This is a genomic window from Kitasatospora sp. DSM 101779, from assembly GCF_025655475.1.
Classification (GTDB): domain Bacteria; phylum Actinomycetota; class Actinomycetes; order Streptomycetales; family Streptomycetaceae; genus Kitasatospora.
Genome location: NZ_JAHTIK010000001.1, coordinates 1161068 through 1218738, shown reverse-complemented (window position 1 = coordinate 1218738; position 57671 = coordinate 1161068). Strand labels below are relative to the sequence as shown.

Below are 57671 nucleotides of genomic sequence, written 5' to 3'. Positions count from 1 at the left end.
ACGGGGGGTGAGCCAGTTCCATCCGGCCGAGTTCGTCGATGAGCACGAGCGTGCCGGGCTCCGGCGGCGTCGCGAGCGAGGGCACCGCGAGCCGCTCCATCACTCCGATGTCGACGCCGTACCGCCCGACCCGCTCAGGCCCCGGCGACCCGACCCGGGCGAGCACACCTCTGTGGCCGGTCAGCGTCTCCAGCGCGAAACCGACCCGGGCGCCGCCCTCGCGGATCTCCTCCGTGGTGAAGCCGACGGTCTCCCGGGTGCGCAGCAGGGCCGCCATCCGGCGGATCGCGGTCGTCTTCCCGCTGCCGGGGCGCCCCTCCAGCAGAATCCTCGTGGGCATCACGTGCTCGGATCGGTCGTCGGCGCTCGGGCCCTGCTCCCAGACTCCCACCGCGGAGGTCAGCCGATCCACCCGCTCCGGGTACGTGCGGGGTGGCGGCCGGGCCGGGAGATCGACGGCCGATGCAGCGCCACCGACCTCACGCCTGCTTCCCTCGTGCGGCACGGAGCTCCAGCATGCCGTTCGGCCCGGCACCCACGCGTACGCCGAAGTCGCGGCTGATCCGGTCGAGCGTGTCGCGCAGGTGCTGCGAGTCCTCGCGGGAGGCGTGCTCCAGCCGCATCCGGCGAGCCCGTGCGGGTGCCATCTGCACACCGGCCAGTTCCCCGCCGGCGGGCTCCACCGAGACGAAGTACAGCAGCCGCAGGTCGTCCCGGTACTGCTCGTGGCCGGCGATGCCCTCGTAGTCGTCGATGAAGTCGCCGCACCCGTAGAGGATCAGCCGTCCGCGGTAGAGCTCGATGGGACGGGGATGGTGCGAGGAGTGCCCGTGCACCACGTCGACACCACCGTCGATCAGTGTGTGCGCGAACCGCACCTGTTCCCGGGAGACCTGGTAGCCCCAGTTGGAACCCCAATGGACCGAGGCGACCACGATGTCGCCCGGCCGCCTGACCCGCTGCACCCGGTCGACGATCTCGGCCGCGTCGGCGCTCGACGCCTCGGAGACGACGTGGACGCCGGCCCGCTGCTCGGACGCGGCCCAGCTCGACGGGATCCCGCTGGACGCCGTTCCGAACGCGAAGACCAGCACCCGGCGGCCGCCGTCGGTGCCGACGATCGCGGGCCGTCGGGCCTCGCCTGCGTCCCGCCCCGCTCCCACCGCCCGCAACCGCGCGCCTGCCAGGGCGGCCAGCGTCTCCCGGAGCCCGGGGACACCGAAGTCCAGCACGTGGTTGTTGGCCAGGACGCAGACGTCGGGCCGGGCCGCGGCCAGACAGGGAACGTTCGCCGGATCCATCCGGTAGTGCACGTCCTTGCCCGGCGCGAAGTCGTCGCTCCGGGTGACACTCGTCTCCAGATTCAGTACCCGGACGTCGGGCGCGGCCCGGTCGAGCAGCGCCAGGGCCTCGCCCCAGGGCCACGGGAAATCGACGGGGCGGGGGATCGGGCCGTTCACGGCCTCCGCCGACCCGACGTAGTCCCGCGCATCCCGCACGTACGGCTCCCGCAGCCTCGGAGCACCCGGGTGCGGCAGGATCTGGTCCACACCGCGCCCGAGCATCACGTCCCCGCAGAGGAACAGGGTCACGACGTCGGCGTCCACGCTTCCACGCTAGGCCTTCGGCGTGTCTTCGAAGGCGATGGGGCAGCCGGAGGGGCGCGGGGAACTGCGCAACTCGGATGTGGACCGCCGTACGAATCCCTGCTCGGCCCATGTCACTGCGGCACCCGCCCCCGGACTGCGCAGTTCTCCCACAGCCTTCGGCCGGGAGGTGCCCCCACGCGCCCCTGAACCGACCACCCGACTCTGCACACATGCCCTACGCCAACCGCGCCACCAGGCCCGGCAGATCGGCGATGGAGTCGAGGACGTGGTCGGGGGTTCCGTCGGCGTCGCGGAGCGCACGGTCCTGGAACTTCCCGGTCCGCACGAGGACGCCGCCGATGCCGCAGCGCTGGGCGGCGAGCACGTCGGACTCGATGTCGTCGCCCACCATCAGTGCCCGGTCCGCCTCGACTCCCAGCCGGGTCAGCGCCCCGGTGAAGAACGCGGCAGCGGGTTTGCCGACCACCTCGGCCCGTTGACCCGAGGCCTGCTCCAGGCCGGACAGGAAGGCGCCGCCGTCGAGCTGCAGGCCACGGTCGGTGCGCCAGTACAGGTTGCGGTGCATGGCGACCAGGCGGGCGCCCCGCTGGAGGTGGCCGAACGCGCGGTTGAGGGCGCGGTAGTCGAATTCGGGTCCGGCACCGCCGACCAGGACGACGTCCACGCCCTGCCCCTCCGTGGCTTCGTCGTCCTCGGCCAGGGCCACCCCGGTCAGGTCCTCCCGGACGTCACCGCTGTTGAGCAGCATGCATCGGGCACCGGGATGGCGCTCCGCCAGGAAGGCCGCGGTGGCGCCGGGTGCGGTGAGGACGGACTCGGCCGAGACCGGGAATCCCGCACCGGCGAGGGCCGTCGCGATCGAGGCCCTGGTGCGCGAGGTCGTGTTGGTGAGGAGCAGGAAGGGCAGGCCCGTCTCTCGGAGCCGTTCCAGCGCCTCGACAGCGCCGGGAAGCGGCTTCCACGACAGCGTGAGCACCCCGTCGATGTCGATCAGGGCCGCGCTGACGGTCCTCGTGGTGCGGTGCCGCATGGGCCGACCGTAGCGCCGACCCGGCCGTGCGGCACGTTCCGGTTCCCCGGGCTACCGCCGGGCCCGGTTCGGGGGGAAGACTGGTGGTGTGAGTGGAGCACCGGGCGCAGCTCCCGGCGGCACCGGTCACCGGACCGTGCCGCACACCGGGGATCTGGCTGTCGAGGCATGGGCCCCGGAGCGGGAGGAGTGCGTCGCGGAGGCGGTCCGCGGGGCGGTCGGGGGCTTCGCGGAGATCCCGCCGGGGGCGGTGCGCACCGAGCGGGAGTACGAGCTGGCCGACGACACCGACGAGCGGCTGCTGGTCGCGGCGCTGGAGGAGATGATCTTCCAGGCGGAGACGGCCGGGGAGCTGCCGGCCCAGGTGTCGGTCAGGCGTACCGGGACGGCCGTGCGGATGCGGCTGGCCATGGTGGACAGTGCCCTGGTCGAGCAGGTCGGCGCGGTGCCGAAGGCGGTGTCCCTGCACGGACTGCGGATGGCGCGGGAAGCGTCGGGGGGCTGGCGGTGCCACGTGACGTTGGACGTCTGACCGGCGCGCCGCCCGGGCACGCGGCGGACGAGCGCCACCACGGCACATGAGCGTGCCACGGGGCCGAGGAGGCAGCGGCTGACATGGACGTCCGACTGGTGGAGGAGACCCCCTGGCGCTACCGGATCGAGCGCAGCGGCCCGATGAGGGTGCCGGGGGTGGTCTTCGCCCCGCACGGGCTGCTGCCGCTCGACGAGGGCGACCGCGCACTCGAACAGGTCGCGAACGTCGCCTCGCTGCCGGGTATCGTCCGGGCCTCGTACGCGATGCCCGACATCCACTGGGGCTACGGCTTCCCGATCGGCGGGGTGGCGGCCACGGAGGTCGCGGCCGGCGGTGTGGTGTCTCCGGGAGGGGTCGGGTTCGACATCTCCTGCGGGGTCCGGCTGCTCACCAGCGAGCTCGACCGGGACACGGTGCGCGAGGTGCTGCCTGCGCTGATGGACCGGCTGGACCCGTTGATCCCCCGCGGCCTCGGGCGGGGCTGCCTGTGGCGGCCCGCCGGGCGCCGGCAACTGGCCGACCTGCTGCGCGGCGGTGCCCGCTACCTGGTGGACATGGGGCACGGGGTGCCGCGCGACCTCGACCGCTGCGAGGACGGCGGGGCGGTGGACGTCACGGACGTGACGCAGGTCGGCGACCGCGCGCTGGAGCGCGGGGCGGGCCAGGTCGGGAGCCTGGGCTCGGCCAACCACTTCCTGGAGGTCCAGGCCGTCGATCGGATCTACGACGAGGCATGCGCCCGGACCTTCGGTCTGCGCACCGATCAGGTCTGCGTGATGATCCACTGCGGCTCGCGCGGCCTGGGTCACCAGATCTGCACCGACCACGTCCGCCGGATGGAGGCCGTGATGCACCGCCGGGGCATCTCCGTCCCCGACCGGCAGCTGGCGTGCGCCCCGGTGGACTCCCCGGAGGCCCGGGACTACCTGGGGGCGATGGCCGCCGCGGCCAACTACGCCCGCGCCAACCGCCACCTGCTGGCCGACGCCGCCCGAGCGGTGTTCCGGGAGCACACCGGCCACGGGCTGGACCTGCTCTACGACGTGTCGCACAACCTGGCCAAGCTGGAACGCCGGGAGGTGGACGGAGAGCGCCGACTGCTCTGCGTCCATCGCAAGGGCGCCACCCGGGCTCTGCCGCCGGGCCACCCGGACCTGCCGGCCGACCTCGCCGGGGCGGGGCAGCCGGTCTTCGTCCCCGGCACCATGGGCACGGCGTCCTACGTCCTGGCGGGGGTGCCGGGGAACGAGGCGTTCGACTCCTCCTGCCACGGTGCGGGCCGGGTCTGGAGCCGCCACCGCGCCCAGCGCGAGATCGACATCCGCCACCTGCGCGCCGAGCTGGTCGCGGCCGGCGTGTCGGCCCGCCCGACCTCGTGGCGCAGTGCGACGGAGGAGGCGCCGGAGGCCTACAAGGACGTCGACGCCGTCGTCACCGCCAGTGAGCGCAACGGGCTCAGCCGCATCGTCGCCCGGCTGGTCCCGCTCGGGGTGCTGAAGGGATGACAGGCCGAAGGGTGCTCCGCGCGCGGCCTCGAGGACTGTCGCCGCTCGCCCGGACGGTGCCGCAGGGGGACGGACACGACGACCCTCCGCGAAGAACACCCGGCGGGCGGGGGGCTCGGCCCGAGAAGGACCGTCAGACTCCCTGGTCGTGGACCACGGTGACCGGGGCGTGGTCGGACCAGCGTTCGGCGTGGGCCGCGGAGCGTTCGGCCATCGCCCCCGAACGGCCCGTCTTCCTCTACTACGCGCCGGGCTGCGCGCACGCCCCGCACCAGGCGCCGAAGGAGTGGATCGACCGCTACCGGGGCCGCTTCGACGCGGGCTACGAGGCGATGTGCGAGGAGATCCTGGGGCCCGGCAGAAGGAGCTCGGCCTCGTCCCGGCCACCACCGACCTGCCGCCGTTGAACCCGATCGGCACACCGGAGACCCGCACCGGGCCGGGCGGCGAGCCGTTCCCCGCGCTGGACTACACCCGGCCCTGGGCCGAACTGTCGGCCGAGGAACGGCGCCTGCTCGCACGGATGGCCGAGGCGTACGCCGGGTTCCTGTCGCACTGCGACGACCAGGTCGGCCGGCTGATCGCGTACGTGGAGGACATCGGGCAGCTCGACAACACGATCTTCGTCGTGGTGTCCGACAACGGCGCCTCCGGCGAGGGCGGCCCGAACGGCTCGGTCAACGAGAACAAGTCTGCGATGCCGCGGGACCGGGGGCCCTGTTCCAGGCCCGCCGGGCGGCCCACGGCCACCATGCCGACTTCTGTCTCATCCGCGTCCGTCCCCGCCTTCGGCGGATCCTCACCCTTGTGGGCGCCGGCCTACTCCCGCCCCAGTGGTCCCTGCCTGTGCCGACCGAGAGCCGGGCGGCCCCTGGTGATGCTGCCGGGCGGGGCACGGCCGGCGTTCTCGGTCTGTCGGCTCTGCGACGGGCAGTGGCGATGCCTACGGTGGAGGGCGGGACACGCCGAGGTGTCCGGGTCGCGGCGGGTTCACGGCGCGGTCGTTCAGCAGGGCAGACGAGGCGGGCTGATGGATCGGAAGGATGCCGTGCGGCCGGACGTTCCCGGCCGTGACCACCGGTCCGACGCGGAGATCGACCGGCTCGCCGATCGTCTGCGTGAGGCCGCGCGCGACCAGGACCGTTTCCGGGACCTGCTGGACGCGGTGATGGCGGTGGGCCGGCAACTGGAGCTGCCGATCGTGCTGCGAAGCGTGATCACCGCAGCGATGGGCCTGGTGAACGCCCGCTACGGCGCCCTGGGCGTCCTCAGCGAGGACGGCGAACAACTGGAGGAGTTCATCCCGGTCGGGCTGAGCGAGCACCAGCTGGCGGACCTGGCCGGAGTCGCACTCCCGCACGGCCGCGGGCTTCTGGGACACCTCATCCATCACCCCGAACCGCTGCGTGTCGCCGACATCGGCGCTCACCCGCACGCGGTCGGTTTCCCGCCCGGCCATCCGCCGATGCGCACGCTTCTCGGCATCGCGGTCACCTCCCGCGGACGCGTCTACGGCAACCTGTACCTCACCGAGCGGGCCGACGGGCAGCCGTTCGACGACGACGACCAGGACATCGTGGTGGCGCTCGCCGGAGCGGCCGGCCTCGCGATCGAGAACGCCCGTCTCTACCGGCAGGTCCGCGCCAGTGCCGAACACTTCCAGCGGCTCCTGCTCCCGCAGCTGCCGGACCTCGACCCGTTCGAGACCGCCGCCGTCTACCGCCCGGCCGCCACCCCGGACCACGTCGGCGGCGACTGGTACGACGCCCTGGCGCTCCCCGACGGTGCCTGCGGCCTGGTCATCGGCGACGTCGGCGGCCACGACCTGAAGGCCGCGGCCGCCATGGCCCAGACCCGCAACATGCTGCGCGCCCTGCTGTACGACCGCCGCACCCCGCCCAGCGCCGTCCTGGCCCAGCTCGACCGCACCCTGGAAGCGATCACCGACAACCCCATCACCACGGTCTGTCTGATGCGCATCGAACCCGCCGACACCGGCTGGACGCTGCACTGGAGCAGCGCCGGACACCCCCCGCCGCTCGTGATCCCACCCGACGGAGCCGCCCACTACCTGCAGGGCGACCGGGCCTGCCGCTCGGCGTGGACACCGAGATGCCCCGCCCCGACCACCAGCACCCCCTCCCGGCCGGCACCACACTCGTACTGTTCACCGACGGCCTGGTCGAACACTCCGCCCGCCCTCTGGACGCCGGCCTCGCTGCCCTCGCCCGCACCGCCGCCGCCCACGCCGGCACCCGCCTGGACGACCTGTGCCGGACTCTGGCCGACGCCCGCATCTCAGACGGCCGCGACGACCTCGCCCTCCTCGCCCTGCGCACCCCGCCCAGACCGCACGACCCCAGCGCCACCGGAATCCCCCAGCCCGGTTGACACGAGCGCGCGGAGCGGCGGAGGTGCCGGCGTGAAGCCGGCTTGCCGAGACACCCGGTCGCCACAGCGCCGACACGCCGTCACGCCGCGTCGCGCGGACCAGTGTTCCTCCCGTGCCTGCGAGCAGTGCGGGACGCGGCCGGGCTGTACGCGGGCCTCCCGGCCGGCGGCATCGCCCGTGCACGGCAGTGAATCTCCCCGGCCGAAGGACTGCCGTGCGCAGTACGGGCTCCTGACATTCCCGCACGGCCGCCCCGTCGTCCCCCGTGTCCGGCGCGACCGTGCCAGGCAGTTGCGCCGGCGCGCGGCCGTCGCCTCCCCGGCCGGGACGGCAGTGCCGCCTGCACCTGCCGTCCAGGCCGGCTGCGCCCGGGGGTCCCCGGCGTGGTTGCCGCGGGGGCTGCGGCAGGGAGCCAGGCGGGGGGCGTGAGCACCCGTTGTTCGACGACGTCGTTGAGGGACTCCAGGTGCTGGATGTTCACGGTGGAGATGACGTCGATGCCTGCGTCCAGCAGTTCCTGGACGTCCTGTCACCGCTTGGTGTTCCGGCAGCCCGGGACGTTGGTGTGGGCGAGCTCGTCGACCAGGGCCAGCTGGGGATGCCGGGCGAGGACGGCGCCCGGGTCCATCTCGGTGAAGGACGTGCCCGGGTAGGGCACGGTCTTGCGGGGTACGGTCTCAAGTCCCTCGGCCATCAGACGGGTCAGAGGTCGCCCGTAGTCCTCCATGAACGCGATGACCACGTCCGTACCCCGCCCTGCGCGGCGCTGTCCCTCGCTGAGCATGTCGTAGGACTTGCCCACCCCGGGGGCTGCTCCGAGGTAGATCCGTAGACGGCCGCGCGGCATGCTTCCTCCTCCCGAGCGGGCCGGTTCGCGGACCTGGCCGCCCGGAGCGCCGGCCCGGAGTGCCCGAGCCCGCCGGTCTGCCGCTTCCATCGTCGTCCAGATCGGGGGTAGCAGGGCCACGGGGCCGTGCGCCGCGGAAAATGCTGTGCCGCTGCCCGCGAGAGTCCCGATAAAATGAGCGCAGGTGTGCCGGGAAGCCTGGTCGGCTCGGGGGATGATCGCAGCGATCGGGCGGCGGTGACCCCGATCGTCGTGATGGGGTCTTTTCGCCGATGCGCATTGTGGGGATCATCCTCGTCCTGGTGGTGCTGGCCACCGTTGTGGCCACCTTCGCCCGGCGTCTGCGTGTGCCCGCGCCCTCCCTGCTGGTCCTGGCCGGCATCGCGGTCGCACTGATACCCGGCGTACCCGCCCTGCACATCCCCCCGCAGGCCATCGCCATGGTGGTGCTGCCGCCCCTGCTGTACGCCTCCGCCGAGGAACTGTCCCTGCGCGACCTGCGGACGGTGTGGCGGCCGGTGACGATCCTCTCCTTCGGCCTGGTCTTCGCCTCCGCGGCCGCCGTGGGATTCGCGGCTGTTGCCATTGCCGGGTTGCCGCCCGCGATGGCGTTCGTGCTCGGGGCCGTGCTGTCCAGCACCGACCCCGTGGCGGTGACCGCCCTCGGGCGCCGCCTCGCGCTACCGGGCCGGGTGCAGGTGCTCGTGCAGGCGGAGAGCCTGTTCAACGACGCCACCTCACTGGTGCTGTTCAAGGTGGCCATCGGCATCGCCGTGGCCGTCGGTGCCACGGTCAGCCTGCCCGCTGCGGGAGGGGAGTTCCTGCTGCTCGGCGGCGGTGGAAGCCTCGTCGGCGCGGCCGTCGCCGGGCTGGTGTGGCTGGTGCGCCGCCGCACCACCGACCCGGTGCTCGAGACCGTCATTGCCCTGGTCACCCCGTACGCGGCGTACGTGCTGGCCGAGTCCGTCCACACCTCTGGAGTCACCTCGGTGGTGGTCGCCGGCGTGCTGCTGGGGCGCTCCGGCCACCGGCTCACCGACGCGCACATCCGTCTTCAGCTGCACGCCGTGTACGCGGTGGTGGTGTTCCTGCTGGAGAGCGTGGTGTTCAGCATTGTCGGCCTTGAGCTGCCCACGCTGGTGCGGGACCTGCCGGCGGGCACCGGCTGGTGGCCGCTCCAGGCACTGGCACTGGCGGCCGTACTGATCGCGGTGCGGGTGCTCTCCACGCTGCCCCTGACGCGGGCGGTCAAGCCCACCCGGGGCCCGCTGTCCTGGCGGGTCGCCGGGGTGGTGACCTGGGCCGGCACCCGCGGCGTGATGCCGCTGGCCGCCGCCCTGTCCATCCCGCTCGTCACCGACGACGGAACGGCGCTCGCCGGACGGCCGCTGGTTCTGGTACTCACCACCGCCGTGGTGGTGTTCACCCTGGTCGTCCAGGGCCTCACCCTGGCCGCAGTGGTCAACCGGTCCGGTCTCGCGCTCGAACCCGAGCACACCGCCCGGGAGGAGGACGACGCCCGTGACGCGCTCAACCGCGCCGGCCTCGACCACGTCGAACACCTCGCGGCGCTGGAGACAACGCCGGAGACCGCCGTCGACAGGGTCCGGCGCGGCCTGACCGCCCGCCTCGACCGCAGCCCCGAGACCCCGGACGGCAGCACCGCCGACGCCGCCTACCGCCAGCTGCGCCACGAGGTCATCGCCGTGCAGAACAACGAACTGCACCGGCTGTACGACGAGCACCGCATCAGCGACACCACGCGTCGTCGCCTCCAGCACGACCTCGACCGCGAGGAGGCTGCTCTCGGCACACCCTGATCAGCTTGTGACAGCGCGGGCAGCCGAGGGCTGTGGCCGGGCGCGGCGAGAGGCACGCTCCGGCTCGGACCGTGGACGCCGTCAGGCGACCGGGGCGGCTGTCACCCGGGCGCCCGGGTGCCCGGGGACCGGTCCGGGTGTCGGCGGCAGCGGTCCGGTGCGGACCGCGAGTCCGAGGCAGTCCAGGAGCTCGGCCGGGGAGACGACGAGTATCGGGCAGGCTGCGTGCGCGCGGCAGTACCGCACCGTCGTGCTGATCCGGGTGCTCTGCCGGCGCCGGCGGTGCCCGCAGCCGAGGACCAGGAGATCGTCGGACCGTACCAGCGCCCGGCCCGGTGCGTCCCGCACCACGAGAGGGCGGACCACCACATCGTCCGGACAGCCGCCGAAGGCCTGCTCCAGGCCGCGTGCAGCCGCCGGTGGGCCGCGCGCCGGAGCTCCGAGAACGGCCGGAACTCCTCGTCGCTCGACCACGTGGTGACCGGCACCAGCAGGGCGTCTCGGCTCCGTGCCTCCTCGGCCGCGCGGCAGAGGGTGGCCAGGCTGCTCAGCGTGTCGGTCACGCCGACGAGGACTCCGGGTCGCGCCTTCACGGCTCCAGTGGACACCGGTACGGGCGGGGACCGGCGGTTCTTGACGCGGCGGATACGCAACGGGTCCCGGGCTTCATACAGTCCTGACACTCCCGCCTGGGTCAACACCCCGTCAATCGCTGCCGGCGGACCGTCAGGATTCCGTCATGGTCCGGTGATCGGTGCCCGGCGCGGGTTTGGCTGGGCTGTCGGCCTTCGGGCCGGCCTCCATTCACCGGTCCATGCCCGAGAAGGACTGCCCCATGCTTCGCCTGGCTCCCGAGAAGGACGTCGTCACGCCCGAGCCGGTGGCATCGCCGTCCATCCGGCGCCACCGCGCGGGTGGCGCCCTGTTCGATCCGAAGCAGTTGGCCGTGGCCTTCCCGGAGGCGCTGCGCAAACTGCACCCCCCGGTCATGGTGCGCAACCCCGTCATGTTCGTGGTGGAGGTGGGCTCTGCGCTGACCACCCTGTCGGCGATTCTCGCGCCGAGCGCGTTCGCGTGGCTGATCAGCGTCTGGCTGTGGCTGACGGCGCGGTGTCCCGGCCGGCGGCCACGCCGCTGGTGGGACTGTCCGGCTGGCTGTTCCTCAACGGCTTCGCCGTGCACCGCTACGCGTCGCTGTGCACCGCTACGCGGCCCTGGGCTGGGCCGGACGCATCGACGTGCTGCGGCTCCTCGCCCTCGTCGCGGCGGCCCTTGCGGCCTCGCTCCCCGGCGCGCTGCCCCGCAGGAAGATCCGCATCCACACCGTCACAGCGCCCGGAAGGGTGGCGGGAAGCCGGCGTTGACGGCTGTCAAGGATCCATCAGGACCTGGTGTCCTGCCTTGTTCTGCCCTCCGTTATGGATTTGAATGAGCGTCATGAACCGTCCGGCACGCCACCACGACCGCCCGCCGCATCCGCAGGCGCTGGCCGGTGCCGCGGTCATCACCCGCGCCGTCCGGTAGGGGCTGCCTCCCCGCAACCCACCCGATCGCGCTCCGCGGGCGGGCGGCAGTAGCGGGCCGCCTGCGGCCGTGCCCGGCCTGGGCTGCCGGCTGCGCCTGCGCGTTCCCCGATGAGACGTGGGCGAAATGATCGAATTGCTCTGATTGGTGGGGTTCGCGGGCTGATATTGACGATTCCTTAACGGCTCCTCCTAGCGCCCTCCCGCGACGCCGGCTCGGACAGCGGGATGCCTCATGACCTGCGGAAACGTAAAAGCTATGGATGGGCGGAGCCTGCTGTGGCGAGCTCCTCGGGGTCATTGTCCTAACGCCGCCGGCCCCTACTCTCGCTTACGTGTTCAACGTGCCCCAGGCGCTCAAGCGCCTCGTGATCGGCAAGGCCATGCGCAGCGAGGAGCTGGGCGAGACGCTGCTCCCCAAGCGGCTGGCCCTGCCGATCTTCGCTTCCGACCCGCTCTCCTCGGTCGCCTACGCGACCGGCGAGATCCTGCTCGTCCTCACCGTGGGCGGCACCGCCTTCCTGTACCTCACGCCCTGGGTCGCGGCGGCCGTCGTCGCCCTCATGGCGGTCGTGGTGATGTCCTACCGGCAGGTGGTGCACGCCTATCCGTCCGGCGGCGGCTCGTACGAGGTGGTGTCCAAGAACCTCGGCGCCAACTCAGGCCTGGTGGTTGCGGCCTCGCTGCTGGTCGACTACGTGATGACCGTGGCGGTGTCGGTCGCCTCGGGCGTGGACAACATCATCTCCGCGTTCGGAGGCCTCGCGGACTACCGGGTCGTGCTGGCGCTGGCCTTCGTCATCCTGCTGGCGGCGGTGAACCTGCGCGGTGTGCGGGAGTCCGGGAAGGCGTTCGCCGCTCCGACCTACCTGTTCATCGGCGGCATCCTGCTGATGGTGGTGACCGGCCTGATCCGTGTGGTCTTCGGCGACAACCCGCAGGCCCCGACGGCTGCCTTCGGCATCAACCCGGAGGACCACAAGGACACCCTGGCCGGCCTCGGCCTGCTGCTTCTCGGCCTGCGCGCCTTCGCCTCCGGCTGCACCGCGCTGACCGGCGTCGAGGCGATCTCCAACGGTGTGCCGGCCTTCCGCACCCCGAAGGCGAAGAACGCTGCGACCACCATGGCAGTCATGGGCATCACCGCCGTGGTGATGTTCGTCGGCGTCACCGTGCTGGCGATGACCTCGCACGTCCACTACGTCGAGAACGCCTGCCAGCTCGTCGGCATCACCGGCGACTGCAACAGCTACACCCAGCAGACCGTGATCGCGCAGCTGGCGTCGACCTTCCTGGGCGGCGACAACAGCATCCTGTTCTACTTCATCCAGGCCGTCACCGCGCTGGTCCTGATCCTGGCGGCCAACACCGCGTTCAACGGCTTCCCGCTGCTCGCCTCGATCCTGGCCGAGCACCGCTACCTGCCGCGGCAGATGCACACCCGCGGCGACCGGCTCGCCTTCTCCAACGGCATCATCGCGCTCGCGGTGGTGGCCGGCGGGCTGCTGTGGTTCTACCAGGCGGACGTCACCAGCCTGATCCACCTCTACATCCTGGGCGTGTTCACCTCCTTCACGCTCTCCCAGATCGGCATGGTCCGGCACTGGAACCGCACACTCGCCACCGAGACCGCCCCCGCGGTGCGCGGCGCCGCCCAGCGCTCCCGGATCATCAACGGACTCGGTGCGGTCACCACCGCGCTGGTGCTGGTGATCGTGCTGATCACCAAGTTCACCCAGGGCGCCTGGCTGGCGGTGGTCGCCGCCGTGCTGCTGTGGCTGATGATGCGCGGCATCCGCCGCCACTACGACGCCGTCTCGGCGGAGCTGGCCATCGAGGACCCGCGTGAGGAGTCGGCCAAGCCGTCCAAGGTGCACGGCGTGGTGCTCGTCTCCAAGCTGCACAAGGCCACCCTGCGCGCCCTCGGCTACGCCCAGGCGTTCCGGCCGGACACCCTGGAGGCCGTCACCGTCGCGGTGGAGAAGGACGCCACCGACGAGCTGAAGGCGCAGTGGGACACCTACGAGATCCCAGTTCCGCTGAAGGTCCTCGATTCGCCGTACCGCGAGATCACCAAGCCCGTCGTGCAGTACGTGCGCGAGTACCGGCGCTCCTCGCCGCGTGAGGCGGTGGCGGTGTTCATCCCCGAGTACGTGGTCGGCCACTGGTGGGAGCACCTGCTGCACAACCAGTCCGCGCTGTGGCTGAAGTCCCGGCTGCTGTTCACCCCGGGCGTGATGGTGATCAGCGTGCCGTGGCAGCTGGCCTCCGCGCCGCGCGCCGACCGTCCGGCCCGCCGCGCGCCGGGCGCCGTGCGTCGGGGCGAGCCTGCGCCGGTCAAGGACGCGCCCGAGCCGCAGAAGATCTGACCCCGTTCCCGATGCCCCGGACAGCGCCGCTGCCCGGGGCGTCGGCACGTTTCGGCCAAGCCGCGGTCTCGGCCGAATGAGGCGGGCGTCAAGGCCGCGTCAATGTTGCCTATTCCCCCGTATGGAGGGCGTCAGGAAAGCGGGAAGGGCGCTGACCGGCTGGTTTGCTGCTCTCGCCGGTCCTTCACCGGCCCCGTCCGGAGCTTCCGGGGATCTCCGACGGTGACAGCCCCCTTCGACCAGTTGGTGGAGCACCCATGCTCGATCTCGTCTTCGTCGGTGTCACGGTCGCCGTGTTCGCCGTCATCGCCCTCATCGCGAAGGGGGTCGAGAAGCTGTGAGCGCCGAGAACATCGCCGGTCTCATCGTCGCCGTCGCACTCGTCGGCTACCTCGTCGTCGCGCTGATCTACCCGGAGAAGTTCTGATCATGAGCTCCACTCTTGCCGGGTGGCTGCAGGCCCTCGCCCTGGCCGGCGCGCTGGCCCTGTGCTACCGCCCCCTGGGTGACTACATCGCCCACCTGCTCACCTCCGCCAGGCACCTCAGAGTTGAGAAGGGCCTCTACAAGGTGGTCGGCGTCGACGGTGACGCCGACCAGCGCTGGCCGGTCTACCTGCGCTCGGTGCTGGCGTTCTCCGCCCTGTCGATCCTCTTCCTGTACGGGCTGATCCGCCTCCAGACACACCTGCTGCTGAGCCTGGGGATACCGGAGATGGCCCCGCACCAGGCGTGGAACACCGCGGTCTCCTTCACCACCAACACCAACTGGCAGTCCTACAGCGGCGAGTCCGCGATGGGCCACCTGGTGCAGATGGCCGGCCTGGCGGTGCAGAACTTCGTCTCCGCGGCCGTCGGCATCGCGGTCGTCGCGGCACTGATCCGCGGGTTCACCCGCAACCGGACCGACCGGGTCGGCAACTTCTGGGTCGACCTCACCCGGATCGTGCTGCGCCTGCTGCTGCCGCTGTCGATCGTCTTCGCGCTGGTCCTGGTCGCCAACGGGGTGATCCAGAACTTCCACGGCTTCCACGACCTGGCGACCCTCGGCGGCGACACCCAGTCGATCCCCGGCGGGCCGGTGGCCTCGCAGGAGGTCATCAAGGAGCTGGGCACCAACGGTGGCGGCTTCTTCAACGCCAACTCGGCGCACCCCTTCGAGAACCCGAACGGCTTCACCAACTGGCTGGAGATCTTCCTGCTGCTGGTGATCTCCTTCTCGCTGCCGCGCACCTTCGGCAAGATGGTGGGCGACCACCGCCAGGGCTACGCGATCGTCGCCGTCATGGCGCTGTTCTGGGTGGCCTCGGCCGCGCTGATCACCTTCTCCGAGCACCAGCACGCCGGCACCGCGATGCAGGCGGCCGGCGGGGCGATGGAGGGCAAGGAGCAGCGCTTCGGCATCGCCGCCTCCAGCCTGTTCGCGGCGTCGACGACGCTGACCTCGACGGGCGCGGTGAACTCGTTCCACGACTCGTACTCCGCCTTCGGCGGCGGCATCACGATCTTCAACATGATGCTGGGTGAGATCGCGCCCGGCGGTACCGGCTCCGGCCTCTACGGCATGCTGATCCTGGCGATCGTGGCGGTGTTCGTGGCCGGCCTGATGGTCGGCCGCACCCCGGAGTACCTGGGCAAGAAGCTGGGCGGCCGGGAGATGAAGTTCGCCTCGCTCTACATCCTCACCACGCCTGCCCTGGTGCTGATCGGCACCGGTGTCGCGATGGCGCTGCCGGGCGAGCGGGCCGGGATGCTCAACTCGGGTGCGCACGGCTTCTCCGAGGTGCTGTACGCCTTCACCTCCGCGAGCAACAACAACGGATCGGCGTTCGCCGGCATCACGGTGAACACGCCCTGGTACGACACGGCGCTCGGCCTGTGCATGGTCTTCGGCCGGTTCCTGCCGATGGTGTTCGTCCTGGCACTGGCGGGTTCGCTCGCCCAGCAGCAGCCGGTCCCCGCGAGCGCGGGCACCCTGCCCACCCACAAGCCGCTGTTCGTCGGACTGCTGTCGGGCGTCGTCCTGATCGTCGTCGGCCTCACCTACTTCCCGGCCCTGGCCCTCGGCCCGATCGCAGAAGGTCTCCACTGATGTCCATCACCCTTACCCCCGTACCGGCCGAACACGGCCAGGCGCCGCACAGAGTCCAGGCCGGTCTGCTCGACCCGAAGCTGATCCTCGCCTCGCTGCCCGAGGCGGTGAAGAAGCTCGACCCCCGGGTCATGGCCAAGAATCCGGTCATGTTCGTGGTCGAGGTCGGTTCGGTGGTCACCACGATCTCCGCGATCGCCGACCCCTCGGTCTTCGCCTGGGCGATCACCGTCTGGCTCTGGCTGACCACGATCTTCGCCAACCTCGCCGAGGCCGTCGCCGAGGGCCGCGGCAAGGCCCAGGCCGACACCCTGCGCAAGACCAAGACCGAGTCCGTCGCCCGGCGGCTCACCAACTGGCCCGCCAGCGACGCCGAGGAAGAGGTGCCCGGCACGGCGCTGCGGCTCGGCGACCATGTCGTCGTGGAGACCGGGCAGGTCATCCCCGGTGACGGCGACGTCGTCGAGGGCGTGGCGTCGGTCGACGAGTCGGCCATCACGGGTGAGTCCGCGCCGGTCATCCGCGAATCGGGCGGTGACCGGTCTGCGGTCACCGGCGGCACCAAGGTTCTGTCGGACCGGATCGTGGTGAAGATCGCCTCCGAGCCGGGCAAGTCGTTCATCGACCGGATGATCGCCCTCGTGGAGGGTGCCGCCCGGCAGAAGACCCCGAACGAGATCGCCCTCAACATCCTGCTGGCGTCGCTGACGATCGTGTTCCTGATCGCGGTGGTCACCCTGCAGCCGATGGCCACCTATGCGGGCGCCCCGCAGTCGATGATCGTGCTGGTCGCGCTGATCGTGGCGCTGATCCCGACCACCATCGGTGCACTGCTCTCCGCGATCGGCATCGCCGGCATGGACCGCCTGGTCCAGCGCAATGTGCTCGCCATGTCCGGCCGCGCGGTCGAGGCCGCGGGCGACGTGAACACCCTGCTGCTCGACAAGACCGGCACCATCACCCTCGGCAACCGCCAGGCCGCCGAGTTCCAGCCCGCCGAGGGCGTCACCGTGGACGAGCTGGCGGATGCCGCCCAGCTCTCCTCTCTCGCGGACGAGACACCCGAGGGCCGCTCCGTCGTCGTGCTCGCCAAGACCGATTACGGCCTGCGTGCCCGCGCCCAGGGCGAGCTCGCGCACGCCACCTGGGTACCGTTCACCGCGCAGACCCGCATGTCGGGTGTCGACCTGGACGAGGCCGAGGGCATCCACCAGGTCCGCAAGGGCGCGGCCGGCTCGGTCGCCAACTGGGTCACCGAGAACGGCGGCACGGTCGGTGCCGACGTCGCCCAACTGGTGGACGGCATCTCGGCCGCCGGCGGTACCCCGCTGGTCGTCGCGGAGAAGAACGGCGCGAAGGCACCGCGCGTCCTCGGTGTCATCCACCTGAAGGACGTGGTGAAGGAGGGCATGCGCGAGCGCTTCGAGGAGCTGCGGCGCATGGGCATCAAGACCGTCATGATCACGGGTGACAACCCGCTGACCGCCAAGGCGATCGCGGAGGAGGCGGGCGTGGACGACTTCCTCGCCGAGGCCACTCCCGAGGACAAGATGGCCCTGATCAAGAAGGAGCAGGAGGGTGGGAAGCTGGTCGCGATGACCGGCGACGGCACCAACGACGCTCCCGCGCTCGCCCAGGCGGACGTCGGCGTGGCGATGAACACGGGCACCATGGCGGCCAAGGAGGCCGGCAACATGGTGGACCTGGACTCCAACCCCACCAAGCTGATCGAGATCGTCGAGATCGGCAAGCAACTCCTCATCACCCGAGGCGCGCTGACCACCTTCTCCATCGCCAACGACGTCGCCAAGTACTTCGCGATCATCCCCGCGATGTTCGCGGGCGTGTATCCGGGCCTGCGGCACCTGAACATCATGGGCCTGCACAGCCCGACCTCCGCGATCACCTCGGCGATCATCTTCAACGCCCTGGTCATCATCGGCCTGATCCCGCTCGCCCTGCGCGGCGTCAAGTACCGCCCGTCCGACGCCAGTTCACTGCTGGCCCGGAACATCGGGATCTACGGGATCGGCGGCCTGATCGTGCCGTTCGTCGGCATCAAGGCGATCGACCTGGTCGTCCAGTTCATCCCCGGCCTGAGCTGAGAGAGGCCAGACCCATGCCCACCATTCTGCGCACCCACCTTACCGCGCTGCGGATGCTGCTGGTGATGACCGTGATCCTCGGTGTCGCCTACCCACTGCTGGTCACCGGCATCAGCCAGGTCGCCTTCGCCGACAAGGCCAACGGCTCGATCGTGAAGGCCGACGGCAAGGAGGTCGGGTCCGGGCTCCTCGGCCAGAACTACAACCTCCCGAAGAAGGATCCGAACAACGCCGACGAACAGGCCCAGCCGGACCCGAAGTTCTTCCAGCCGCGCTTCTCCACCGGCTCCTACGACCCGAAGGCCTCCGGCGCCTCCAACCTCGGCCCGAACGACGAGAAGCTGACCCGGACGATCCAGGACCGCCGCGCCGCAATCGCCGCCTTCGACGGCGTCGATCCGGCGAGCGTCCCGGTGGACGCGGTCACCGCCTCCGGCTCCGGCCTCGACCCGCACATCTCCGTCGCCTACGCGAAGGAACAGGTGAACCGGGTCGCCAAGGCCCGCGGCCTGTCCACCGACACGCTGAACCGGCTGATCGACAAGTACACCGAGGGCCGCTCGCTCGGCTTCCTCGGCCAGGACGGCGTCAACGTCGTGCTGCTGAACAAGGCGATCAGCGAGCAGCAGTGACGATGTTCGGCGGAGCCGAGGCGATGCCTCGGACAACCGGCTGGTGACAGGCCGACCCGGGCGAGGGACGTGGATCCCGCGCCCGGGTCGGCCTGCCACGTTCGGAACCACAGCCGGCGCCCGCCCAGCGGAACAACTCCATCCGCGCAGTCGCTGTCGCTGACAGCCCCTCCCCGGCCGCTTTCGTACGGAAAGAGCAGCGCCCATGTCCCGTGACCTCACCCCCGGCACCACCGCGCGCCGCGGGCAGTTGAGGGTCTACCTCGGTTCGGCCCCCGGCGTCGGAAAGACCTACCGGATGCTCGACGAGGCCCACCGCAGACTGGACCGCGGCGCGGACGTGGTCGTCGGGTCCATCGAGTGCCACGGCCGACGGCACACCGAGACCATGCTGCAGGGTCTGGAGACGGTACCGCGACTCACCCGCAACTACCGGGGAACGGAATTCCAGGAGATGGATCTCGACGCGATCCTCGCGCGCCGCCCGCAGGTCGCCCTGGTGGACGAGCTCGCGCACACCAACATCCCCGGCGGACGCAACGCCAAGCGCTGGCAGGACGTCGAGGAACTCCTCGCAGCCGGGATCGACGTCGTCACCACGGTCAACGTCCAGCACCTCGAGTCGCTCAACGACGTGGTCCAGAAGATCACCGGCATCCCGCAGCGCGAGACCGTGCCCGACGAGGTCGTCCGGCGCGCGGACCAGATCGAACTGGTCGACATGGCCCCGCAGGCCCTGCGCCGCCGGATGGCCCACGGCAACGTCTACAAGGCCGAGAAGGTGGACGCCGCGCTCTCCAACTACTTCCGCGTCGGAAACCTCACCGCACTGCGGGAGTTGGCCCTGCTCTGGGTGGCCGGACGGGTCGACGAGGGGCTGCGCGACTACCGCGCCACCCACAACATCGACCGCGTCTGGGAGACCCGCGAACGCGTCGTCGTCGCCCTGACCGGCGGCCCCGAAGGCGAGACGCTGATCCGCCGCGCCGCCCGCATCGCCGACCGCACCGCCGGCGGCGAACTGCTCGCCGTACACATCAGCCGCAGCGACGGCCTCGCGGGCGCCTCCCCGGGCGCCCTCGCCGAACAGCGGCAACTGGTCGAGACCCTCGGCGGCAGCTACCACGTCGTCGTCGGCGACGACATCCCGACCGCGCTGCTGGCCTTCGCCCGGGCGCACCACGCCACCCAGCTGGTCCTCGGCACCAGCCGCCGCGGGCGGCTCAACCGCTTCCTCACCGGACCCGGCACCGGGCAGACCACCGTGGACGGCTCCGAGGACATCGACGTCCACATGGTCACCCACGAGTTCACCGGCCGGAGCCGGCTTCCCTCACTCGGCCGGCGCCACTCCCGACGGCGCACCGTCGCCGGAATCCTCGCCGGCCTCGCGGTGCCCGCGGTCCTGACGGCGGTGCTCTCACAGTTCCACAGCCAGGTCAACCTGACCACGGACGCGCTCATCTTCCAACTCGGCGTCGTCGGCGTGGCGTTGCTCGGCGGGGCGACCTCCGCACTGCTGGCGTCACTGGTCGCCTCGCTCCTGCTCAACTACTACTTCATCCCGCCCGTCCACACCTTCACCATCGGCGAACCCAACAATGTCATCGCGCTCCTGGTGTTCGCGGTGGTCGCGCTGACGGTCTCCACGGTGGTCGACCACGCCGCCCGGCTCACCCAACGGGCCGCCCGAGCGACGGCTGAGGCCGAGACCCTGTCCACGCTGGCGGGAAGCGTCCTGCGGGGCGCGGACGCGGTGCCCGCGCTGCTGGACAAGACCCGGACCGCCTTCGCGCTGGACTCGGTCGCCCTGCTCGACCGTGTGAGCGGTGAGGCACTGGGCCGCAGCGACGCCGGGGGCGAGCCGGCCCCCGATCGTACGCTCACCGAACTGCCGGTAGGAGCAGGTGCGTTGCTCGTCCTGGCCGGGCGCCGCCTGCCCGCCGCAGACCAGCGCGTGCTCACCGCCTTCGCCGCCCACATCGCCGCCGCCCTGGAACGCGACCGGCTCGCCACCGTCGCCGCCGAGGTCGAACCGATCAAAGCCGCGGACCGGATGCGCACCGCGCTGCTCGCCGCGGTCAGTCACGACCTGCGCACCCCGCTCGCAGTCGCGCTCGCTTCGGTCGGCTCGCTGCGCAGCCCCGACGTCGTGTTCTCGCCCGAGGACCAGGCCGAACTCCTCGCCACCGCGGACGAGTCGTTGGTCAAGCTCACCCGCCTGGTCGACAACCTGCTCGACATGAGCCGCCTGCAGGCCGGCGCTCTCACCCTTCACCTCGAACCCACCCACCTGGACGAGGTGCTGCCCCGCGCCCTCGACTCCCTGCTCGACGCCTACGCGCCCGTTCAGCCGCTCGACCTCGACACCGCGCCGCCCGTCCTCGCCGACCCGCCACTGCTCGAGCGGGTGCTGGCCAACGTCATCACCAACGCGCTTCGGTACAACGCACCCGGCGCGCCCGTCCTGGTCGCCGCCAGTCACCACCTCGACCGGGTCGAGATCCGGGTGATCGACCGCGGCCCGGGGATCCCGCCAGGCGACCGCGACCGCGTCTTCCTGCCGTTCCAGCGCCTCGGCGACACCGACAACACCACCGGCGTCGGCCTCGGTCTCGCCCTCTCCCGTGGCCTGGCCGAGGCGATGGGCGGCTCCCTGGAGGTGGAGGACACCCCAGGCGGTGGCACGACGATGCTGCTCACCCTTCCCGCGGCCGGGCTGCCCGACGCCGACATGCGCGTGCACGACCTGACCGTGGACGAGGACGGAGAGCCGGGAGAGTGACGCAGATTCTGGTCGTGGACGACGAACCGCAGATGCTGCGCGCTCTGCAGCTCAACCTGCACGCCCGTCGCTATTCGGTGCTCACGGCAGCGACCGGGGCCGAGGCCCTGGACGTGGCCGCCCGCACGCCGCCCGACGCGGTGCTGCTCGACCTCGGCCTGCCCGACTTCGACGGCATGGACATCATCCGCGGGCTGCGTGCCTGGAGCGCCGTGCCGGTCGTCGTCCTGTCCGGCCGGTCCGACGCCCACGAGAAGGTGCAGGCCCTGGACGCGGGCGCCGACGACTATCTGACCAAGCCGTTCGTCATGGACGAACTGCTCGCTCGGCTGCGGGCCGTCATGCGCCGGCCCGTGGGGGAGCCTGCCGTGCCGCAGTTCACGGTCGGCGCCCACACCGTCGACCTCGCCGCCGCCGTCGTCACCGGCCCGGGCGGCCCGGTGCGGCTCACTCCCACCGAGTGGAAGATCATGCGGCTGCTGCTGGCCAGCCCGGGCCGGCTGGTGCCCGGCAAACAGATGCTGCGCGCGGTCTGGGGCCCGGACGCGGAGAGCCACGGCAACTATCTGCGGGTCTACCTCGCCGGCCTGCGGCGCAAGCTCGAACCCGACCCCGCCCGCCCTCGTCACCTGATCACCGAACCCGGCATCGGCTACCGATTCGAGCCGTGACGCTCCAGCTGGCCCGTCAACGTGGTGTCAAGACACGTCCCATCGGCGCCAAGGAAGCGTTAGGACCGCAAGGCCGTCCCCCGGCCCGGGCATAGCGTCAGCTGCGAGGAGACGGTTCCGACTTCGTGGGGGAAGACGGACCGCTGCCACGCCGGTGGAGACCTTCACCGATCAACCATCGGCGGCCAGGTGAAAAGGGGAGGGGGACGCGCCGCCATGACAGCGGGTGCATCGAGCAGAAGAGCCGTACCGGGAAAGACAGGCGGTTCGCCGGGGGTGGCGAACCGAGGTACGGCCGGTCCGGCACCCGTGGCCCGCGTCCCCCGCACCTGGGAAGCGGGGGGAGCGCAGGCACCGGGCCGGGACGCGAGCACCTCACCCTCACACCCGGGCCCGATGCGGCGCCGTCCGCCCCACTTCACCCGCGCCCGGTGGAACACCCCGCGCCTGGTCCGGGCGCTGACCGCACTCGTGCTCACCACCGTGCTGGCCTTCGCCGCCACCACCGCCACCGTCCTGACAGGTGCGAGGGACGGCACCGACGCCATCGGCCACCGCTCCGGCCCCCAGGCCGTCCGGGCCGCCGACCTGTACTTCGCGCTCAACGACATGGACGCCCAGGCCGCCGATCTCCTGCTGCTCGGCGCCGACCCCGACTACACGGCACTGCGGCGGCAGACCCTGGAAGCCTATGAGCAGCGCCGCGCCCAGGCCGACACCGACCTCCAAGGTGCCGCCGAAGCCACCGCCGCCGACCCGGCCGGACAGCGGGCCGTCCACACCGTGCTCGGTGAACTCGGCCACTACGAGGCGCTGGTGGCGCGTGCCCAACTCCTGGCCGAACAGTCCCACGCTCCGGCCGGGAAGCCCTCCGCGGAGGCGCTGGACGCCTACCGGCAGGCGACCGATCTGCTGCGGCAACAGCTGCTGCCCGCCGCCGACCAAGTCACCGCCGCCAACATCGCCACCGTCGAGGCGACGCACACAGAGCGGCGTGACGCGCTCGCCCACGGTCGATGGTGGATCCTCGCCACCGGGCTGCTCGCCCTGACCGTCCTTGCCGTGCTGCAGCGCACCCTCAGCCGTCGCTTCCACCGTCTGATCAACCTGCCACTCGCCGCCGCCACCCTGCTCGCGGCCGCCGGCCTGGCCACGGGCATGACGCTCGGCTCGCGCGCCGAAGACCAGCTGACCGTCGCCAAGTCCGACGCCTACGACTCGGTCATCGCGCTCAGCCGGGCCCGCGCCATCGCCTACGACATGAACGCGGACGAGAGCCGGTACCTCACCGACCCCTCCCGCGCCTCCGCGTACGAGCAGAGCTTCCTCGACAAGTCCCAGACCTTCGCGCGCCTCGACGGGGCCACCCTCACCACCTACGACGATCTGCTGGCGAAGGCGGCCGAAAGGCACCGCGCCGACCACACCCAGGTCCCGTTCACCGGCTACCTCGGTGCCGAGCTCGGCAACATCACCTTCGGCGGCGAGCAGAACGCCGCCGAGCGACTCCTGACCGCCTACCGGCAGTACCAGCGAGACGACCGTGCCATGCGCGCCCTGCTTTTCCAGGGGCGCCTCAAGGACGCCGTCACCTTCAACACCGGGCTCGCCGCCGGCCAGTCCAACGCCGACTTCGCAACCCTCACCGCTGCCCTCGACGACGTCCTCGCCATCAACCAGCATGCATTCGAGCAGGCCGTCGCCGACACCGACGCCGACCTGGGCGCCACCACCGCGACCACCGGCGCACTCGTCCTCGCCGCCGTACTCGCCCTGACAGTCCTCGGCGTCCGTCCGCGCCTGCGCGAGTACCGCTGACCCCGCCGCGGCCACCGGCGAGCTCGCCTTCGCCGCGGCGCTTGCCTCGCCGGACAGAAGCAGCTCCTCCGGAAGCGTGGGGACGGCCTACGGAACCGGGACCAGCCACCTGCGCACTCACCGTGCCCAGCTGTGCCGCAAGCTCGAAACCCATCCCACCCTCGGCGCTTCACCACCGAAGCCTGGTTCGGCTACCGGTCCGAGCTGAAGCCGGCTCGGTCGGATCACGCCGCGACAAGGTGTGCGGTGCCCGATGCAGGTTCCGGCGATCTGATGGTCCACTAGAGCATCGGAGGTTCGCGGAGCGTGGACATCCAGGCGCAGGGCCGCGAGCGGCGGCTGGCACGAGTCGTGGTCGGGATCAGCAGCTCGCTCGGCAGCCTGGCCGCGTTCCACAGGGCCGTGGACGAGGCCTACCGGCGTGGCGTCGAGGTCCTCGCGGTTCTTGCCTGGCAGCCGCCCGGCGGCGAGCACGGCTACCGTGCCCCCATGGCCGCCCCTGCTCACCGCCGTCCGAGCCGCAGCCGCAGATCGGCCGCGCACGGCCCGACGACGCCTTCGGCCCGGCCGGCCCGAGTCTCAGCTCACGCCGAACTCATCCGTGCCGATCCGGGGGCGGCGCTCGCCGCGCTGGCCGACCGGCCCGACGACCTGCTCGTGGTCGGTGCGGGAAGCGGCAACTGGTTGTGCCGCGGCACGCGGCTCGCGGTCCTGTCTCGCGGGTCTTGAAGCTGTCCCGGGACCGGCGCGGCCGGGGGTCAGAGCTTGTACATCGCGGTGTACGGGTGGGGGAGGCGTTCCTGCCGCGATCCGAAGTCGACGAGGACCGCGACGGCCCCTTCGCCTTCGACACCGATGACCCGACCGAGGCCGAATCCGTCGTGGGTGACACGGTCGCCGACGGCGAAGCGCTTGGTCGACACGGCCTGCGTTCGACGCTTGAAGGGGCTGGTGGGCATGGAGCGGCGAGGTACGGCGAAATTTGTCATTACCGCCAGTGTGCTCCGGAGAACGCGAAATGGACACCCTTGGCACCGCATGAATTTCCGGGGTTGCATCGGTCCGGGGGGCTGGCCGCGAGGCCCCGGGCGCCGATTTCCACCTGTACCGTAGGCTCAAGTAACCTACAGGTTAGGAGACTTGACACTTAACCAGGATCGGGGGCGACTGCCTGAAAACTCGGCTCCCGCAGGAGACGAAAGATCCCGCTGTTTCGGGACCCGGGCTGCTAGAGTCGTCGTACTGCAGTAGTGGTTCCCATGAACTTTGTGTGCGCCTGCCTGTGTTGCGGGCGCATTTTTCGTTCTCCCCGGCTCCTGCCCGGGCGGGTTCTCCGTGCGGCGTACTCCCGCTATCCGCGTGCTTCGGGCAGCCCCTTGAAGGAGACATTTATGGCTACTAATGGCACTGTGAAGTGGTTCAACTCGGAGAAGGGCTTCGGCTTCATCGAGCAGGAGGGCGCCGGCGCTGACGTCTTCGCCCACTTCTCGAACATCCAGGCCAACGGCTTCCGTGAGCTGCTCGAGGGCCAGAAGGTCGAGTTCGACGTCACGCAGGGCCAGAAGGGCCCGCAGGCCGAGAACATCCGCTCGCTGTAGTACTGCACGGCACCCGCCTGGCAGCGCGGGGCCCGCACTGCTTACATGCCAGTGCGGGCCCCTCAGCACCGCGCCCCAACCACCACCACACCGGTCCGCCCAGACCCTCTCGGCTCTGCTGTCGCCGACCACTCCCACGCGAGACGCACGGGCGCCGCGTTCGGATCGCCCTGCCCACCCTGACGCCGCACATACCGTGGTTCTCCGCTCCCGCCTTGCGCGGTGAGCCCCCACGGTGGGTGATGTGCCGCACGGTTCTCCCGTCCACGCCCACCCATCGCATCTCTCGGCCCGTTCCCTTGCGGTCTTCGCCGGCGCCCGGCGCCGGCCGAGTCCTCCTCGTGACGCGCCGCTCCGAGGAAGGTTTCCCGCAGGAACCGCTCCAGCCGTTCCCCGTCCCAGAACGCCCACCGCCGCTCCGGCGGCACTCGCAGCGCCCACCCCGTCGGGGGATCGGTCCGGCGGGTCGCTCCTTCAGCGCGATTGATCGTCAGGGACGGTCCAGTCAGGGGGAGTTCGCGGCGACGCCGAGCACCACCCCGGCGCTGCCGCCTGCCGGGACCTTCGAGGAGTTGGACATGCCGAAGGCTCTGCTGTCGGTCCTGGCGCGCAAGGGCGTCACCGTGCCGTTCCCGACGTGCCGGGTCATTTCGTTTCGACGGCGAGCAGGCCCGCGGTGTGGCCGGCGGTGAGGACGCCCAGGATGGATCCGTCTTCGTCGACGACGGGCCAAACCGTCAATCGCTTGATCCGCATCGCGGTCGAGGCCAGGGCCAGGCCCATGGCCGGCCAGGCGAACGGGCCGCGCTGGTGCTTGGTGGCGCTGATCGCAGTCCGCTGGGTGTACCAGGGAGAGGTCAGGAACGGGTGGAGCCCGGCTCGGGTGACCAGGCCCTCGCAGCGGCCGTTGTGGTCGCGGACCAGCAGGTACTCCACGTGGGCGCTGCGGAAGACGTCGTTGGCCTGGTCGACCGTGCTGTCATCTGCAATCTGGTAATCGCAGGTAGCCATGGCGTCGGCGACCGTGAGGCCGTCGCCGCGCCGTGCCGGCTGGGGGGACTGAGTGGTCACGGTGATCGTTTCCGTCTCCGACGCTGCCCACTGGGCATCCGCCGGGCTGTCCTTCACCCAGAACGAAGCCGGAACGTGTACCGGAATGCGAGATGCCCTGGATGTCTTCGAGGCTACTCCCCAGGTGGGCGGTCCGGAGTCGACCCCTGCGGAGTACCGTGGCAGACAAACCGGGGACATTCTGCACACCGGCATCAGCGCCGACGTCGCCCTGGGTCGTGAACTGGTTCCCTCGCGGACCGGACGGGCGGCCCCTGATGATGCCGATTCCCCTCCCTGGGCCCTTCTCCGCCGGAGGGTGGACCGTGCCCGGCGCCCCGCCGCTGCCTCGCCTGGCACTCGAGCCGACGATGTCGCGCGACGGGTTCTTCGACGGTGCCTGGTGGCCCCGCTCGCACCACGTTCTTGCCGAGCTGCCAGACCTGATCACCGCGCTCGGCGCCCACCTCGGGCGCATCATCCGCGTCGGCCTCGACATGTCGGCCTGGGGCGGCGTTCCCCGGTCCGTCATGGCGAACGGCCTCATGGTCAGAATCGGCTGGTTCACGGGCAGCGACGCGACACTCAGTATCACGCGGGGCTTCCAGGACCACTTCCTGCTCCTGGTGGTGCCTCCCCTCACCGAACCGGGTGCGGCCTCGTCTGCGATGGCGGGGGCAGCAGCGACCGGAAACCACACCCCGGCAGCCGAGCTCCTGATGCCCAGCTGAGCGGTGATCGGAGGAAGGGCTGACCCAACCCTGCCGGACCGGACTACTTCAAAGACGGGTCACCGACGGACAGTCAGCTCCCCGCCGAGGCGATGACAGCTGTCAGACGTCCCATGCCGTAGTGGTGTCAAGCTGCGGTTGGGAGGGTTGCGTGGTACGACCATGTGGTGGCCTCGCCGTAAGGTGGCAGCCTTGGGTGTCGGCGCTGCTCAGGGCCTGTCCGTGAGAGCCAGCAGGAACTCATGCAGCCGCCGCAGCGCGGTCGTGGCGTCGGACGGTTCGGCAGGACTGGGCGCGCGCATCTGCGGAAGGTTCTGCTCGGCGACTGTGCGGACCACGAGGAACACCTGCGTGAGTACTTGCGAGAGCGTCCAGGCGAGCTCCCCGCCGGCCGCGACAGCGGCGATGGCGACGTCGGCGGCGGCATCGTGCAGCAGAATCGCGGTGGGCTGCGTTAGCCGGGCGGGGCAGACCCGTGCGATGTGGGCAACGAGTTCGCCTGCCGCGACCCGGTCCTTGTCGGTCGGGGCCCAGCTGCCGCTCTCCAGACCCGCGGGCGGTGCGGAGCAGCTGGGCGACGGCGGCGGAAACGCTCACGTCGAATTCACCCGCTGCACGACGCGATTGGGAGAGCATCTTTGCTTCCAGCGGCCGGCGCAGACCACCGCAGTGATGACGCGGACGACCGATTCGGCACTGAAAAGCGCCTCCGGAGCGCGTCTGTCTCGCGGCGGAGGTTCACCCACGGCAAGCCCCGTTGTCGGCCGGTCACCAACCTGCGGGGGCCGATCCGCCTACCCAGCTGCGCAGCCGTCCCGCGGGAAGCGGGTCACGATCAGCCCGGCATCGGCATCGGCAGCAGCGGCCGGACCATCCTCACTCGGCGTCCGCTCCGCGGGTAGCGGCAAGCACTCGGCCGTGGCGGCGTACCGCGCAGCGCATCCGCCAGCTCGACCCAACTCCCTGATTCTCAGAAGCCTCCGGGAAGATGCGTGCAGAAGAGCACCCCCGGTTGCCCTGGCAGTGAGGAAAAGTCAGATGGATTTTGCCAAGACCCTGTTCGCTCACCTCGCGGAAGGACCGCAGACGAGCGGGCCACGCGATTCGTGGTGGATCCACGCCGTGGGTGCGCTCCCGGTGTCGTCGGATTCGGCCCTCGTGTTCGACCCCACGTCGGGCGAAGCGGACGGTCTTGTTGACGCTTCCTGAAAACTGGTTCTGGATCACTTTCCGTGCCAGAGCCACGGAGCGTCACCGGAACCGCGATCATGAACGGTCGTGACTGCTGTGACGCCTCATGGACCGCCGGAGCAATCGGTTGTCCCTTGAACGCCGCCCCAAGGCAGAATCAGCGCATGGCAACTTGAAGAGCACCGGCCGGACGGAAGTCCTGGCGCAAGAGGGGAAGCGGCTGGTCCGTCCGCGACGGTGACCGCTGGATCTGCCTCGTGTGCCACGAGCCTGTCCGCTCCTACCAGTACCGCTTCCATCCGCCCGAGTCCTCCGGCTTCGAGCGTTGCATCGGGTTTGCCTGGTGCTCGGGGTGCCGGATCTACTCGGGCAACATGGTTCACGTTCCTCGCAAGCGCGTCCTGGTCGACGCCCTTGCCTCGCTGCCTGCCGATGACCGCGACCAGTTGCTCCGGAAAGAGGCCGCGCTGGTCGACTATCTCGACAGCCGAGGCATCGGCCAGCACTGACCGGAGCCCCCATCCTGGTCCGTCGTGCTCGGCGCCGTCACCGTCCAGCTCCGATGCGTGCCCCTCCGCGCCGCTATGACCAGCGGTTCATGCTGCATGGAGGACGCGCTTGCGCAGGAGGTCGAAGTTGGCGCGGCCGAACATCTGCCGCTTCAGCATTTTGATCTTGTTGTTGTGGCCCTCGACCGCCCCGGAACTGTAGCGCAGGGTGAGGCCGGCGACGACCGCATCGAGGTCTTGCAGGAGACCGGTGGCGAAGCTTCGAAGGGCTGGGACCTGGTCCTGCTGGACGCGCGTGATCCAGTCCTTGAGCTCTCGGCCGCGGCGATCGTTCATCAGCTCGGCGAAGGTCCTGACGTGCTCGGCGGTGGTGGCAAGTGCCGGGACGCGTGCCAGGACCTCCTTGAGCTGCTGGCTCGCGTCGGTTGAGAGGCGGTCGGGGTGGCGGGTGATCCAGCCGGTCACGTCTCTGACGGAGGGCTTGCGACGGGGCGGGGCCTGGTGCGGGAACGCTGTGCGGAGTCGGCGGACGTATTCGCGGACGATCTGCTCCTGGCCGGGGAATCCGCGCTGCTGGATCTCCTCGAACAGGCGCCGGGCGATCGTGTGGCCTTCACTGAAACGCTGGTGGAGATAGGGCTTGTAGGGGTCGAGGATGCTGGTGCGTCCCGTCCAGCGGCCGACCAGCAGCTCGTCGGGGTCTTTCGCGCGGGCCAGTCGGCGGACGGTGCCGCGGGCCAGGCCCAGTCGGCGGGCGATGACGCGGAGGCTGAACCCGTCCTCCATGAGCGCGTGGACAGTGGCGTGCTGTTCGCGGACCCGATCGGACAGCCGGCCGGTCCGGCGGGGCTCGGCGGCGACGGATGGAAAGACAACTTCTTTGGCTGAAAGGGTCGAAGGAGCTGCTTCGGGCAGCAGGGCTCGGTGTTGCAGCACGGTCTTCTCCACCGCGTCGGAGAGGTTCTGCCACAGGTGGAATCGGTCGGCGACGTGGATCGCGTCTGGGGCACCGAGCCGTACGGCTTCGGCGTAGGAGGCAGAGCGGTCGCGGCAGACGACCTCCACGCCCGGATGGCCGGCCAGCCAGGAGCGGACGGTGGCGACCGTGCGGTCGGGCAACAGGTCAACCGCGCGGCGGGTCTCGATGTCGACGAGGACGGTGGCGTAGACATGGCCCTTGCGCAGGGCGAACTCGTCGATGCCCAGCACGCGCGGCACCGGGGACGCAGGGTCGGGCAGGGCGCGTATCAGCCGCAGGAGCGTGGATCGGCTCACCGGGACCGCGAACGTCTCGGCCAGGCGGGAGCCGGCCCGGCCGGCCAGGGCCAGGGCGAGCTGCTGCAGTGCGGTCTGCAGGCTCTGGCTTCGCCGTCCGTGGCGGAAGGTCAGCCCTGCCGCCTGCTCGACGAAGGTGGATCGCGGGCACATCCGTTCACGGCAGCGGAACCGTCGGACTCGTAACTCGACTACCACCCGACGCCCGCTCGCCGCGCTGTCGTCCAGCCGCCGTACGTAGCTGCTGTGCACTCGAGCCGAGACGGTTCCGCACGACGGACAGCCCGCCTCGTCGCTGGTCGTGGCGGCGTGGACGGTGACGCGGTCGGCTTGGATGGTCAGGGAGTTGACCGCGACGTCGGAGGCCTGCTGGAGCCAGAGGTTCTGATGGAGAGCGTCAGTCACGACCGTTCATGATCGCGGTTCCGGTGACGCTCCGTGGCTCTGGCACGGAAAGTGATCCAGAACCATTTTTCAGAGACTGGCGACAGGTCTGGACGTTCCTCCGGGCAGCCATCGTGTGTACGCGGTGATGGATGCGGCGCCGGGAGCGGCGCCGATGGCGCTCGGGCTGCTGCTGTGGTTTGACGAGGCACCGCCGGTGGAGCTCGGCGACTACTCAGGAGTGGGCGTGATGACGCACTGCGGCGTCGTGTGCCTCGGCGGTTCGCGGAACGACGACGGTCCCCTGGTGAGCAGGCTGATGAGGCTGGCAGGGCAGGAGATACGGCGTCGTGCCGCGAACGGCCGGGACCGAGGTCTGCTGCCGGTCTTCGAGGGGGCCTGTCGCCAGCACCGCCCCGACGCCCTGCAGCCGCCCGAGGAATCCACTCCTGACATGTTCCGTGCCGGGTGGCACGTCCTGTCCGACGAACGGACCGAGGCAACGGTCATCGCACTGCTGGACAATGGCGAGAACGGCGGTATCTACCCCTGTCTCGACGCGCAAGGACGCGAGGTCGCCCACCTCGTGCACTTCGAGACCGAGTGACGACCCGTCGTCGGTCCCCACAGAGGCGGAGTCCCCGTGCAGCGACGGTGCTCGCGCGCTGCGCTCCGCCCCACAGGCAGTGACGCGGGCTTCATGCGTACGCCCTCTCCGGCAGCGGCACAAGGACATCCCTATGTGTGTCCACTCCGCTCACCTGGAACCACCGGCCCGCAGGCACCACCAGCTCACCCTCGGGTGCGGGGAGGAGCGGCACGGTCCTCCCCGGTTCGGCCAGGGCGACCGAGAGATGCCATGAGTTCCTGCTGCTCCCGGCGCCACCACACTCGTGTCGGGCACTGCGCAGACCGTACCCGGCTCTCCGCCTCCTCTTGATACGCCGGCGCATCCTCGCGGGGAATGCGGCCGACGAGTCGCCCAGCGACGAGCACTCGGATGGCATCGCGGTCATGTCCGTGGACATACACCGGCCCCCCGAACGAGGGCCGACCGTCGGGGAACGGAGACTGGGCCGCCCCGATATCCCCACGCTACTCCGCCCGCACCGCGTCACCCCGACCGACCGGGCGGGTGCCGGCCAGACATTGACGAGGCGGTCCTGAACGCCCTGCGGGCAGTGCGGGCCCGTCCCGGGAAGTCGCCTGGCTGCAAGCCGCCGAGGCCGGACGCGTCATGCCCGCGTCACGTGCCCTTCGTGCCCCCATGCGACCGCGGCCTCGGGCGTCGAGATCGTGCCGGGCCGAGGAAACCGTGCACGACCCGGCCGGACGCGCGAGCTACGGCCACTCTGCGTGCCCGGCGGCGGAGCGCTTCGACCCGCCCGCTTCCCAGACATCGGCGACAACGCGTGCCGGTCGCATCGGGCCCGGATCGTCCCCGCCCTGCCTCACGGCCGTGTCGACCAGGAACTCGGCGTACTCCTGCGCAGTTCCATCGAAGTCGCCCTCGGCGTGCTCTCCGTGCCGCGTGGTGATCTCCACGTCTTCTTCAGAGAGCACACGCACACGCGATCGGTACTTCGCCATCTCGCCCTCCGATCAGCTGCCCTCCCGACCGTACGGCTGGCGTTCGTTCGCTGCTGGATGAGCGGCCCCGGATTCCTGGGCCCAAGCCCACGCCGAGGCTCGGAGCCTCGCGTCTAGGAAGCGGGCTCGCCCCAGTTGACGCGTTCTACGGCATGAGGCGGGAACGACACGCGAGATCCGTCCTCCTGAGTGACATGCACCCATCCGCGCTCGTCGATGCGAACAATGCCCCTGACCGACTCGCCCAGCGCAACGCCGGGGCTGACGTATCCCGCCCCGTGGGCCAGATGCACCGTTCCGGGGGCCGCCTCAAGGCCTGCCATGACCCGATTGTCCAAGTTCGATCCCGGGTCCACCACCGGAGCCCCGCAGTGCCGCCCACCCGTCCGGCCTCCCGGGCCCGCCCAAGGGGCCAGGTGTCCACCTCCGTGCCCTGGTAGGCCCGGGGCAACCGCCCGGCGCGCCCACCTGCATCCGAGCGGAGCACTGCGGATCCTGCGTGCCTTCGAGGACGCTCCGCATGTGGTCGAGGTGTGCGTCGGCCCCCTGGCCTGGCTCCAGGTCGCGGGCACCCTATGCGCGGAGCGGTTCCCCCGTACTGGCCTCGGACTATCGGCGCTGCGGCGCATCTCAGCGGTTGGCGGAGCGGCCGCCGTGCCGGAACCGGACGGCGGAGATGACCACGGCGATGATCAGTACGGCGATGCCGATGAACAGCAGGTAGAGCAGGCCGTGGGCAACCACGCCGACGATCCCGAGCACGATCGCCAGGATGATCAGGAACAGCACCAGTGCCATCTTCGGTCTCCTTCGGTGTCTGCCCGGTCCTATCGGCGTGCCAGGCGGCGTTCACCGCCCGCGCCGGGCGCGTAGTCCAGTTCGTAGTGGGCGAAGATCGCCGCCTCGTCCTCGGCCGGCAGTACGCCGTCGGTGCCGATCGCCGGCGCCTTCTTGACCCGGCTCCTGGGCCAGGCGACCTGCAGATGGCCCGGCCCGACCCGCGCGTCGGCGAGGGGGACGAAGACCAGACGGCGGCGTGTGGGCAGCCCGACCGTGACGGTGGCGAACGAGGGCCGGTCCGTCGCGGTGTCGACGTAGACGGACTCCAGCGTGCCGATCTTGTGGTGGTCGGCATCCACCACGTCGTGGCCGCGCCATTCCCGGATGTCACCCGCTTCGAACATCAGCAGCCTCCGATGTCTGTGGGCATCTCCCATTCTCCCTTCGGCGCATGCCGCCGGCACCTGCCCGGTATGCAGGCAGGGTGACTCGGTACGACCGCCGGCTGCCCCTGCGCGCTGGTGGCAGTCCTCCGGTCGCCGGCGGCCTGCCGGGCACCTACGGTCGTGTCCTGACACGGCCCGTCGTCGCGGGAGGCCAGGATGCGGTACTACCGGTGGATTCTCCGGACGCAGGACGACGACGGCCGTTGGTTCCAGCAGGACGGCGCTCCCATGCCGAACCCCCTGGAATACGACGGGCCGCCTCAAAGGGCGGCGAACCACCTGCGGGACGTATTCGTCCGCACGCTCTCCAGCCCCGCTCCCGGCCCCCGGGCGATCACGGTCCAGGTCTGGGAAGGGCGCCACTCGGTCGGTGAACCTCAGGCCGAGACCGAGTGGTCGCGCGAGTAGCCGGACCAGCCGCGACCAGGCGACCAGGAGAACGGGGCGCGGTTTGCCGTATCACCGATGCCTGCACCGAAGGTCCATCAGTGCGGGACGGCTCCGATCATCGACAGCGGGGCCGCCGTGGTGCAGGGTTCCCCGGGACCCGCGCGGCGGCGCATGTCCGGGCGCGGTCCGCGCACCTGCCCGCCGGATCCGGGGTGTCGTCGGGGGCGGGCCGGCGGCGAATGGCATGGTGCCGTCCGCCTCGATCGTTGTCATCCGCCGGCCCGCGGGTCCGCGGTCGGCGCACCTGCAGCTGTCAGGAGGTCGGTGCCGGTGTGGGTGTTGGCCGGGTCGGACGCCGCCGTCATCAGCCACTCGGCGGCAGAGGTCTCGGTCTCGGGGGGAATCACCAGGAGCTCCAGGCGCAGGGGGATGAAGGAGCACACCATCACCTCGTCCGCGTCCTGCTCCTGTTCGAACCACCCGACGTGGATGACGTGGCCTGCGACCGGGACACGCCGGGGGATGACCGGCCAGTGCGTCGGGTTCACGGTGACACGGGTGATCTTCCCCCACGTGGGGTCCAGTGCTGCCGCCAGCGGGGGCAGCTCGCGCAGGAGGTCGTGCGAGCGGGGCCACCAGGCTCCGTCCAGCCGTCCTGGGGTGGCGCCCTCGGGTGTCAGGGAGAGGCGGACCGGCGGTTCTGGCTCTGGTGGCTGGGCGGCGGTGGGATCGGAGGTCGCGGTCATATCGAACACCCGCCCTGGGCTCGTTGGTGTGGACGGCCTGGTGCCGGCGCCTTGGCACCGCAGGAATCCCGCAGGCCGTTGACGCGGTGAGCGCTTCCACCGTACTCCGGCCAGGACGCGGCCTCCGGGTGAGCGGGGGGCGGGTCGGTGGGCTGCCGCGCGCCGAGCTCCGCCGCCATGAAGGCCGGATCGGCGTGTATACGGTTCCGGCACGGCGAGGTGATCGGCGGTGCCGCCGCACCACTCGACCAGACAGAGGCACCACTATCCCGCACCCGCCGCTGGCGGGCCCGTCCCGCTCGACGGCGGCGATCAGGCGTTCCTCGCCGAACTGCTCCCCGCCGCTCTTGTGTTCCTCGACGAGGCCGCCTGTGCAGAACGGCACCCGGTCGCCGCGCCGGAGTTGCCGCGCGCTGATCTGCGGTGTATCGCCGCCGAAGCCGACCGGCTGGGTTCCGGCGCTGTCCAGGGCCCGGATGACCTGGTGATCACGGATCAGCGGGGGTGCCGGGTGGCCGGCGTCGGCCCACTGCAGGTGGCCCGTTGCGACGTCGAGTCGCATCATCTGTGCCGTGACGAAGTGCTCGGGGCCGCCTTGCCGGTCGATGGCGGCGTCCATGAACGCGTACGTTTCGGCGAGCCCGAACACCGGTGAGCCCGAACACCGGCGCGCCCGGTATGGCGGCAGGCGCCCACGGTGACGGTCGCCGGGACTGCGGTGTTCAGGCCGTGGCCCATCGCATCGATCACGGCCAGATGCGGGACGTCGTTGTTGAGGGCGTGGTCCAGGCTGTCGCCGGCGGTATTGCAGGCAGGTGTCAGGATCGGGGACCGCGACCTGCGGGGTGTTCATCGCCCAGCGGGGCAGCAGCAACCACTGGATTTCGGCTGCCACGCCCATCGGCTCGCGGTGCCGGGCTTGGAAGAACTGGTCCGTGTAGCCGTTCCTGGTGGCCGGCAGGTCGGCGACCAGTGCGGCGAGGCGGCCGGCGGTCGTCACCGCCGATGCTGTCAAGGGTCAGGGCGAGCCCCCGACCTCGTCGCCTCCGTCCAACAGCGGGAGGAACATGCGCGTGCGGTCCGCCTGCGGACGCGCGGCGGGGACGGCACGGAGGAAGACCTCGCCGGCCCGGGAACCGTCGATGGGCACCGGATCTTCGACGGCGAGTCCCTGGCCCGGGAGGTACCAGCGTGAGCTGGCCGTAGTCCCGCGGGAGGACCGAGGCATCCCGGCCACGGATCGCACGGACACCTGCCGCCACCAGCGGAGCGATGAGCGGCGGCGGCCCTCGTGAGCCTGGTCCAGGAGCCGCCCCAGCATCCGTTCACCGGATTCCTCCGACCGGTCCGCCGCCGCTCCGCGGTTCTCCCGCGCGAAATCCGCCATGAGCACTTCTGTCCCCTGCACCAGCTCTGTTCCTCCGCCGGCTTCCTGCCCCGCCCCGACACGGATCGGCGCACGCCTCACCGGCATTTGCCCTGTCCCCGCATGACACGGGCGCCCACCCGCGACGCCTCGGCCAGGACGGATCTCACCGTTGCGGGATGCGGCCCAAGGAATCTCTCGGGACGGCTTTTTTGGTCAAACACGAGGACACGGTAGTGCTTGAAACAAAATTCATGTGGACGGGAGGCCCGAAGTCTCGCGGCGCGGAGTATTCTGGAAATTGCCGGGAGAAGTTACCGGTAGGACGATCGCGAGGAGGCGAATATGTGGATCCTTGAGGCAGGATTCCTGACTCCGCGACTCGCGATCGCAAAAGTGTCCGCCCTTTCGGTGGGAAGATCATAGGGTGACGTAGGCGTGGATTCAGATCCTGTTGTCCCGGTCGGTGTGACGTTTGCGCAGGCCGGGAAGGCCGCCTCCGCAGCGATGCGGGGGCGGCCTTTTGTGGGGCGGCCGAGTGCAGCGGTCCGCGCAGGATGACCGCGGCTCTCGCCGAGTTTCCCGACCCTGCTGGTCGGGGCTCCGAGGAGGTGGCAGGTCGCGACCGTGCTGATCAGTGCCTGCTCGGCCCGGCGTCGCCGTTCCAGAAGCCGGCTGGGGACGTAGGTGCCCGAGCGGATCCCGGGGACGGCCGGGCCGATCGTGCCGACTCGGATACCCCGGTCGCGATTGCGTTATCCATTGCGGGAGTTGACACGTTCCTTAGCTTGGCCTGCGGTACTCGCCGCCGCCGGGCTGCCGCCCTCGGCGCGGGCGGCGTCGCCACGACGGCGCGTGGGCTCGCACCTTCGCCGTTTCAGCGCACGTCTCACGCGCGGGAGTTCCTCGTCGAGCGGTCTGCCGACCAGCGCGCCGCCAAGGACGACGACTCCCACGCCGACCAGCCAGGACTGGATGATCAGCACGGACCGAACGAGCCGTAGGTGACCATGTTGGAAGCGATCAGCGGCGAGAAGACGAGCCGGGAGGCGAGTCTCAGGCCGAGCAGTCCGACCACGGTCACCACGGCGCCCGGAAGCAGGGCGCGCCGGCGCACCCGCCCGCCGAGCAGCAGCCACTGCGACCACCAGGCGAACAGGACCGCGGTCAGTACCGCCACCAGGCTATTGGCCGGGGACCGGCGCCAGAGCGTGCCGGTGGCGGACAGGAAGAGGAAGCCGATCAGAACGGCGAGCCACAGCACGTGCCGCCAGCGGTCCGGTGGCAGGTTCCAGGCCTTCTCGTAGCCGCTTTGCACCGCTGCCCCGAACGAGAGGCCGAACACCGCCAGGGCCGCGGGACCGAAGGCCGTCGTTGTTCGGAATGCCTGGCCGGGGCCGCCCGAAGAGCTGCTCGACCCCTCGTCTGGAAGCCGGCGACACACCTAGCCTGTCCCGCAGCCGCTGCGCGAACCCCCGCCCGCGGTCCGGATCGGCCGCGGAGACCACGATCAGCAGCGGGACCAGAGTGAGGAACCCGAGCGCCGCGAAGCCCAGTGCCCGCTGTGACAGCTGCAGATCACCGCCCCGCGCCCAGCCGCGCCCGGTCGGCGACCGGCGGACCACCCGCCGTAGCCGTCGGAGCAGGGACGGCTTGCCCGTATCGCCAGGGGGCCCGATCGGCATGCACGTTGACCACCACGATCGATGCGCCGCTGCTGTAGGGCGCGACCACAGAGGTCGAGTCGGATCCTCGGGTAGGGCGAGCCGCGGAACGGCCCGGAGGGGACCGGGACAAACGACCCCGGGTCAGCGTCCTCGGCCGCACCCACGTGCAGCTCGCCGATCTTGGTCCGACGTCGCTCCGATCGGTTGCACCAACGGAGCGACGTGGCTCCTGATCCCGTTGCCCGACCGGCGCTCAAACAACCCCGCCCGAAACAACCAGGGTGCGTACCGCAGCGGTGGTGGGCCGCCTGCCCGGCGGCGCGGCTGGTGGGCGCACGTCTTCCCCAACCGGACGTTGATGCCGGGGCGGCAGGGCCGCCGGGGTCAGCGGGAACACCTGCGTCCGGCGATGACGTGGGAGACGTTCGAGAGTGCCGCCGGCCTCGCCCGCCCCGTCCGCCGGCTCGTATCGCGGCCGGGCCGGTTGTTGGCGCGGTATCTCGTTCTCGCGCTCAGCACCAGGACCTCCGCTTCGAGGTCGAGATGCCAGGGCGCGATGAGCACCAGGAATCCGAGCACACGCCGCACGAGCGGATGGACCATACGAACGAGCGTCCGGTGGTCACGCCAGGGCGGGGATGCTCATGCGGGCTCCGTGCAGGTCGGCGGCGTGAGCCGAGTTCTCGAGCCCCGCAGGTTCAGGAGCGGGCCTCAGTAGCCACCGCCGCCCGTGGAGCCGGCAGACGGGGAAGCCGACGCGGAGGCTGGGCTGGTGATCGCATCACCGCTGGGACTGACCACGTACCACGGAGCGCCGAAGGCGTTGACGCCCTGACCGTTGGTTTCTCCGGGCTTTGTGTCCTTGAAGAAGTAGTACAACGGGTGGCCGTTGTAGGTCACCTGGGTCGAGCTGTCCGAACGGGTGGTCGTTCCGACCAGGGACGCGGTCACTCCGCTGCTGTCGGGTGCCCCGGTCGTAGTCTGCGGCGGCCAATTCTGCGTACAGGAGCCGTTGCAGGTCGAGGTCGTCCCCGTATCGGCCTTGAACAGGTACAACGTCCTACCGGAACCGTCGACCAGGATCTGACCGAACGGCGAACTCGCCGTCTTCACCGTGGCGACGCTCCGGCTGGGAGCAGCGGAGCCGGCGGCGGTCGTGGGGGCGCTGGTGCTCGCGGTCGGGGTCGAGGAAGCCGTGGTGCCGGAACTGCCGCATCCGGAGGCAGCGGCTGTCATGGCGGCCACACCGGCGGCAAGAGTGATGAAACGATTCATTGGGTACCTCTTGATCCTGGCGGCGACGTCGGTCGGCCGACCGACAGTGACTTTCCGAACCACGTTAGGCACCGATGCCCGACCTGCTTCCGCGGGCGGTCCGGCCCTGCGCCGACCTTCACTCGTGCGGGTGACCGAGGCGCCGCAGCGGTGTCCGACCGTCAGTCGGAACGTCCGTGTACATCAGCCCGCCGGTGCCATGCGGCCGCCTACCCGTCAGGCCTCCAGGGCCCGCCCAAGGGGCCCGGTGTCCACCTCCGTGCCCTGGCCGGCCCGGGGCACGGTCCGGTGCGCCCGGCCTTCCCGAGGGCAGGCCTTTCCGAGGCGGACGAGGAAACCGTCCCGGTAGCCCGACGAAGCGGAGGTGCCGCTGTGTGCGGCCGGACGCATCGGGTCACCCGGTGCCGCCGCTGTGCTGCACGTGGAACGGGACGGTCGTGACGAAGATTTTCGGCAGGGGACGCAGCGCCCTCCGCAGCCGAGCCGCGAGTCGGCTGTGCAGGAGACGGTGGCGCCGGTGTCGTACGACGATCTCCGGGAGGATGTCGGTCAGGGTGAGGTCCGGGCGCTGGTGGTGCAGCGACTCGACGTAGTTGACCAGAGGTGCGACGATCGCGCGACAGGGGGAGAAGACGATCTTCAGGGGCAGGAGGTCGCCCCACAGGTTAGGGTTGGTGGTCGCCTTGATCTGCTGTGGCGACCCCGCGCGGGGTTCTTCCACCGGTTCCCGGCTCCCGGCGATGCCGGCTCACTGGGTCAGAACTTGTGGTCGAAGACCGCCGTGACGGGGGCATGGTCGGACCAGCGCTCGGCGTGGGAGGCCGCTCGCTCCACGTATGCCTCGGTGCAGCGGCGCGCGATACCCTCCGTTGTGCAAATCATGTCGATCCGCCAGCCGGAGTCGTTGTCGAAGGCGCGGCCGCGGTAGGACCACCAGGTGTAGGGGCCGGCCTGGTCGGGGTGGAGGGCGCGCACGACGTCCACGTAGCCGACGTCGTCGAAGAGCCGGGTCAGCCAGGCGCGCTCCTCGGGGAGGAAGCCGGCGTTCTTCTGGTTGGCCCGCCAGTTCTTGAGGTCCTCGGCGCGGTGGGCGATGTTCCAGTCGCCGCAGACCAGCACCTCGCGCCCCTCCTCGGCGGCCCGCCGCTTCAGGCTGTCGAGGTGGACGAGGAACTCCGCCATGAAGCGTTCCTTCTCGTCCTGGCGCGCGGTGCCGACCTCGCCGGAGGGGAGGTACAGGCTGGCGACCGTGAGCCCCGGCAGATCGATCTCGGCGTACCGGCCGGAGCTGTCGAACTCGGTGGAGCCGAAGCCGATCGCGGTCCGCTCCGGCGCGCGGCGGGAGAGCACCGCCACCCCGGCCCGGCCCTTGGCGGCGGCCGGCGCCCAGACCGCGTGCCAGCCCTCCAGGTCCTTGATCTCGGCCGGCAGCTGGTCGGCCTCGGCGCGGACCTCCTGCAGGCAGACGACGTCGGCCTTGGTGCCGGCGAGCCACTCGGTGAGGCCCTTCTTGGCGGCCGCCCGGATGCCGTTGACGTTGACTGTCGAAACCACGATCACCCCGGGAGGGTACCCGCCGCCCCGGCGGTCCGCCGAAGCGGTCGGGTCCCACTGTGTCGCAGATCACGAACGGTCGGCGAGTGTCGGTGTTCCGGTCAAGCCCGGTCATTGGTCTTGACCATCTCCTCCGCCACCCCCTAGGGTCTGCTTACTGCAAAGACCTTTAATAAAGAAGGACGGATAAAGCCCACCCTCCCCACCTGCCGAAACCGGGGAGGGACCGGGCGGCCCCACACCTTCAGGGCGGAGGACACGGTGGCGCAAGGACAGCTCGCGGCGGCTCCCGAGCCGAAGTACTGGCACCTGCGCACCGTCCTGGTGCGCACCATCGACTCGGAGTTCTCCGCCGGCCAGGTGCTCCCCAACGAGCGCGAGCTCGCCGCCCGCTTCGGCGTGGCCCGGGCGACGCTGCGCCAGGCCCTCGACCAGCTGGAGCTGGAGGGCCGGCTGGTCCGCCGCCGCGGCATCGGCACCGTGATCGCCGCCCCGCGGGTCGGCGTCCCGGTGAGCAGCAGCGAGGAGGGCTGGCCCAGCGCCTCGCGCAACCAGTCCTGGCGGATCGTCGACTGCACCAGCGCCCCCGCCCCGGCCCGGCTGGCCGCCGAGCTGGGCGTCCTGCCGGGCGAGACGGTGCACACCGTGCGCCGGGTGCGCCTCGTCCAGGGCCGGGTGATGGCGACCGAGTCGCTGCACGTCCCCGACTCCGCGGTGCCGCACCTGCCCGCGCTGCCGCAGCTGGTCGGCTCGCCGGCCGAGGGCGAGCGTGCCCGTTCGGTGCTGCGGCAGCTGGAGCGCTGCGGCGTCGACGGCGAGTCCCGCACGGTCGAGCTGGGCGTCGCCGAGGCCGAGCAGGCCGCCCTGCTGGAGCGTCCGCCGGGCACCCCGGTGCTGGTGGTCACCACCGTGTACGCGTCCGCCGGCCGGCACATCGCCCGCGCCGTCTGCACCTACCGTGCCGACACCTGCAAGCTCACCTTCGGCGAGACCGGCGCCGTCGAGGTCACCCCGGTCGAGGCGGTCCGCTCCGCCTGACACCCGTTCGACGACAGATGGCGGGCCGTCCGACCCCGGACGGCCCGCCTTCCCGCGTGTGCCCGGACGCCGGGTCAGCGCGGGCCGGCTCCCGGCGGGTCGACTGCGAACAGCTGCTCCTCCACGTGGTCCAGTGCCACCCGCAGCGCGCCGGTGGCCACGACCTCGGTGCCGAGCGCGGCCAGCGCCACCTCCGGTGCCCGCAGGGTGAACCGGCCTAGCCGCTCGCGCAGCGGCTCCAGGACGCCGTCCAGTCCGGCCGCCCAGCCGCCGACCACCACCAACTGCGGATCCAGGGCGAGGACGAGCGCCGCCACGTCGTGCACCAGCCGGCCCAGGAAGCGGTCCATGGCGTCCTTGGCGACCTCGTCGCCCTCCCGGGCCAGCCGCAGCACCCGGGCGACCGCGGCCTCGTCCAGCGGGTCGAGCGGCTTGCCGGTGGTGGAGAGCAGCCGTTCCGGGGTGGCCTCCTGACCGAGCAGGTGCAGGGCGCCGATCTCGCCGGCGGCTCCGCCGTACCCGCGGTGCAGCCGCCCGTTGATCAGCGAGCCGGCGCCGGGGCTGAGGCCGGCCATGACGAAGACCACGTCGCCCTTGCCGACCGCGGCGCCCTTCCAGTGCTCCGCGATGGCGGCGAGGTTGGCGTCGTTCTCGATGACGACCGGGCAGCGGAACGAGCGGCGCAGCCGGGCGCCGAGGTCGAGGCCGGTCCAGCCGGGCATGGCGGTGCTGAGCCGGACGGTGCCCTCACCGTCGACGATGCCGGGGGTGCCGACGGCGACCGCCCACAGACTGTCCCGGGAGACGCCGGTCTTGCGGAGCACCTCGGCGACGGTGGTCCGCATGACGCCGAGCCGTTCCTCGGCGTCGAGGGCCTCGTCCACCGGCTTGGCGTGCCCGGCGAGGATCTCGCCGCTCAGGTCGGCCAGCACCACCCGGACGTCGTGCACGCCGATCTCGATGCCGAGCGCGTGCCCGGCCTCGGCGCGGAACCGGAACCAGCGGGCGGGCCGGCCGCGGCGGCCGCCGTCCTGGCCGTGTTCGACCTCGGCGACCAGCCCGGACTCCATCAGGCCCTCGATGACGCCCTCGACGGTCGGCCGGGAGAGCCCGGTCTCGCCGACGAGTTGCGTCAGGGTGACGGTCTGTCCGGCGCGCAGCGCCCGCAGGGTGACCGCCGCGTTGATCCGACGCAGCAGCGAGGAGTCGCCTCCGGTGAGCCGATCCGCCAAGTCGCTGCCCTTCCCGCGTTCGCGCGACAGCTCTGGCGCGCGGTGCCGAGTGCGCGGTGACCTCCGTTGCCCCGCGAGAGTCCGCCGCGGGGCAGCACGGCACAACGGCGCGCGCACCCCGGGGCATCAGCCGGGATGGTACTCGGGCACCCCTCGGGCCGCGAGCGTTTCCGCAGCTCATCACGTATTCGGTATGGAAACGGTACGAAGGCGGAGACGCTCCGGCGCGGCCGGCCGCCGATGAGCGGACGGCCCGGGCCGAGTGGGGCTCAGCCGTCGAGGCGCCACACCACCGAGGTCTTCTCCGGAGCGTCCTCCAGATCGGCCACCACCGGCACCCGGTAGGAGGCGACCTCGGTGAAGTGCTCGCGCGGCAGGTACGCCCGGCCCGGGTCGCCGACCAGCACCAGGGCGCCGCGCGCCCGGGCGCGCTGAAGGAACGGGAGCACCCGGTCGGCCATCGCCCGTTCGTAGAAGACGTCGCCGGCCAGCACGACCTCGGCGGGCGAGCCGTCGCCCGGCAGCAGGTCGGTGCAGCGCGCCTCGATCGGCACGCCGTTCGCCGCGGCATTGAGGCCGATCGCGGCGACCGCGTACGCGTCGATCTCGGCGGCGGTCACGGCGGCGGCGCCGCGCAGGGCACAGGCGATGCCGACCAGTCCGGAGCCGGCGGCGAGGTCCAGGACCGTCCGGCCCGCCACGGTCTCCGGATGGTCGAGCACGTACCGGGCGACGGCCTGGCCGCCGGCCCAGGCGAACCCCCAGAACGGCGGCGGCAGCCCGATCTCGCCCTTCGCCGACTCGGTGCGCTCCCACAGCCCGATCGCCTCCTCGGCCAGGTGCAGCCTGACCTCGGGCACGAAGGGGACCGCGCCGAGCGCGGTCTGCGCGCGGACGAACTCCTCCGCCGTGGCGGAGTCGGCCGGGGCGGAGCCGGTGGTGGGGTCTGCGGAAGGGTCTGCGGAAGGGGCTGTGGTGGGTGCGGTCGGCACGGTGCTCCTCGCGGGGTGTCGCACAGGCGGGGTGCCCGAGCCTACGGGACCGGTGACACGAGGTCAGCCCGCGCCGTCCCACCTTGTGGAATGTCGCGTAGGGCCGGAGCGCGGCTGTTAGACAGGGGCGCATGACCGATATCGCGATCCGTACCGCCCGCCCCGACGAGATCCCCGCCCTGCTCGCCTTCTGGGCCCGGGCCGCCGAGGGCGCCAGCATCACCGACGACGAGGCCGGGGTGGCCCGGCTGATCGAACGGGACCCGCAGGCCCTGCTGGTCGCCGAACTCGACGGGGTGCTCGCGGGCACCGTCATCGCCGGCTTCGACGGCTGGCGCTGCCACCTCTACCGGCTGGCGGTGGCGCCGGAGCTGCGCCGCCGCGGGGTCGGCGGCGCGCTGATCGCGGCGGCCGAGGCGAGGTTCGCCGCGCTGGGCGGCCGCCGGGCGGACGCCATGGTGCTGGAGCGCAACGCCCTCGGCCAGGGCGCCTGGGCCGGTGCGGGCTACCGGCGCGAGGAGGACTGGCGCCGCTGGGTGCGCCCGCTGGCGGGCTGAGGGCCCGGGCGCCCCGGCCGCCCGGTCAGACGTGCTCCATGGTGAGCGTCGCCGTGGTGTCCGGCTCCAGCGCCTCGAAGACGTGCGGCGCGTCGCCCGGGTAGGCGATGTAGTCGCCCGGGCCGAGCTCGACCGGGGCCGCCGCCGGGCCGACCAGGGCCCGGCCGGTCCCGATCACCACGTGCTCCACCGAGCCGGGCAGGTGCGGGTCGGAGCGCCGGACGCCGCCGGGCTGGGCGTCGATCCGGTAGATGTCCCGGCGGGCGTTCGGCGGGCAGGAGGCGAGCAGGGTGGCCGCGTAGTCGGCCCGCTCCGACCAGGTGACCGGCCCCTCGCCGGCCCGGACGATGCGCACCTGCGGCCGCGGCGGGTCGACCAGGCGGCTGAACGGCACGTCGAGGGCCGCGCCGAGCGCCCACAGCGTCTCCACGCTCGGGTTCCCGGCGCCGGCCTCCAGCTGCGAGAGCGTGGACTTGGCGATGCCCGCCCGGCGGGCCAGCTCGGCCATGGAGAGCCCGGCCCGCTCGCGCTCGCGGCGGATCGAGGCGGAGATGAGGGCGATCAGGTCGAGGGAGGACCGGTGCCCGCCGGATACCGGTGCGTCGTCCGGGTTGTCCACGTGTTCGCTCCAGACTGCTGTCCGTTCGGCTTGACGAACGCCGAGGTTGCTGTTCATTCTAATGGACATGCGTTCGGCAATGCGAACACTCGATCGCGGCACGCTCCGCCACATCGCCCTGGTCTGTCTCGCCGACGCCCTCGTCGGCGCCTCCTTCGGCGCGATCGCCGTCTCCGGCGGGCTGCCGGCCTGGGTGCCGGTCGCCATGTCCCTGCTGGTCTTCGCCGGCGGCTCGCAGTTCGCCGCGGTCGGCGTCGCGCTCGCCGGCGGCGGCCCGATCGCCGCGGTGGTCACCGGCCTGGTCCTCAACGCGCGGCTGCTGCCCTTCGGCTTCGCCGTCGCCGACGTGCTCGGTGGGGGCTGGCGGGCCAAGCTGCTCGGCGCTCACGTGCTCACCGACGAGTCCGCCGCGTTCACCCTCCTGCAGCGCGACCCGAAGGCCCGCCGTGCCGCCTTCTGGATCTGCGGCGTCGCCCTGTTCGTGGTGTGGAACATCGCCGTCCTGCTCGGCGCGCTGGCCGGCGGCGCCATCGGCGACACCGACGCGCTCGGGCTGGACGCGGCCTTCCCCGCCGTGCTGCTGGCCCTGGTGCTGCCCTCCCTCGCCGACCGGTCCGTCCGCAACCCGGCGGTGGCCGGCGCGGCGGTCGCGGTCGCCGCCACGCCCTTCCTGCCGGCCGGGCTGCCCGTGCTGCTGGCGCTGCTCGCGCTCGTCCCGGCCGCCCGGGCCGCACTGCGCCGCACCCCGGCCCGGACCTCCGGGTCCGAGGCCGAGCCGCAGCGCGAGGCCGAGCAGGAGCACGAGCCCCGGTCCGAGCGCCGGCCCGAACCCCTGGCGGAGGCCCGCTGATGCCGCTCTTCGCCATCCTGCTGCTCGCCGCCGGCACCTACGGCTTCCGCCTCGCCGGTCCGGTGCTCCGCGACCGGCTGCACCTCTCCGAGGGCCTGGAGCGACTGCTCTCCACCGCCACCGCCGTGCTGCTGATCGCCCTGGTGGCGACCGCGGCGCTCACCCAGGCCCGGGGCTTCGCCGGCTGGGCCCGCCCGGCCGGGGTGCTGGTCGCCGGAGTCCTGGTGCTGCGTCGCGCCCCCTTCCCGCTGGTCGTCGTGGCGGCGGCCGGGACGACGGCGGTCCTGCGGCTCTGCGGCGTGGCCTGACCGGCGCGGGGAGACGATGCCGCGCGTCCCGGTAGACATGTGACCAAATGGTCACCTATCCTGGTTCCGTGTCCGACGACGACCTGGTGTTCAAGGCGCTCGCCGATCCGACCCGCCGGTTCCTGCTCGACCTGCTGTTCGCCCGTGACGGGCGGACGCTCACCGAGCTGGAGTCCGAGCTGGAGATGTCCCGGTTCGGCGTCATGAAGCACCTGCGCGTCCTCGAGGACGCCGGCCTCGTGGTGTCCCGCAAGTCGGGCCGCGCGAAGCTCCACTTCCTCAACCCCGTGCCGATCCGGCTGATCCACGACCGCTGGATCGACAAGTACACCGAACGCCACGTGACCGCTTTGACCGAGCTCAAGGCAGAGTTGGAGAAGGACTCATGAGCGGGACCGAGAACGCGGCGACCACCCAGGTCTACCGCGTCTACATCAAGGCCGCCCCCGAGCAGGTGTGGGACGCCATCACCAAGCCCGAGTGGACCGACCGCTACGGCTACGGCGGCCTCACCGACTACGACCTCACCCCGGGTGCCGCCTACCGCACCCGGCCCGGCCCGGCCATGGTCGAGGGTGCGAAGGCCATGGGCTTCCCCGTCCCCGAGACCGTCATCGACGGCGAGGTGGTCGAGGCCGATCCGCCGCGCAAGCTGGTGCTGACCTGGCGGATGCTCATGGAGCCGCAGCTGGCCGCCGAGGGCTTCACCCGGCTCACCTACGAGCTGGCGGAGAAGAACGGCTCCACCCGGCTCACGGTGACCCACGAGCTGGCCGGCGCACCGCAGCTCGCCTCCCTGGTCAGCGGCGCCCACGACGACGAGCAGATGGGCGGGGGCGGCGGCTGGAGCTGGGTGCTCAGCGACCTCAAGTCGCTGCTGGAGACGGGCAAGACGCTCGCCCAGTGACCGCCTCCCGGCGACCGTCCGCCGGTGACCGTCCGCCGGTGTGGCCCCGCTCCCGCCGGGAGCCGGGCCGCACCGGTAGGTGGTGCTATCCGCGCGGTGCGGGCACCGCGTGCGCGGCGGTGAAAGCCTCCGCGTCCCAGCTGCCGCCGAGCGCCGGGGCCAGCGCGGCGCGGGCCGCCGACACGAACGGCTCGCCGCCGGCCGCGGCACAGCCGGCGGGCAGCGCCCCCAGCAACGGCGCGCCCGACGCCACCGGCAGGTCGGCGAGGTTGCAGCGCATCGCCAGGTCCGGCCGGTCCGGCCAGGCGCCGATCACCACACCGTGCAGCCGCAGCCCGCGCGCGGCGAGCGCCTCCGCGGTCAGTGCCGTGGTGTTGAGGGTGCCCAGCCCGGCGGTCGCCACCACCAGCACGGACGGCTCCAGGCCGAGCCCGGCCGCGGCGACGGCCATGTCCGCGAGGGTGTGCCCGTCCTCGTCGTAGCGGACGAGCAGCCCGCCCGCGCCCTCCACCAGCACCAGCGCGTGGTCCGCCGCCAGTTCGGCGACGGCCTCGGCGACCTGCTGCGGGCGGACGGCGGGCAGGCCGGCCCGCCGCGCCGCGGTGTCCGGGGCGAGCGGCTCGGGGTAGCGGGCCAGCTCGCGGACGGTCAGGCGGCGCCCGGTGAGCCGGACGACCTCGGCGACGTCGCCGGCCTCGGCGGGGGAGACCCCGGTCTGACCGGGCTTCAGCACGGCCACCGGACCGTCGGCGAGGGCGGCCACCGCCGCCGTGACGACGGTCTTGCCGACCTCCGTCCCGGTGCCGGTCACGAACAGCACGCTCATCCGGCCACCGCCGCGGCCGCGACACCGGCGGCGATCCGCGCCAGGTCCTGATCGTCCGTCACGTAGGGCGGCATCGTGTAGACGAGGTCGCGGAAGGGCCGCAGCCAGACGCCCTCGCGCGCGGCGGCCTCGGTGGCCGCCGCCATGTCCACGGGGTGGTCCAGCTGGACGACGCCGATCGCGCCCTGCACCCGAACCTCCCGCACACCCGGGGCGTCCGCGACCGGGGCGAGCCCGGCGGCCAGCCCGGCCTCGATCCGCTTGACCTCCAGCTGCCAGTCCTGGCCGAGTAGCAGCCCGATCGAGGCGTTGGCGACGGCCGCGGCCAGCGGGTTGCCCATGAACGTCGGGCCGTGCGCCAGCACCGGCATCTCGCCGCGGCTGATGCCGTCCGCGACCTCCGCGGTGCACAGTGTCGCCGCCATCGTCAGGTAGCCGCCGGTGAGCGCCTTGCCGAGGCACATCACGTCCGGCGACACCCCGGCGTGGTCGGCGGCGAACAGTGCGCCGCTGCGGCCGAAACCGGTGGCGATCTCGTCGAAGACCAGCAGCACGCCGTGCTCGTCGCACAGCTCGCGCAGCAGCCGCAGGTAGCCGGGGGAGTGGAAGCGCATCCCGCCCGCGCCCTGCACCACCGGCTCCACGATGATCGCGGCCAGCTCGTCCGCGTGCCGCTCGACCAAGTCGGCCAGCAGACCCGCGTACGCCTCGTCGACCGGGGCGTCGAAACCGGCCGGCGGCTCCGGGACGAACAGCTGACGGGGCAGCACGCCGCCCCACAGGTGGTGCATCCCGCCGTCAGGGTCGCAGACCGACATCGGGTGGAAGGTGTCACCGTGGTAGCCGCCGCGCCAGGTCAGCACCCGGCGCTTGGCCGGGCGGCCGACCGACTGCCAGTACTGCAGGCACATCTTCAGCGCCACCTCGACCGCGACCGACCCGGAGTCGGCGAGGAAGACGTGCCGCAGCGGCTCCGGGGTGATGTCCACCAGCGTCGCCGCCAGCCGGACGGCGGGCTCGTGGGTGAGCCCGCCGAACATCACGTGGCTCATCCGGCCGAGCTGCTCGCGCACGGCCTCGTCCAGCACCGGGTGCCGGTAGCCGTGGATCGCCGCCCACCAGGAGGACATGCCGTCGATCAGTTCCCGGTGCCCGCCCGCCGGTTCGGCGAGCCGCAGCCGCACCCCGGACGCGGACTCCACCACGTACGGGGTGACGGTGCCGGGCATCGGCCCGTACGGGTGCCAGACGTGCGCCCGGTCAAGGCCGAGCAGGTGCGACACGTCCGACATCAGGCGTTCGGGGCCAGCTCGGTGCCCGCGCCGCGCCGGCGGACCCGCACCAGGTCGGTCCGAGCCTCGTCCGAGGACTCCGCCTCGATCAGGTCCTTGACCTCCGCCGCGGCCTCGGCCGGCTCCGCGTGTCCGCCGCACGGACCGCAGCCGCCGGTGCCGCAGGCGTGCGCCTCCGTGCCGCACGGCGATGCGGAGGCACCGCCGCAGCCGCCTGCGACGGCGTCCGCGCGGTGCCGCGGCAGGGTCCGCTCGTCCGCGCCCTCGACGGTGAACCCGGCGTCCTTGATCATGTCGAGGTCGGCCTGACCGGCCTGGCCCTCACTGGTCAGGTAGTCGCCCAGGAAGATCGAGTTGGCGATCTCCAGACCCAGCGGCTGCAGCGAGCGCAGGTGCACCTCGCGGCCGCCGGCGATCCGCACCTCGATGTCCGGGCAGACGAAGCGGACCATCGCCAGGATGCGCAGGCAGCGCTGCGGGCTGAGGTTCCACTCCTGCGCCAGCGGCGTGCCCTCGAACGGGATCAGGAAGTTCACCGGCACCGAGTCCGAACCGAGGTCGCGCAGCGCGAACACCACGTCGACCAGGTCCTCGTCGCTCTCGCCCATGCCCGCGATCAGGCCCGAGCAGGCGGACAGGCCCGCGCCGTGCGCCTTCTGCACGGTGTCCACCCGGTCCGCGTACGTGTGGGTGGTGGTGATGTCGCCGTACGTCGCCTCGGAGGTGTTGAGGTTGTGGTTGTACGCGTCGGCGCCGGCCGCCTTCAGCCGCTCCGCCTGGTTGTCAGAGAGCAGACCCAGGCAGGCGCAGACCTCGACCTGCTCGTTCGCGTCCTTGATGGCGGCGATCGTGTCGGCCACCCGGTCGATGTCACGGTCCGTCGGGCCGCGGCCGCTGGCGACCAGGCAGACCCGCTTCGCGCCGCCGGCCAGACCCGCGGCGGCCGCCTCGGCCGCCTGCTCCGGCTTCAGCCAGGTGTACTTGAGGATCTCCGCCTTGGAACCGAGCCGCTGCGAACAGTACGAGCAGTCCTCCGGGCAGAGACCGCTCTTCAGGTTCACCAGGTAGTTGAGCTTCACCCGCCGGCCGAACCACTGGCGGCGGACCTTGCCGGCGGCCGCGACGACGTCGAGGAGTTCGTCGTCCGTGGTGGCGAGGACGGCCAGCGCCTCCTCCCGGGTGGGCAGTTCCCGGCGCAGGCCCTTGGCGGTGAGGGTGTCGAGCAGATCCATGCGCCCGATCCTGCCCGGGCCGCGTCGCGTTCCGCCAGAGGGAACCCGCCAGAAGATCCGCTCGGCGGTGTGCGAGTTGTCACAGTCCCGCCGCACAGGGTAGTGGCGCAGGTCACGTACGCCCCCTTCGTGGGCGCAGCGCCCCCACCGCAGGCCCCTCCGTCCGGGCCCGACTGATCATCTGCTTACAATCTCCCGCATGACCACGCAGGGGGAGCCCGACCAGACCGCGGCCGACCGGACCGCGGCCGGCCAGGACGGCGAGACACCCGCCGCACCGAGCCGACTCGGACCCGGCCGCCGCCGCACCGCCCTCTGGTGCGCCCTCGTCGTCGCCGCAGCCGGCATCGGCTGGGTGGTCAGCCGCCCCAACCCCGGCGACCTCATACCCGGACTCGGCAGCACCAGCGGCCAGACCAAGAAGTCCCAGCCGGCCCCCGGCCTCGCCTCCGAGCAGCCGCTGACGGAAGCCCAGGCCTTCACCGCCGACCACTACTTCCCCGGCCAGCGCGCCGTCGACCAGAACGGCGTACAGGCCCACCGCACGGCGGCCCGCGAGGGCACCAACTGCACCGAGATCCTGCTCGCCCCTGACAAGGACCCGCTGAAGGACACCGGCTGCCAGGCGTACCTCTCCGTCGCCTTCACCAACGCCGACCAGCAGGTCGTCAGCAGCGTCACGATCCTCCGCTTCGCCGACGAGAAGAGCGCGCAGAAGGCCCGGCAGGCGCTCGCCGACCCGGCCGCACTCGCCTTCCTCACCGCCGAGTCCCCGGCACCGACGCCGTCCCCGACGCCCTCGCCCGCCGCGACGGGCAGCCCCTCGGCCGCCGTCTCCGGCGCCCCGAGCTCCCCGGCCGGCACCACACCGCCGCCCACCGCGACCACACCGCCGCCGAAGCCCGCCGGCGTCGCCCGCGTCGAGCCCGTCGGCCACTACCTGACCGTCACCGTCTCCCGCTACACCGACCAGCGCACCACCCTCGCCCCCGGCGACCAGACCCTGGACAAGGCCGCCCGCGTCCTCTCCTACACCGCCCGCGCCCCCTTCCTCTGGATGTAGCGACAGCCCTCCAGGGGCCCGGCGAACTGCGGGGCTCCGGGCAAGCCACCAGCGGCGTGGCCACCTGTGCGGACCATGGCTAAGCCATCAGGGGCGCGGGGAACTGTGCAGCCCTGGCGGGGCCACCTGTGCGGCCATGGGTAAGCCATCAGGGGCGCGGGGAACTGCGCAATCCGGATGGGGCGAACTGCACAGACCAGGGTCTGCCTGATCTCGTACAGTGCACCGCCCTCGGCTTGCGCCGTTCCCCGCGCCCCTGATGTGCTTCTCCCGACCTGCGGAGTGCACCGCCCTCGGCTTGCGCAGTTCCCCGCGCCCCTGATGTGCTTCTCCCGACCTGCGGAGTGCACCGCCCTCGGCTTGCGCAGTTCCCCGCGCCCCTGGTGTGCCTCTCCCGACCTGCGGAGTGCACCGCCCTCGGCTTGCGCAGTTCCCCGCGCCCCTATGTCGTCCCGTCGCGTCAGCCGCCGAGGCGGTCGACGGCGGTGACGCGGAGGACGGCGCGGCCCTCCTCGTCCGAGCCGTAGAGGTCGACCTCGGCGCTGATGCCCCAGTCGCGGTCGCCCGCCGGGTCGTCGAAGATCTGCCGGACCCGCCAGAGGCCCTCGTCCTCGACCTCTTCGATCAGCAGCATCTTCGGCCCGCGCGCGTCCGGCCCCGTCCCGAGGTCGTCGTACTCCTCCCAGTACCCGTCCATCGCGTCGGCCCAGCGGTCGCCGTTCCAGCCGTACTCGCCGTCCAGCTCGCCCAGCTCGTCGTAGTGCTCCAGTGCGGCGAGCTCCACCCGGCGGAACATCTCGTTGCGCACCAGCACCCGGAACGCCCGCGCGTTCGCCGTGACCGGCGCCGGCTTCTCGTCGAGCCTGACCTCGGCGGCCTCCGGCTCGGTCGGGTTGGCGAGCTGCTCCCACTCGTCGAGCAGCGAGGAGTCGACCTGCCGGACGAGCTCGCCGAGCCAGGCGATGACGTCCTTCAGGTCGTCCGTCTTGATGTCGTCGGGGACGGTCTGCTCCAGCGCCTTGAAGGCGCTGGCCAGGTACCGCAGGACGATGCCCTCCGTCCGGGCGAGCTCGTAGAAGCCCACGTAGTCGGTGAAGGTCATCGCCCGCTCGTACAGGTCGCGGACGACGGACTTGGGTGCCAGCGGGTGGTCGCCGATCCACGGGTGCGCCCGCCGGTACACCTCGTACGCGTGGCCGAGGAGCTCCTCCAGCGGCTTCGGGTAGGTGATCTCCTGGAGCCGGGCCATCCGCTCCTCGTACTCGATGCCGTCGCGCTTCATCTCGCCGACGGCCTCGCCGCGGGCCTTGTTCTCCTGCGAGGCGAGGATCTGCCGCGGGTCGTCGAGGGTCGCCTCGACCACGGAGACCACGTCCAGCGCGTACGAGGGGGACTCCTGGTCGAGGAGCTCGAAGGCGGCCAGCGCGAAGGTGGAGAGCGGCTGGTTGAGCGCGAAGTTCTCCTGCAGGTCCAGGGTGAGGCGGACCCGGCGGCCCTCGGCGTCAGGCTCGTCGAGCTGCTCGACGACACCGCCCTCCAGCAGCGAGCGGTAGATCGCGATCGCCGAGCGGATGTGCCGGCGCTGCGCCGCGCGGTCCTCGTGGTTGTCGGTGAGCAGCTTGCGCATGGCGGCGAAGGCGTCGCCCGGCCGGCCGATCACCGAGAGCAGCATGGCGTGGCTGACCTTGAACCGGCTGACCAGGGGCTCCGGGTCGGCGGCGATGAGCCGCTCGAAGGTCTCCTCCGTCCAGCCGACGAAGCCCTCGGGGGCCCTCTTGCGGACGACCTTGCGGCGCTTCTTCGGGTCGTCGCCGGCCTTGGCGAGCGCCTTGTCGTTCTCGACCACGTGCTCGGGCGCCTGCGCGACCACCTGCCCGACGGTGTCGAAGCCGGCCCGGCCGGCGCGGCCGGCGATCTGGTGGAACTCGCGGGCCCGCAGCACCCGCACCCGCTGACCGTCGTACTTGGAGAGCGCGGTGAAGAGCACGGTGCGGATCGGCACGTTGACGCCGACGCCGAGGGTGTCGGTGCCGCAGATGACCTTGAGCAGGCCGGCCTGGGCGAGCCGCTCGACCAGTCGGCGGTACTTCGGCAGCATGCCGGCGTGGTGCACGCCGATGCCGTGGCGCACGAAGCGCGAGAGGTTGCGGCCGAACTTGGTGGTGAAGCGGAAGTTGCCGATCAGGGCGGCGATGGCGTCCTTCTCCGCCTTGGTGCACATGTTGATGCTCATCAGCGACTGCGCCCGCTCCACCGCCTCCTTCTGGGTGAAGTGCACGACGTACACCGGCGCCTGGCCGGTGGTGAGCAGTTCCTCCAGGGTGTCGTGCAGGGTGGTGCGCCGGTACTCGTAGAAGAGCGGCACCGGGCGGGTCGCCGAGCGGACGGCGACGGTCGGGCGGCCGGTGCGCCGGGTGAGGTCGTCCTCGAAGCGGCGGACGTCGCCGAGGGTGGCGGACATCAGCAGGAACTGCACCTGCGGCAGCTCCAGCAGCGGGATCTGCCAGGCCCAGCCACGGTCCGGCTCGGCGTAGAAGTGGAACTCGTCCATGACGACCTGGCCGATGTCGGCCCGCTCGCCGTCGTGGAGCGCGATCTGCGCCAGCACCTCGGCGGTGCAGCAGATGATCGGCGCGGTCGGATTGACGCTCGCGTCGCCGGTCATCATGCCGACCTGTTCGGTGCCGAAGATCTTGCAGAGGTCGAAGAACTTCTCCGAGACCAGGGCCTTGATGGGCGCGGTGTAGAACGTTCGCTTGCCCTCGGCGAGCGCGGCGAAGTGCGCGCCGGCGGCGACCAGGCTCTTGCCGGAGCCGGTCGGGGTCGCCAGGATCACGTTGTTCCCGGAGACCAGCTCGATCAGCGCCTCCTCCTGGGCGGGGTACAGGGTGATGCCGCGGTCGGACGCCCACTCGGCGAAGGTCTCGAACAGGGCGTCGGGGGTGGCGGGCTTCGGCATCAGGTCCAGGAGGGTCACCGGCCTATCTTGCCTGGTCCGGATCATCCCGGGCAAAGCCCTTCCCGGGCCGATCCCCGCCGGGCCGCCCCCGGGCCGCTGTTCACCCGCTACTCGGCCGCCGTTCGGCCGTCGCCCGGCCGCCCCGGCGGGGCGGCGTCGGGAACGGGCGTGTTCGTCCATCATCCCCGTCGGAAACTCCGGTGTAACCCCGTGGGGCGCCATTCGTCATCTGGATCGGATTTACATCCGATCATGGTTTCGCCGCGGAACGCACAACACGGGAGAGCGTTACAGCGTGGTACTGCACCTCGGGATGTGAAACTCCTAGTGTCAACGGTCTACACCGACTTCTGCGAGGAGTTGAGATGAGCCGAGTCGTCAGGGCAGCGCTGTTCCAGACCGCCTGGACGGGGGACAAGGAAACGATGGTCGCCGCCCACGAAAAGGCGGCGCGCGACGCAGCGGCGCAGGGCGCCCAGATCATCGGATTCCAGGAGGTCTTCAACGCCCCGTACTTCTGCCAGGTCCAGGAGCCGGAGCACTACTCCTGGGCGGAGCCCGTCCCGGACGGGCCGACGGTGCAGCGGATGCAGGCCCTCGCCGCGGAACTGCGCATGGTGATCGTCGTGCCGGTCTACGAGGTCGAGCAGTCCGGCTTCTACTACAACACCGCCGCCGTCATCGACGCCGACGGCAGCTACCTCGGCAAGTACCGCAAGCACCACATCCCGCAGGTGAAGGGATTCTGGGAGAAGTACTACTTCAAGCCGGGAAACCTCGGCTGGCCGGTGTTCGACACCGCGGTCGGCAAGGTCGGCGTGTACATCTGCTACGACCGGCACTTCCCCGAGGGCTGGCGCGCGCTGGGCCTGGCCGGCGCCGAGATCGTCTACAACCCCTCGGCCACCAGCCGCAGCCTCTCCCAGTACCTGTGGCAGCTGGAGCAGCCCGCCGCGGCCGTCGCCAACGAGTACTACATCGCGGCGATCAACCGGGTCGGCGTCGAGGAGTACGGCGACAACGACTTCTACGGCACCAGCTACTTCGTCGACCCGCGCGGCCGGTTCGTCGGCGACGTGGCCTCCGACAAGAACGAGGAACTGGTCGTCCGCGACCTCGACCTCGGCGCGATCGAGCAGGTCCGCCAGCAGTGGGCCTTCTACCGCGACCGCCGCCCGGACGCGTACAACCCGCTGACCCAGGCCTGAGAGGAGCAGCGCCCGTGACCCGTACCGTGATCCGCGGCGGCCTGGTGGTCACCGCCGCCGAGGAACTCAACGCCGACGTGCTGATCGAGGACGAGCGGATCGTCGCCCTCGCCGCGGCCGGCAGCAGCGCCGCCGACTGGACGGCCGACCGGGTGATCGACGCCACCGGGATGTACGTCATCCCCGGCGGCGTCGACGCCCACACCCACATGGAGCTGCCCTTCGGAGGCACCTTCGCCTCCGACACCTTCGAGACCGGCACCCGGGCCGCGGCCTGGGGCGGCACCACGACGATCGTCGACTTCGCCGTCCAGTCGGTCGGCGCCTCGCTCCGCGAGGGCCTGGACGCCTGGCACGCCAAGGCCGAGGGCAACTGCGCGATCGACTACGGCTTCCACATGATCCTCGCCGACGTCAACGACGCCAGCCTGAAGGAGATGGACCTGCTGGTGGGGGAGGGTGTCACCTCCTTCAAGCTGTTCATGGCCTACCCGGGCGTCTTCTACAGCGACGACGGCAGGATCCTGCGGGCCATGCAGCGCGGCGCCGACAACGGCGGCCTGATCATGATGCACGCCGAGAACGGCATCGCCATCGACGTCCTGGTCGAGCAGGCCCTCGCCGCGGGCAGGACCGACCCGCGCTACCACGGCGAGGTCCGTCGCGAGCTGCTGGAGGCCGAGGCCACCCACCGGGCGATCAAGCTCGCCCAGGTCGCGGGATCGCCGCTGTACGTGGTGCACGTCTCCGCCGCCTCCGCGGTCGCCGAGATCGCCGGCGCCCGGGACGCCGGCCTGCCGGTCTTCGGCGAGACCTGCCCGCAGTACCTCTTCCTCTCCACCGACAACCTCGCCGAGCCCGGGTTCGAGGGCGCAAAGTACGTCTGCTCGACCCCGTTGCGGCCCAAGGAGCACCAGGCCGAGCTGTGGAAGGGCCTGCGCACCAACGACCTCCAGGTGGTCTCCACCGACCACTGCCCCTTCTGCTTCGTCGGGCAGAAGGAGCTCGGCCGCGGCGACTTCTCCAAGATCCCCAACGGCCTGCCCGGCGTGGAGAACCGGATGGACCTGCTGCACCAGGCCGTGGTCGACGGGCACATCTCCCGCCGCCGCTGGATCGAGATCGCCTGCGCAACCCCCGCCCGGATGTTCGGCCTCTACCCGAAGAAGGGCACCATCGCCCCGGGCGCCGACGCCGACGTCGTGGTCTACGACCCGAACGCGGTGCAGACGATCTCCGCCGAGACCCACCACATGAACGTCGACTACTCGGCGTACGAGGGCAGGCGGATCACCGGCAAGGTCCGCACCGTGCTCTCCCGCGGCACCGTCGTCATCGACGGGGACAACTACCTCGGACGCGCCGGCCACGGCCGCTACCAGCCGCGCGCCACCTGCCAGTACCTCGACCGCTAGGAGCCCCGTGGACATCGGACTCGTCCTGCAGACCGACCCGCCCGCCCGCCTGCTCATCGACCGGATGAAGCGCGCCGAAGCGGCCGGCTTCACCCACGGGTGGACCTTCGACTCCGTGGTGCTCTGGCAGGAGCCCTTCGTCATCTACAGCCGCATCCTCGCCGAGACCGAGCGGCTGATCGTCGGGCCGATGGTCACCAATCCCGTCACCCGCACCTGGGAGGTCACCGCCTCGATCTTCGCCACCCTCAACGAGATGTACGGCAACCGGACCGTGTGCGGCATCGGCCGCGGCGACTCGGCCCAGCGGGTGGCCGGGCGCAAGCCCGCCAACCTCGCCCGGGTCGGCGAGGCCATCCACGCCATCCGGGAGCTCGCGGAGGGCCGCGCCGTCGAGGTCGACGGCACCGAGATCCACATCCCGTGGGTCAAGGAGGGCGCCCGGCTGCCGGTCTGGATGGGCGCGTACGGGCCCAAGGCCCTGCACCTCACCGGGCAGGTCGCCGACGGCTTCATCCTGCAGCTCGCCGACCCCTACCTCACCGAGTGGATGGTCAAGGCCGTCCGCGACGCCGCCGCCGAGGCGGGCCGCGACCCGGCCTCCGTCACCGTCTGCGTCGCCGCCCCGGCGTACGTCACCGCCGACGACTCGCCGGAGGCGCTGGCGCACGCCCGCGAGCAGTGCCGCTGGTTCGGCGGCATGGTCGGCAACCACGTCGCCGACCTGGTCTCCCGGTACGGCGAGCACTCCTCGATGGTGCCGGAGGAGCTCACCGCCTACATCAAGGACCGGCACGGCTACGACTACAGCCACCACGGCCGGGCCGGGAACCCCGACACCGCCTTCGTCCCCGACGAGATCGTCGACCGGTTCTGCCTGATCGGCAC

The 57671-nt window shown here is 71.5% G+C and carries 47 protein-coding genes and 7 pseudogenes (2 of these 54 running past the window's edge); 30 read left to right on the top strand and 24 right to left on the bottom strand.

Going from position 1 to position 57671, the window contains the following annotated elements:
- The 3 genes from KSNIM_RS05655 to KSNIM_RS05645 form a co-directional block, all read right to left on the bottom strand.
- A protein-coding gene (locus tag KSNIM_RS05655) for a nucleoside-triphosphatase (RefSeq protein WP_263102113.1) crosses the window boundary here: on the bottom strand, nucleotides 1-412 show its 5' portion. It extends 182 nt beyond the left edge of the window; 412 of the gene's 594 nt are visible here — the first part of the coding sequence; its start codon is at nucleotides 410-412; its stop codon lies beyond the left edge, outside the window.
- Nucleotides 413-479: 67 nt separating this feature from the next.
- Complete coding sequence (locus KSNIM_RS05650; protein WP_263102112.1) at nucleotides 480-1607, bottom strand: CapA family protein; 1128 nt, start codon at nucleotides 1605-1607, stop codon at nucleotides 480-482.
- A 217-nt stretch (nucleotides 1608-1824) separates the two neighbouring features.
- The gene (locus KSNIM_RS05645) at nucleotides 1825-2640 is read right to left on the bottom strand and encodes an HAD-IIA family hydrolase (protein ID WP_263102111.1); all 816 of its coding nucleotides are present in this window, start codon (nucleotides 2638-2640) and stop codon (nucleotides 1825-1827) included.
- A gap of 88 nt (nucleotides 2641-2728) precedes the next feature.
- Between KSNIM_RS05645 and KSNIM_RS05640 the strand changes: the two genes are divergently transcribed.
- The 5 genes and pseudogenes from KSNIM_RS05640 to KSNIM_RS05625 all read left to right on the top strand — a co-directional run bounded on the left by KSNIM_RS05640 (nucleotide 2729) and on the right by KSNIM_RS05625 (nucleotide 7071).
- Nucleotides 2729-3172, top strand: coding sequence for an archease (locus KSNIM_RS05640; RefSeq protein WP_263102110.1), 444 nt, complete (start codon nucleotides 2729-2731; stop codon nucleotides 3170-3172).
- An 83-nt stretch (nucleotides 3173-3255) separates the two neighbouring features.
- The gene (locus tag KSNIM_RS05635; RefSeq protein WP_263102109.1) at nucleotides 3256-4680 is read left to right on the top strand and encodes an RtcB family protein; all 1425 of its coding nucleotides are present in this window, start codon (nucleotides 3256-3258) and stop codon (nucleotides 4678-4680) included.
- A gap of 158 nt (nucleotides 4681-4838) precedes the next feature.
- Nucleotides 4839-5087 (top strand): hypothetical protein, encoded by a 249-nt coding sequence (locus KSNIM_RS39385; protein ID WP_411543664.1) that lies wholly within the window; start codon nucleotides 4839-4841, stop codon nucleotides 5085-5087.
- A gap of 116 nt (nucleotides 5088-5203) precedes the next feature.
- Nucleotides 5204-5302 (top strand): annotated as a pseudogene (locus KSNIM_RS39040) (hypothetical protein); the annotation flags it as partial.
- Nucleotides 5303-5710: 408 nt separating this feature from the next.
- Nucleotides 5711-7071, top strand: a pseudogene (locus KSNIM_RS05625) (PP2C family protein-serine/threonine phosphatase).
- Nucleotides 7072-7511: 440 nt separating this feature from the next.
- On the opposite strand, the pseudogene KSNIM_RS05620 reads toward KSNIM_RS05625, so the two are convergent.
- Nucleotides 7512-7919 (bottom strand): annotated as a pseudogene (locus KSNIM_RS05620) (pressure sensor protein); the annotation flags it as partial.
- Nucleotides 7920-8191: 272 nt separating this feature from the next.
- On the opposite strand from KSNIM_RS05620, the gene KSNIM_RS05615 reads away from it, so the two are divergent.
- From KSNIM_RS05615 to KSNIM_RS05565, 10 genes are all read left to right on the top strand, one after another.
- Nucleotides 8192-9739, top strand: coding sequence for a Na+/H+ antiporter (locus KSNIM_RS05615; protein ID WP_263102108.1), 1548 nt, complete (start codon nucleotides 8192-8194; stop codon nucleotides 9737-9739).
- Between the two features lie 1858 nt (nucleotides 9740-11597).
- Complete coding sequence (locus KSNIM_RS05605) at nucleotides 11598-13631, top strand: APC family permease (protein ID WP_411543663.1); 2034 nt, start codon at nucleotides 11598-11600, stop codon at nucleotides 13629-13631.
- A gap of 337 nt (nucleotides 13632-13968) precedes the next feature.
- Nucleotides 13969-14058: a K(+)-transporting ATPase subunit F gene (gene kdpF / locus KSNIM_RS05600; protein WP_097237446.1), complete on the top strand. Its 90-nt coding sequence runs from the start codon at nucleotides 13969-13971 to the stop codon at nucleotides 14056-14058.
- Between the two features lie 2 nt (nucleotides 14059-14060).
- A complete protein-coding gene (kdpA, locus tag KSNIM_RS05595) occupies nucleotides 14061-15722 on the top strand; it encodes a potassium-transporting ATPase subunit KdpA (protein WP_263102107.1) in 1662 nt (553 codons plus the stop codon).
- The gene (gene kdpB / locus KSNIM_RS05590) at nucleotides 15722-17827 is read left to right on the top strand and encodes a potassium-transporting ATPase subunit KdpB (protein ID WP_263102106.1); all 2106 of its coding nucleotides are present in this window, start codon (nucleotides 15722-15724) and stop codon (nucleotides 17825-17827) included. Before kdpA ends, kdpB begins: the two co-directional genes overlap by 1 nt.
- Before the next feature lie 14 nt (nucleotides 17828-17841).
- Nucleotides 17842-18459: a K(+)-transporting ATPase subunit C gene (gene kdpC / locus KSNIM_RS05585; protein WP_263102105.1), complete on the top strand. Its 618-nt coding sequence runs from the start codon at nucleotides 17842-17844 to the stop codon at nucleotides 18457-18459.
- Nucleotides 18460-18664: 205 nt separating this feature from the next.
- A complete protein-coding gene (locus tag KSNIM_RS05580; RefSeq protein WP_263102104.1) occupies nucleotides 18665-21244 on the top strand; it encodes a sensor histidine kinase in 2580 nt (859 codons plus the stop codon).
- Complete coding sequence (locus KSNIM_RS05575) at nucleotides 21241-21915, top strand: response regulator (RefSeq protein WP_263102103.1); 675 nt, start codon at nucleotides 21241-21243, stop codon at nucleotides 21913-21915. Before KSNIM_RS05580 ends, KSNIM_RS05575 begins: the two co-directional genes overlap by 4 nt.
- A gap of 396 nt (nucleotides 21916-22311) precedes the next feature.
- The gene (locus KSNIM_RS05570; RefSeq protein WP_263102102.1) at nucleotides 22312-23733 is read left to right on the top strand and encodes a hypothetical protein; all 1422 of its coding nucleotides are present in this window, start codon (nucleotides 22312-22314) and stop codon (nucleotides 23731-23733) included.
- Between the two features lie 306 nt (nucleotides 23734-24039).
- Nucleotides 24040-24462: a universal stress protein gene (locus KSNIM_RS05565; protein ID WP_263102101.1), complete on the top strand. Its 423-nt coding sequence runs from the start codon at nucleotides 24040-24042 to the stop codon at nucleotides 24460-24462.
- Between the two features lie 29 nt (nucleotides 24463-24491).
- Here the strand turns inward: KSNIM_RS05565 and KSNIM_RS05560 are convergent, their stop codons facing one another.
- Nucleotides 24492-24722 carry a hypothetical protein gene (locus KSNIM_RS05560; RefSeq protein WP_263102100.1) on the bottom strand — a complete coding sequence of 77 codons (231 nt, stop codon included), beginning with the start codon at nucleotides 24720-24722 and terminating at the stop codon, nucleotides 24492-24494.
- 402 nt (nucleotides 24723-25124) lie between these two features.
- Here KSNIM_RS05560 and KSNIM_RS05555 point away from each other — a divergent pair, with 402 nt between their 5' ends.
- On the top strand, nucleotides 25125-25331 hold the full coding sequence (locus KSNIM_RS05555) for a cold-shock protein (RefSeq protein ID WP_263102099.1): 207 nt from the start codon (nucleotides 25125-25127) through the stop codon (nucleotides 25329-25331).
- Nucleotides 25332-25976: 645 nt separating this feature from the next.
- On the opposite strand, the gene KSNIM_RS05550 is transcribed toward KSNIM_RS05555, so the two are convergent.
- Nucleotides 25977-26402 (bottom strand): CBS domain-containing protein, encoded by a 426-nt coding sequence (locus KSNIM_RS05550; RefSeq protein ID WP_263102098.1) that lies wholly within the window; start codon nucleotides 26400-26402, stop codon nucleotides 25977-25979.
- A gap of 305 nt (nucleotides 26403-26707) precedes the next feature.
- On the opposite strand from KSNIM_RS05550, the gene KSNIM_RS05545 reads away from it, so the two are divergent.
- From KSNIM_RS05545 to KSNIM_RS05535, 3 genes are all read left to right on the top strand, one after another.
- Nucleotides 26708-27112: a DUF5994 family protein gene (locus tag KSNIM_RS05545; RefSeq protein WP_263102097.1), complete on the top strand. Its 405-nt coding sequence runs from the start codon at nucleotides 26708-26710 to the stop codon at nucleotides 27110-27112.
- A 1038-nt stretch (nucleotides 27113-28150) separates the two neighbouring features.
- On the top strand, nucleotides 28151-28321 hold the full coding sequence (locus KSNIM_RS05540) for a hypothetical protein (RefSeq protein WP_263102096.1): 171 nt from the start codon (nucleotides 28151-28153) through the stop codon (nucleotides 28319-28321).
- A 239-nt stretch (nucleotides 28322-28560) separates the two neighbouring features.
- The gene (locus KSNIM_RS05535) at nucleotides 28561-28812 is read left to right on the top strand and encodes a hypothetical protein (protein WP_263102095.1); all 252 of its coding nucleotides are present in this window, start codon (nucleotides 28561-28563) and stop codon (nucleotides 28810-28812) included.
- An 87-nt stretch (nucleotides 28813-28899) separates the two neighbouring features.
- Here the strand turns inward: KSNIM_RS05535 and KSNIM_RS05530 are convergent, their stop codons facing one another.
- Nucleotides 28900-30492 (bottom strand): ISL3 family transposase, encoded by a 1593-nt coding sequence (locus tag KSNIM_RS05530; protein WP_263102094.1) that lies wholly within the window; start codon nucleotides 30490-30492, stop codon nucleotides 28900-28902.
- A 115-nt stretch (nucleotides 30493-30607) separates the two neighbouring features.
- On the opposite strand from KSNIM_RS05530, the gene KSNIM_RS05525 reads away from it, so the two are divergent.
- Nucleotides 30608-31078, top strand: coding sequence for a hypothetical protein (locus tag KSNIM_RS05525; RefSeq protein ID WP_263102093.1), 471 nt, complete (start codon nucleotides 30608-30610; stop codon nucleotides 31076-31078).
- Between the two features lie 734 nt (nucleotides 31079-31812).
- Here KSNIM_RS05525 and KSNIM_RS05520 read toward each other — a convergent pair.
- From KSNIM_RS05520 to KSNIM_RS05475, 10 genes and pseudogenes are all read right to left on the bottom strand, one after another.
- A complete protein-coding gene (locus tag KSNIM_RS05520; RefSeq protein WP_263102092.1) occupies nucleotides 31813-32061 on the bottom strand; it encodes a hypothetical protein in 249 nt (82 codons plus the stop codon).
- Nucleotides 32062-32691: 630 nt separating this feature from the next.
- On the bottom strand, nucleotides 32692-32859 hold the full coding sequence (locus KSNIM_RS05515) for a hypothetical protein (RefSeq protein WP_263102091.1): 168 nt from the start codon (nucleotides 32857-32859) through the stop codon (nucleotides 32692-32694).
- Between the two features lie 29 nt (nucleotides 32860-32888).
- Entirely contained in the window at nucleotides 32889-33245 is a 357-nt protein-coding gene (locus tag KSNIM_RS05510; protein ID WP_263102090.1) for a PRC-barrel domain-containing protein, read from the bottom strand.
- A 701-nt stretch (nucleotides 33246-33946) separates the two neighbouring features.
- Entirely contained in the window at nucleotides 33947-34423 is a 477-nt protein-coding gene (locus KSNIM_RS05505; protein WP_263107842.1) for a DUF5994 family protein, read from the bottom strand.
- 355 nt (nucleotides 34424-34778) lie between these two features.
- Nucleotides 34779-35042: pseudogene (locus KSNIM_RS39035) on the bottom strand (SpoIIE family protein phosphatase); the annotation flags it as partial.
- Nucleotides 35043-36103: 1061 nt separating this feature from the next.
- A pseudogene (locus tag KSNIM_RS05495) lies at nucleotides 36104-36529 on the bottom strand (transposase); the annotation flags it as partial.
- A 15-nt stretch (nucleotides 36530-36544) separates the two neighbouring features.
- Nucleotides 36545-37474 (bottom strand): annotated as a pseudogene (locus tag KSNIM_RS05490) (ribonuclease BN).
- Between the two features lie 693 nt (nucleotides 37475-38167).
- Entirely contained in the window at nucleotides 38168-38731 is a 564-nt protein-coding gene (locus tag KSNIM_RS05485; RefSeq protein WP_263102089.1) for a hypothetical protein, read from the bottom strand.
- 394 nt (nucleotides 38732-39125) lie between these two features.
- Nucleotides 39126-39395: pseudogene (locus KSNIM_RS05480) on the bottom strand (amino acid permease); the annotation flags it as partial.
- Between the two features lie 92 nt (nucleotides 39396-39487).
- A complete protein-coding gene (locus tag KSNIM_RS05475) occupies nucleotides 39488-40291 on the bottom strand; it encodes an exodeoxyribonuclease III (RefSeq protein ID WP_263102088.1) in 804 nt (267 codons plus the stop codon).
- A 255-nt stretch (nucleotides 40292-40546) separates the two neighbouring features.
- On the opposite strand from KSNIM_RS05475, the gene KSNIM_RS05470 reads away from it, so the two are divergent.
- On the top strand, nucleotides 40547-41323 hold the full coding sequence (locus tag KSNIM_RS05470) for a GntR family transcriptional regulator (RefSeq protein WP_263102087.1): 777 nt from the start codon (nucleotides 40547-40549) through the stop codon (nucleotides 41321-41323).
- A 74-nt stretch (nucleotides 41324-41397) separates the two neighbouring features.
- On the opposite strand, the gene KSNIM_RS05465 is transcribed toward KSNIM_RS05470, so the two are convergent.
- Entirely contained in the window at nucleotides 41398-42555 is a 1158-nt protein-coding gene (locus KSNIM_RS05465) for an ROK family protein (protein WP_263102086.1), read from the bottom strand.
- 269 nt (nucleotides 42556-42824) lie between these two features.
- Entirely contained in the window at nucleotides 42825-43547 is a 723-nt protein-coding gene (locus KSNIM_RS05460) for a class I SAM-dependent methyltransferase (protein ID WP_263102085.1), read from the bottom strand.
- Between the two features lie 131 nt (nucleotides 43548-43678).
- Between KSNIM_RS05460 and KSNIM_RS05455 the strand changes: the two genes are divergently transcribed.
- Nucleotides 43679-44104 (top strand): GNAT family N-acetyltransferase, encoded by a 426-nt coding sequence (locus KSNIM_RS05455; protein WP_263102084.1) that lies wholly within the window; start codon nucleotides 43679-43681, stop codon nucleotides 44102-44104.
- A 25-nt stretch (nucleotides 44105-44129) separates the two neighbouring features.
- Here KSNIM_RS05455 and KSNIM_RS05450 read toward each other — a convergent pair whose 3' ends face one another.
- On the bottom strand, nucleotides 44130-44723 hold the full coding sequence (locus KSNIM_RS05450; RefSeq protein WP_411543662.1) for a helix-turn-helix domain-containing protein: 594 nt from the start codon (nucleotides 44721-44723) through the stop codon (nucleotides 44130-44132).
- Between the two features lie 67 nt (nucleotides 44724-44790).
- Here KSNIM_RS05450 and KSNIM_RS05445 point away from each other — a divergent pair, with 67 nt between their 5' ends.
- From KSNIM_RS05445 to KSNIM_RS05430, 4 genes are all read left to right on the top strand, one after another.
- The gene (locus KSNIM_RS05445; protein ID WP_317633992.1) at nucleotides 44791-45573 is read left to right on the top strand and encodes an AzlC family ABC transporter permease; all 783 of its coding nucleotides are present in this window, start codon (nucleotides 44791-44793) and stop codon (nucleotides 45571-45573) included.
- Nucleotides 45573-45881, top strand: a complete 309-nt coding sequence (locus KSNIM_RS05440; RefSeq protein ID WP_263102082.1) for an AzlD domain-containing protein — start codon at nucleotides 45573-45575, stop codon at nucleotides 45879-45881. The genes KSNIM_RS05445 and KSNIM_RS05440 overlap by 1 nt, the downstream gene beginning before the upstream one ends.
- A 68-nt stretch (nucleotides 45882-45949) precedes the next feature.
- Nucleotides 45950-46270, top strand: a complete 321-nt coding sequence (locus KSNIM_RS05435) for an ArsR/SmtB family transcription factor (RefSeq protein WP_263102081.1) — start codon at nucleotides 45950-45952, stop codon at nucleotides 46268-46270.
- Nucleotides 46267-46788 (top strand): SRPBCC family protein, encoded by a 522-nt coding sequence (locus tag KSNIM_RS05430; protein WP_263102080.1) that lies wholly within the window; start codon nucleotides 46267-46269, stop codon nucleotides 46786-46788. Before KSNIM_RS05435 ends, KSNIM_RS05430 begins: the two co-directional genes overlap by 4 nt.
- 85 nt (nucleotides 46789-46873) lie before the next feature.
- Here KSNIM_RS05430 and bioD read toward each other — a convergent pair whose 3' ends face one another.
- Genes bioD through bioB form a run of 3 tightly spaced genes read right to left on the bottom strand, consistent with a single transcriptional unit; the run spans nucleotide 46874 to nucleotide 50138 of the window.
- Nucleotides 46874-47614 carry a dethiobiotin synthase gene (gene bioD, locus KSNIM_RS05425; RefSeq protein WP_263102079.1) on the bottom strand — a complete coding sequence of 247 codons (741 nt, stop codon included), beginning with the start codon at nucleotides 47612-47614 and terminating at the stop codon, nucleotides 46874-46876.
- A complete protein-coding gene (locus KSNIM_RS05420) occupies nucleotides 47611-48906 on the bottom strand; it encodes an adenosylmethionine--8-amino-7-oxononanoate transaminase (protein ID WP_263102078.1) in 1296 nt (431 codons plus the stop codon). The genes bioD and KSNIM_RS05420 overlap by 4 nt, the downstream gene beginning before the upstream one ends.
- Nucleotides 48906-50138, bottom strand: coding sequence for a biotin synthase BioB (gene bioB / locus KSNIM_RS05415; RefSeq protein WP_263102077.1), 1233 nt, complete (start codon nucleotides 50136-50138; stop codon nucleotides 48906-48908). Before bioB ends, KSNIM_RS05420 begins: the two co-directional genes overlap by 1 nt.
- Before the next feature lie 199 nt (nucleotides 50139-50337).
- On the opposite strand from bioB, the gene KSNIM_RS05410 reads away from it, so the two are divergent.
- On the top strand, nucleotides 50338-51201 hold the full coding sequence (locus KSNIM_RS05410) for a hypothetical protein (protein ID WP_263102076.1): 864 nt from the start codon (nucleotides 50338-50340) through the stop codon (nucleotides 51199-51201).
- 460 nt (nucleotides 51202-51661) lie between these two features.
- On the opposite strand, the gene KSNIM_RS05405 is transcribed toward KSNIM_RS05410, so the two are convergent.
- Nucleotides 51662-54205 (bottom strand): DEAD/DEAH box helicase, encoded by a 2544-nt coding sequence (locus KSNIM_RS05405; protein ID WP_263102075.1) that lies wholly within the window; start codon nucleotides 54203-54205, stop codon nucleotides 51662-51664.
- A gap of 320 nt (nucleotides 54206-54525) precedes the next feature.
- Between KSNIM_RS05405 and KSNIM_RS05400 the strand changes: the two genes are divergently transcribed.
- The 3 genes in view from KSNIM_RS05400 to KSNIM_RS05390 are tightly spaced (at most 14 nt apart) and all read left to right on the top strand, a layout consistent with a single transcriptional unit that may run on beyond the window.
- Entirely contained in the window at nucleotides 54526-55368 is an 843-nt protein-coding gene (locus tag KSNIM_RS05400) for a nitrilase-related carbon-nitrogen hydrolase (protein WP_263102074.1), read from the top strand.
- Between the two features lie 14 nt (nucleotides 55369-55382).
- Nucleotides 55383-56783, top strand: coding sequence for a dihydropyrimidinase (hydA, locus tag KSNIM_RS05395; RefSeq protein WP_263102073.1), 1401 nt, complete (start codon nucleotides 55383-55385; stop codon nucleotides 56781-56783).
- A gap of 7 nt (nucleotides 56784-56790) precedes the next feature.
- Nucleotides 56791-57671: the 5' portion of a TIGR03842 family LLM class F420-dependent oxidoreductase gene (locus tag KSNIM_RS05390; protein ID WP_263102072.1), read on the top strand. The gene runs 136 nt beyond the window's last position; the window shows 881 of its 1017 coding nt (coding positions 1-881); it begins with the start codon at nucleotides 56791-56793; the stop codon falls past the right edge of the window.

Excerpts from the sequence above, each read along its gene's own strand:
- kdpB (WP_263102106.1), top strand. The coding sequence starts at position 15,722 with ATGTCCATCACCCTTACCCCCGTACCGGCCGAACACGGCCAGGCGCCG.
- KSNIM_RS05560 (WP_263102100.1), bottom strand. The coding sequence starts at position 24,722 with ATGACAAATTTCGCCGTACCTCGCCGCTCCATGCCCACCAGCCCCTTC.
- KSNIM_RS05400 (WP_263102074.1), top strand. The coding sequence starts at position 54,526 with ATGAGCCGAGTCGTCAGGGCAGCGCTGTTCCAGACCGCCTGGACGGGG.
- KSNIM_RS05505 (WP_263107842.1), bottom strand. The coding sequence starts at position 34,423 with ATGACCGCGACCTCCGATCCCACCGCCGCCCAGCCACCAGAGCCAGAA.
- KSNIM_RS05445 (WP_317633992.1), top strand. The coding sequence starts at position 44,791 with ATGCGTTCGGCAATGCGAACACTCGATCGCGGCACGCTCCGCCACATC.
- KSNIM_RS05455 (WP_263102084.1), top strand. The coding sequence starts at position 43,679 with ATGACCGATATCGCGATCCGTACCGCCCGCCCCGACGAGATCCCCGCC.
- KSNIM_RS05520 (WP_263102092.1), bottom strand. The coding sequence starts at position 32,061 with ATGGCGAAGTACCGATCGCGTGTGCGTGTGCTCTCTGAAGAAGACGTG.
- KSNIM_RS05405 (WP_263102075.1), bottom strand. The coding sequence starts at position 54,205 with ATGATCCGGACCAGGCAAGATAGGCCGGTGACCCTCCTGGACCTGATG.
- KSNIM_RS05440 (WP_263102082.1), top strand. The coding sequence starts at position 45,573 with ATGCCGCTCTTCGCCATCCTGCTGCTCGCCGCCGGCACCTACGGCTTC.
- bioB (WP_263102077.1), bottom strand. The coding sequence starts at position 50,138 with ATGGATCTGCTCGACACCCTCACCGCCAAGGGCCTGCGCCGGGAACTG.
- KSNIM_RS05420 (WP_263102078.1), bottom strand. The coding sequence starts at position 48,906 with ATGTCGGACGTGTCGCACCTGCTCGGCCTTGACCGGGCGCACGTCTGG.
- bioD (WP_263102079.1), bottom strand. The coding sequence starts at position 47,614 with ATGAGCGTGCTGTTCGTGACCGGCACCGGGACGGAGGTCGGCAAGACC.
- KSNIM_RS05430 (WP_263102080.1), top strand. The coding sequence starts at position 46,267 with ATGAGCGGGACCGAGAACGCGGCGACCACCCAGGTCTACCGCGTCTAC.
- KSNIM_RS05570 (WP_263102102.1), top strand. The coding sequence starts at position 22,312 with ATGCGGCGCCGTCCGCCCCACTTCACCCGCGCCCGGTGGAACACCCCG.
- kdpC (WP_263102105.1), top strand. The coding sequence starts at position 17,842 with ATGCCCACCATTCTGCGCACCCACCTTACCGCGCTGCGGATGCTGCTG.
- KSNIM_RS05485 (WP_263102089.1), bottom strand. The coding sequence starts at position 38,731 with ATGAATCGTTTCATCACTCTTGCCGCCGGTGTGGCCGCCATGACAGCC.
- KSNIM_RS05515 (WP_263102091.1), bottom strand. The coding sequence starts at position 32,859 with ATGGCACTGGTGCTGTTCCTGATCATCCTGGCGATCGTGCTCGGGATC.
- KSNIM_RS05510 (WP_263102090.1), bottom strand. The coding sequence starts at position 33,245 with ATGTTCGAAGCGGGTGACATCCGGGAATGGCGCGGCCACGACGTGGTG.
- KSNIM_RS05555 (WP_263102099.1), top strand. The coding sequence starts at position 25,125 with ATGGCTACTAATGGCACTGTGAAGTGGTTCAACTCGGAGAAGGGCTTC.
- KSNIM_RS05645 (WP_263102111.1), bottom strand. The coding sequence starts at position 2,640 with ATGCGGCACCGCACCACGAGGACCGTCAGCGCGGCCCTGATCGACATC.
- KSNIM_RS05540 (WP_263102096.1), top strand. The coding sequence starts at position 28,151 with ATGGATTTTGCCAAGACCCTGTTCGCTCACCTCGCGGAAGGACCGCAG.
- KSNIM_RS05615 (WP_263102108.1), top strand. The coding sequence starts at position 8,192 with ATGCGCATTGTGGGGATCATCCTCGTCCTGGTGGTGCTGGCCACCGTT.
- KSNIM_RS05635 (WP_263102109.1), top strand. The coding sequence starts at position 3,256 with ATGGACGTCCGACTGGTGGAGGAGACCCCCTGGCGCTACCGGATCGAG.
- KSNIM_RS05580 (WP_263102104.1), top strand. The coding sequence starts at position 18,665 with ATGTCCCGTGACCTCACCCCCGGCACCACCGCGCGCCGCGGGCAGTTG.
- KSNIM_RS05410 (WP_263102076.1), top strand. The coding sequence starts at position 50,338 with ATGACCACGCAGGGGGAGCCCGACCAGACCGCGGCCGACCGGACCGCG.
- kdpA (WP_263102107.1), top strand. The coding sequence starts at position 14,061 with ATGAGCTCCACTCTTGCCGGGTGGCTGCAGGCCCTCGCCCTGGCCGGC.